Source organism: Amycolatopsis sp., from assembly GCF_025464955.1.
In the GTDB taxonomy this organism is placed as follows: Bacteria; Actinomycetota; Actinomycetes; order Mycobacteriales; family Pseudonocardiaceae; genus Amycolatopsis.
In genome coordinates, this window is the sequence record NZ_JAODNM010000093.1 from 112,786 (window position 1) to 168,454 (window position 55,669).

General features: G+C 68.6%; 56 protein-coding genes and 1 pseudogene (2 of these 57 running past the window's edge). 37 read left to right on the forward strand and 20 right to left on the reverse strand.

Annotated elements, in window-relative coordinates; all coding sequences use genetic code 11:
• The 6 genes from JWQ81_RS21550 to JWQ81_RS21575 all read right to left on the reverse strand — a co-directional run.
• Nucleotides 1-327, reverse strand: partial view of a serine/threonine-protein kinase gene (locus JWQ81_RS21550; protein WP_297544269.1) — the beginning only. The gene continues 1,275 nt to the left of window position 1, outside the view; 327 of the gene's 1,602 nt are visible here — the first part of the coding sequence; it begins with the start codon at nucleotides 325-327; its stop codon lies beyond the left edge, outside the window.
• A gap of 228 nt (nucleotides 328-555) precedes the next feature.
• Nucleotides 556-1,479 carry a hypothetical protein gene (locus JWQ81_RS21555; RefSeq protein ID WP_297544270.1) on the reverse strand — a complete coding sequence of 308 codons (924 nt, stop codon included), beginning with the start codon at nucleotides 1,477-1,479 and terminating at the stop codon, nucleotides 556-558.
• A 282-nt stretch (nucleotides 1,480-1,761) separates the two neighbouring features.
• A complete protein-coding gene (locus JWQ81_RS21560; protein WP_297544271.1) occupies nucleotides 1,762-3,045 on the reverse strand; it encodes a hypothetical protein in 1,284 nt (427 codons plus the stop codon).
• Nucleotides 3,046-3,380: 335 nt separating this feature from the next.
• Nucleotides 3,381-3,695: a hypothetical protein gene (locus tag JWQ81_RS21565; protein ID WP_297544272.1), complete on the reverse strand. Its 315-nt coding sequence runs from the start codon at nucleotides 3,693-3,695 to the stop codon at nucleotides 3,381-3,383.
• Between the two features lie 100 nt (nucleotides 3,696-3,795).
• The gene (locus JWQ81_RS21570; protein WP_297544273.1) at nucleotides 3,796-4,128 is read right to left on the reverse strand and encodes a chorismate mutase; all 333 of its coding nucleotides are present in this window, start codon (nucleotides 4,126-4,128) and stop codon (nucleotides 3,796-3,798) included.
• Nucleotides 4,129-4,296: 168 nt separating this feature from the next.
• The gene (locus tag JWQ81_RS21575) at nucleotides 4,297-4,701 is read right to left on the reverse strand and encodes a DUF1707 domain-containing protein (RefSeq protein WP_297544274.1); all 405 of its coding nucleotides are present in this window, start codon (nucleotides 4,699-4,701) and stop codon (nucleotides 4,297-4,299) included.
• A gap of 126 nt (nucleotides 4,702-4,827) precedes the next feature.
• Between JWQ81_RS21575 and pcrA the strand changes: the two genes are divergently transcribed.
• On the forward strand, nucleotides 4,828-7,260 hold the full coding sequence (gene pcrA, locus JWQ81_RS21580) for a DNA helicase PcrA (protein ID WP_297544275.1): 2,433 nt from the start codon (nucleotides 4,828-4,830) through the stop codon (nucleotides 7,258-7,260).
• A 42-nt stretch (nucleotides 7,261-7,302) separates the two neighbouring features.
• On the opposite strand, the gene JWQ81_RS21585 is transcribed toward pcrA, so the two are convergent.
• The gene (locus JWQ81_RS21585) at nucleotides 7,303-8,256 is read right to left on the reverse strand and encodes an Lrp/AsnC family transcriptional regulator (RefSeq protein ID WP_297544276.1); all 954 of its coding nucleotides are present in this window, start codon (nucleotides 8,254-8,256) and stop codon (nucleotides 7,303-7,305) included.
• Between the two features lie 114 nt (nucleotides 8,257-8,370).
• Here JWQ81_RS21585 and JWQ81_RS21590 point away from each other — a divergent pair, with 114 nt between their 5' ends.
• Nucleotides 8,371-9,597: an FAD-dependent monooxygenase gene (locus JWQ81_RS21590; protein ID WP_297544277.1), complete on the forward strand. Its 1,227-nt coding sequence runs from the start codon at nucleotides 8,371-8,373 to the stop codon at nucleotides 9,595-9,597.
• Nucleotides 9,598-10,158: 561 nt separating this feature from the next.
• Here the strand turns inward: JWQ81_RS21590 and JWQ81_RS21595 are convergent.
• Nucleotides 10,159-10,842, reverse strand: a complete 684-nt coding sequence (locus JWQ81_RS21595) for a M23 family metallopeptidase (RefSeq protein ID WP_297544336.1) — start codon at nucleotides 10,840-10,842, stop codon at nucleotides 10,159-10,161.
• Nucleotides 10,843-11,423: 581 nt separating this feature from the next.
• Between JWQ81_RS21595 and JWQ81_RS21600 the strand changes: the two genes are divergently transcribed.
• From JWQ81_RS21600 to JWQ81_RS21665, 14 genes are all read left to right on the forward strand, one after another.
• A complete protein-coding gene (locus JWQ81_RS21600; protein WP_297544278.1) occupies nucleotides 11,424-13,262 on the forward strand; it encodes a hypothetical protein in 1,839 nt (612 codons plus the stop codon).
• Between the two features lie 2 nt (nucleotides 13,263-13,264).
• Nucleotides 13,265-13,678, forward strand: a complete 414-nt coding sequence (locus tag JWQ81_RS21605) for a hypothetical protein (protein ID WP_297544279.1) — start codon at nucleotides 13,265-13,267, stop codon at nucleotides 13,676-13,678.
• A 125-nt stretch (nucleotides 13,679-13,803) separates the two neighbouring features.
• The gene (sucC, locus tag JWQ81_RS21610; RefSeq protein WP_297544280.1) at nucleotides 13,804-14,973 is read left to right on the forward strand and encodes an ADP-forming succinate--CoA ligase subunit beta; all 1,170 of its coding nucleotides are present in this window, start codon (nucleotides 13,804-13,806) and stop codon (nucleotides 14,971-14,973) included.
• A gap of 5 nt (nucleotides 14,974-14,978) precedes the next feature.
• Nucleotides 14,979-15,866: a succinate--CoA ligase subunit alpha gene (sucD, locus tag JWQ81_RS21615; protein WP_297544281.1), complete on the forward strand. Its 888-nt coding sequence runs from the start codon at nucleotides 14,979-14,981 to the stop codon at nucleotides 15,864-15,866.
• 224 nt (nucleotides 15,867-16,090) lie between these two features.
• A complete protein-coding gene (locus tag JWQ81_RS21620; RefSeq protein WP_297544282.1) occupies nucleotides 16,091-16,885 on the forward strand; it encodes a DUF5336 domain-containing protein in 795 nt (264 codons plus the stop codon).
• Between the two features lie 151 nt (nucleotides 16,886-17,036).
• The gene (locus JWQ81_RS21625; protein ID WP_297544283.1) at nucleotides 17,037-18,578 is read left to right on the forward strand and encodes a DUF6350 family protein; all 1,542 of its coding nucleotides are present in this window, start codon (nucleotides 17,037-17,039) and stop codon (nucleotides 18,576-18,578) included.
• A gap of 56 nt (nucleotides 18,579-18,634) precedes the next feature.
• Nucleotides 18,635-19,252, forward strand: coding sequence for a phosphoribosylglycinamide formyltransferase (purN, locus tag JWQ81_RS21630; protein ID WP_297544337.1), 618 nt, complete (start codon nucleotides 18,635-18,637; stop codon nucleotides 19,250-19,252).
• Complete coding sequence (purH, locus tag JWQ81_RS21635) at nucleotides 19,249-20,826, forward strand: bifunctional phosphoribosylaminoimidazolecarboxamide formyltransferase/IMP cyclohydrolase (RefSeq protein ID WP_297544284.1); 1,578 nt, start codon at nucleotides 19,249-19,251, stop codon at nucleotides 20,824-20,826. Before purN ends, purH begins: the two co-directional genes overlap by 4 nt.
• 341 nt (nucleotides 20,827-21,167) lie before the next feature.
• Complete coding sequence (locus tag JWQ81_RS21640; protein WP_297544338.1) at nucleotides 21,168-21,602, forward strand: helix-turn-helix domain-containing protein; 435 nt, start codon at nucleotides 21,168-21,170, stop codon at nucleotides 21,600-21,602.
• A complete protein-coding gene (locus tag JWQ81_RS21645) occupies nucleotides 21,599-22,465 on the forward strand; it encodes an alpha/beta fold hydrolase (RefSeq protein WP_297544285.1) in 867 nt (288 codons plus the stop codon). The genes JWQ81_RS21640 and JWQ81_RS21645 overlap by 4 nt, the downstream gene beginning before the upstream one ends.
• A complete protein-coding gene (locus JWQ81_RS21650; RefSeq protein ID WP_297544286.1) occupies nucleotides 22,458-22,832 on the forward strand; it encodes a DUF4180 domain-containing protein in 375 nt (124 codons plus the stop codon). Before JWQ81_RS21645 ends, JWQ81_RS21650 begins: the two co-directional genes overlap by 8 nt.
• Before the next feature lie 461 nt (nucleotides 22,833-23,293).
• Complete coding sequence (locus JWQ81_RS21655; protein ID WP_297544287.1) at nucleotides 23,294-24,016, forward strand: hypothetical protein; 723 nt, start codon at nucleotides 23,294-23,296, stop codon at nucleotides 24,014-24,016.
• The gene (locus tag JWQ81_RS21660; RefSeq protein WP_297544288.1) at nucleotides 24,013-25,626 is read left to right on the forward strand and encodes a DNA polymerase Y family protein; all 1,614 of its coding nucleotides are present in this window, start codon (nucleotides 24,013-24,015) and stop codon (nucleotides 25,624-25,626) included. Before JWQ81_RS21655 ends, JWQ81_RS21660 begins: the two co-directional genes overlap by 4 nt.
• A gap of 149 nt (nucleotides 25,627-25,775) precedes the next feature.
• Entirely contained in the window at nucleotides 25,776-29,123 is a 3,348-nt protein-coding gene (locus JWQ81_RS21665; protein WP_297544289.1) for an error-prone DNA polymerase, read from the forward strand.
• A gap of 59 nt (nucleotides 29,124-29,182) precedes the next feature.
• Here the strand turns inward: JWQ81_RS21665 and JWQ81_RS21670 are convergent, their stop codons facing one another.
• On the reverse strand, nucleotides 29,183-29,383 hold the full coding sequence (locus JWQ81_RS21670) for a hypothetical protein (protein ID WP_297544290.1): 201 nt from the start codon (nucleotides 29,381-29,383) through the stop codon (nucleotides 29,183-29,185).
• Nucleotides 29,384-29,520: 137 nt separating this feature from the next.
• On the opposite strand from JWQ81_RS21670, the gene JWQ81_RS21675 reads away from it, so the two are divergent.
• Nucleotides 29,521-30,258, forward strand: coding sequence for a polysaccharide lyase family 7 protein (locus JWQ81_RS21675; RefSeq protein WP_297544291.1), 738 nt, complete (start codon nucleotides 29,521-29,523; stop codon nucleotides 30,256-30,258).
• Here the strand turns inward: JWQ81_RS21675 and JWQ81_RS21680 are convergent.
• Together JWQ81_RS21680 and JWQ81_RS21685 are read right to left on the reverse strand one after the other, a co-directional pair.
• Complete coding sequence (locus JWQ81_RS21680; protein WP_297544292.1) at nucleotides 30,245-30,736, reverse strand: SRPBCC family protein; 492 nt, start codon at nucleotides 30,734-30,736, stop codon at nucleotides 30,245-30,247. The genes JWQ81_RS21675 and JWQ81_RS21680 overlap by 14 nt on opposite strands.
• Nucleotides 30,733-31,068 carry a metalloregulator ArsR/SmtB family transcription factor gene (locus JWQ81_RS21685; RefSeq protein WP_297544293.1) on the reverse strand — a complete coding sequence of 112 codons (336 nt, stop codon included), beginning with the start codon at nucleotides 31,066-31,068 and terminating at the stop codon, nucleotides 30,733-30,735. Before JWQ81_RS21685 ends, JWQ81_RS21680 begins: the two co-directional genes overlap by 4 nt.
• 265 nt (nucleotides 31,069-31,333) lie before the next feature.
• Here JWQ81_RS21685 and JWQ81_RS21690 point away from each other — a divergent pair, with 265 nt between their 5' ends.
• Nucleotides 31,334-32,377 (forward strand): reverse transcriptase family protein, encoded by a 1,044-nt coding sequence (locus JWQ81_RS21690; RefSeq protein WP_297544339.1) that lies wholly within the window; start codon nucleotides 31,334-31,336, stop codon nucleotides 32,375-32,377.
• A 36-nt stretch (nucleotides 32,378-32,413) separates the two neighbouring features.
• Complete coding sequence (locus tag JWQ81_RS21695) at nucleotides 32,414-32,998, forward strand: pentapeptide repeat-containing protein (RefSeq protein WP_297544340.1); 585 nt, start codon at nucleotides 32,414-32,416, stop codon at nucleotides 32,996-32,998.
• A gap of 74 nt (nucleotides 32,999-33,072) precedes the next feature.
• Here the strand turns inward: JWQ81_RS21695 and JWQ81_RS21700 are convergent, their stop codons facing one another.
• Complete coding sequence (locus tag JWQ81_RS21700; RefSeq protein ID WP_297544294.1) at nucleotides 33,073-35,565, reverse strand: TNT domain-containing protein; 2,493 nt, start codon at nucleotides 35,563-35,565, stop codon at nucleotides 33,073-33,075.
• 202 nt (nucleotides 35,566-35,767) lie between these two features.
• Here JWQ81_RS21700 and JWQ81_RS21705 point away from each other — a divergent pair, with 202 nt between their 5' ends.
• Nucleotides 35,768-36,628 (forward strand): bifunctional methylenetetrahydrofolate dehydrogenase/methenyltetrahydrofolate cyclohydrolase, encoded by an 861-nt coding sequence (locus JWQ81_RS21705; protein ID WP_297544295.1) that lies wholly within the window; start codon nucleotides 35,768-35,770, stop codon nucleotides 36,626-36,628.
• Nucleotides 36,628-36,927: a DUF3017 domain-containing protein gene (locus JWQ81_RS21710; protein WP_297544296.1), complete on the forward strand. Its 300-nt coding sequence runs from the start codon at nucleotides 36,628-36,630 to the stop codon at nucleotides 36,925-36,927. Before JWQ81_RS21705 ends, JWQ81_RS21710 begins: the two co-directional genes overlap by 1 nt.
• Before the next feature lie 49 nt (nucleotides 36,928-36,976).
• Here the strand turns inward: JWQ81_RS21710 and JWQ81_RS21715 are convergent, their stop codons facing one another.
• Nucleotides 36,977-38,164 carry an MFS transporter gene (locus tag JWQ81_RS21715; RefSeq protein WP_297544297.1) on the reverse strand — a complete coding sequence of 396 codons (1,188 nt, stop codon included), beginning with the start codon at nucleotides 38,162-38,164 and terminating at the stop codon, nucleotides 36,977-36,979.
• Nucleotides 38,165-38,430: 266 nt separating this feature from the next.
• Here JWQ81_RS21715 and JWQ81_RS21720 point away from each other — a divergent pair, with 266 nt between their 5' ends.
• From JWQ81_RS21720 to JWQ81_RS21740, 5 genes are all read left to right on the forward strand, one after another.
• Complete coding sequence (locus tag JWQ81_RS21720; RefSeq protein WP_297544298.1) at nucleotides 38,431-38,949, forward strand: TrmH family RNA methyltransferase; 519 nt, start codon at nucleotides 38,431-38,433, stop codon at nucleotides 38,947-38,949.
• Nucleotides 38,950-39,010: 61 nt separating this feature from the next.
• Nucleotides 39,011-39,655 (forward strand): spermidine synthase, encoded by a 645-nt coding sequence (locus tag JWQ81_RS21725; RefSeq protein WP_297544299.1) that lies wholly within the window; start codon nucleotides 39,011-39,013, stop codon nucleotides 39,653-39,655.
• Nucleotides 39,656-39,907: 252 nt separating this feature from the next.
• Nucleotides 39,908-40,303, forward strand: a complete 396-nt coding sequence (locus JWQ81_RS21730) for a DUF5753 domain-containing protein (RefSeq protein ID WP_297544300.1) — start codon at nucleotides 39,908-39,910, stop codon at nucleotides 40,301-40,303.
• Entirely contained in the window at nucleotides 40,303-40,485 is a 183-nt protein-coding gene (locus JWQ81_RS21735) for a DUF397 domain-containing protein (RefSeq protein ID WP_297544301.1), read from the forward strand. The genes JWQ81_RS21730 and JWQ81_RS21735 overlap by 1 nt, the downstream gene beginning before the upstream one ends.
• The gene (locus JWQ81_RS21740; protein ID WP_297544302.1) at nucleotides 40,485-40,673 is read left to right on the forward strand and encodes a DUF397 domain-containing protein; all 189 of its coding nucleotides are present in this window, start codon (nucleotides 40,485-40,487) and stop codon (nucleotides 40,671-40,673) included. The genes JWQ81_RS21735 and JWQ81_RS21740 overlap by 1 nt, the downstream gene beginning before the upstream one ends.
• A gap of 65 nt (nucleotides 40,674-40,738) precedes the next feature.
• Here the strand turns inward: JWQ81_RS21740 and JWQ81_RS21745 are convergent, their stop codons facing one another.
• The 3 genes from JWQ81_RS21745 to JWQ81_RS21755 are packed head-to-tail and all read right to left on the reverse strand — an operon-like array spanning nucleotide 40,739 to nucleotide 42,753.
• Nucleotides 40,739-41,320, reverse strand: coding sequence for an HhH-GPD-type base excision DNA repair protein (locus JWQ81_RS21745; protein WP_297544303.1), 582 nt, complete (start codon nucleotides 41,318-41,320; stop codon nucleotides 40,739-40,741).
• A 38-nt stretch (nucleotides 41,321-41,358) separates the two neighbouring features.
• The gene (locus tag JWQ81_RS21750) at nucleotides 41,359-42,297 is read right to left on the reverse strand and encodes a carbon-nitrogen hydrolase family protein (protein ID WP_297544304.1); all 939 of its coding nucleotides are present in this window, start codon (nucleotides 42,295-42,297) and stop codon (nucleotides 41,359-41,361) included.
• Between the two features lie 36 nt (nucleotides 42,298-42,333).
• Complete coding sequence (locus tag JWQ81_RS21755) at nucleotides 42,334-42,753, reverse strand: VOC family protein (protein ID WP_297544305.1); 420 nt, start codon at nucleotides 42,751-42,753, stop codon at nucleotides 42,334-42,336.
• A gap of 43 nt (nucleotides 42,754-42,796) precedes the next feature.
• Between JWQ81_RS21755 and JWQ81_RS21760 the strand changes: the two genes are divergently transcribed.
• Nucleotides 42,797-43,474 (forward strand): GntR family transcriptional regulator, encoded by a 678-nt coding sequence (locus JWQ81_RS21760; protein ID WP_297544306.1) that lies wholly within the window; start codon nucleotides 42,797-42,799, stop codon nucleotides 43,472-43,474.
• A gap of 33 nt (nucleotides 43,475-43,507) precedes the next feature.
• Here JWQ81_RS21760 and JWQ81_RS21765 read toward each other — a convergent pair whose 3' ends face one another.
• The gene (locus tag JWQ81_RS21765) at nucleotides 43,508-43,966 is read right to left on the reverse strand and encodes a VOC family protein (RefSeq protein WP_297544307.1); all 459 of its coding nucleotides are present in this window, start codon (nucleotides 43,964-43,966) and stop codon (nucleotides 43,508-43,510) included.
• 172 nt (nucleotides 43,967-44,138) lie between these two features.
• Here JWQ81_RS21765 and JWQ81_RS21770 point away from each other — a divergent pair, with 172 nt between their 5' ends.
• Entirely contained in the window at nucleotides 44,139-44,618 is a 480-nt protein-coding gene (locus JWQ81_RS21770) for a riboflavin kinase (protein ID WP_297544308.1), read from the forward strand.
• Here the strand turns inward: JWQ81_RS21770 and JWQ81_RS21775 are convergent.
• A complete protein-coding gene (locus JWQ81_RS21775) occupies nucleotides 44,611-45,858 on the reverse strand; it encodes an MFS transporter (RefSeq protein WP_297544309.1) in 1,248 nt (415 codons plus the stop codon). The two genes, JWQ81_RS21770 and JWQ81_RS21775, sit on opposite strands and share 8 nt — an antisense overlap.
• Before the next feature lie 194 nt (nucleotides 45,859-46,052).
• On the opposite strand from JWQ81_RS21775, the gene JWQ81_RS21780 reads away from it, so the two are divergent.
• Entirely contained in the window at nucleotides 46,053-46,808 is a 756-nt protein-coding gene (locus JWQ81_RS21780) for a hypothetical protein (protein ID WP_297544310.1), read from the forward strand.
• Nucleotides 46,726-49,230 (forward strand): hypothetical protein, encoded by a 2,505-nt coding sequence (locus tag JWQ81_RS21785; protein WP_297544311.1) that lies wholly within the window; start codon nucleotides 46,726-46,728, stop codon nucleotides 49,228-49,230. Before JWQ81_RS21780 ends, JWQ81_RS21785 begins: the two co-directional genes overlap by 83 nt.
• Here JWQ81_RS21785 and JWQ81_RS21790 read toward each other — a convergent pair.
• Entirely contained in the window at nucleotides 49,227-49,592 is a 366-nt protein-coding gene (locus JWQ81_RS21790; protein WP_297544312.1) for a DUF2203 domain-containing protein, read from the reverse strand. The genes JWQ81_RS21785 and JWQ81_RS21790 overlap by 4 nt on opposite strands.
• 264 nt (nucleotides 49,593-49,856) lie before the next feature.
• Between JWQ81_RS21790 and JWQ81_RS21795 the strand changes: the two genes are divergently transcribed.
• From JWQ81_RS21795 to JWQ81_RS21810, 4 genes are all read left to right on the forward strand, one after another.
• Complete coding sequence (locus JWQ81_RS21795; RefSeq protein ID WP_297544313.1) at nucleotides 49,857-51,080, forward strand: NADP-dependent isocitrate dehydrogenase; 1,224 nt, start codon at nucleotides 49,857-49,859, stop codon at nucleotides 51,078-51,080.
• A 195-nt stretch (nucleotides 51,081-51,275) separates the two neighbouring features.
• Entirely contained in the window at nucleotides 51,276-51,590 is a 315-nt protein-coding gene (locus JWQ81_RS21800) for an SH3 domain-containing protein (RefSeq protein WP_297544314.1), read from the forward strand.
• A gap of 126 nt (nucleotides 51,591-51,716) precedes the next feature.
• A complete protein-coding gene (locus JWQ81_RS21805; protein WP_297544315.1) occupies nucleotides 51,717-53,159 on the forward strand; it encodes an MFS transporter in 1,443 nt (480 codons plus the stop codon).
• Complete coding sequence (locus JWQ81_RS21810; protein ID WP_297544316.1) at nucleotides 53,159-53,578, forward strand: MarR family transcriptional regulator; 420 nt, start codon at nucleotides 53,159-53,161, stop codon at nucleotides 53,576-53,578. The genes JWQ81_RS21805 and JWQ81_RS21810 overlap by 1 nt, the downstream gene beginning before the upstream one ends.
• Here the strand turns inward: JWQ81_RS21810 and JWQ81_RS21815 are convergent.
• Nucleotides 53,567-54,223: pseudogene (locus JWQ81_RS21815) on the reverse strand (MBL fold metallo-hydrolase). The gene JWQ81_RS21810 and the pseudogene JWQ81_RS21815 sit on opposite strands and share 12 nt — an antisense overlap.
• Before the next feature lie 40 nt (nucleotides 54,224-54,263).
• On the opposite strand from JWQ81_RS21815, the gene JWQ81_RS21820 reads away from it, so the two are divergent.
• The 3 genes from JWQ81_RS21820 to JWQ81_RS21830 form a co-directional block, all read left to right on the forward strand.
• Nucleotides 54,264-55,085, forward strand: coding sequence for an exodeoxyribonuclease III (locus tag JWQ81_RS21820; RefSeq protein ID WP_297544341.1), 822 nt, complete (start codon nucleotides 54,264-54,266; stop codon nucleotides 55,083-55,085).
• A gap of 194 nt (nucleotides 55,086-55,279) precedes the next feature.
• Nucleotides 55,280-55,483 (forward strand): hypothetical protein, encoded by a 204-nt coding sequence (locus tag JWQ81_RS21825; RefSeq protein WP_297544317.1) that lies wholly within the window; start codon nucleotides 55,280-55,282, stop codon nucleotides 55,481-55,483.
• A 54-nt stretch (nucleotides 55,484-55,537) separates the two neighbouring features.
• A protein-coding gene (locus JWQ81_RS21830; RefSeq protein ID WP_297544318.1) for a hypothetical protein crosses the window boundary here: on the forward strand, nucleotides 55,538-55,669 show its start. 210 nt of this gene lie beyond the right edge of the window; 132 of the gene's 342 nt are visible here — the first part of the coding sequence; its start codon is at nucleotides 55,538-55,540; the stop codon falls past the right edge of the window.

A 55,669-nucleotide genomic window follows, 5' to 3' on the forward strand; every position in this document is an offset into this window, starting at 1 on the left:
GTGCTCCTGCAGCACGGCCGCCAGGCTGGTGGAGTTGAGGTACTCCATGATCAGGCAGGGCTGGTCGCGGTCGTCGGTGACGACGTCGAACACCGTGATGGCGTTCGGGTGATGCAGCCGCGCGGCGATCCGGCCCTCGCGCATCGTGCGCTGACGGGCGTCTTCGGCGTCGCCTTCCTCCAAGCCGGGCTGGAGGAGGAGCTGCTTGACCGCGACCGTGCGCGCCAGAACCTCGTCATGTGCCTGCCAGACGGCACCCATGGCGCCGGTGCCGATCCGCTGCACGATGCGGTATCGACCGGCGACCAGGCGACCCTCGTCGCTCACGCGACCTCCTTCTGGGGCTCCGGCCTTCTCCACCCGGTGGGTGACCACCGCGGTGGGCGGCGAGCAGATGCGGCGCCGCAGGGCTGGAGCGTATGCACATGTAGTGGTCTGTGACCGGCATTTCCCGAGACCGGTCCGTGACAAGGCTAGGCGTTCACTCTGCGCGCACACATCCGGCACGCTGTGCTCGCCCCGACCTGCGCTTATCCGCGCGGAGGGCCCAACCGCTCACTGCCGCTGTGAAGAGAGCAGCTTGGCATCGGAGATCAGGTTGGTGACACTGTCGGTGATCTTCAGGAGCTGCGTCACCAGCAGGTGGCTGCCGTCGGGCTGCAGCATCATCACCACGGCCTTGATCGACCCGTCAGGCTGGACGATGGCCTGCTGCAGCTGGATCGAGGTCATCGAGGCCCAGGTGCGGACCAGGTCGCCGGGCTGTTCGCCGGCCAGCAGCGGGTCCAGCAGGGCCAGCGCGCCTTGGGGGTTGCTGTCGACGGTCGTATAGAACTTCTTCACCGCGTTCAGCTTCGCCGACGTCGTGGGCGGGATTTCGCTCCGCGCGCTGGTCGGGGCCAGCGCCGCGGGGGACTCAGGCGTGGTCATGCCGGGTTCCTGCTGCGCGGCGGGGGACTGCTGGGCTGAGGGCTGCTTCGCCGCCGGGGTGGTCTTCGTGGAGTGGTGCTGGCCTGGGGCGGCCTGGTCGGGCACCGCGAAGCCGCCGAGGGCCGCCGCGCCGCTGATTCCCTGCGTGTCGGCTTCGGACGCGATCTGGACCCGATGCGGGGCGGTCAGCGTGGACGCCGCGATCCCGGACCCGATCACGAGCGCGCCCGCGGCCAGCAGGCCGATCAGCTTGGCACGCCGCGCGAGGGTGCTTTCCCGGTGTGGCGGCTGCTCGGTGTCCGCGTCGGAATCGTCCGCCGAGTCCGCCGCGTGGGCGCCGGCCCGCCTCTCCCGTGGGGGCAGGAACTTCTGCGGCTCGCGGAACACCTGCTCGAGGTACTCGCGGTCGACCCTGGTGTCGTTGAGGATCTCGGCGGGGATGATGTCCTCGACGTCATAGACCCCATAAACGGCATTCACGGCGTCTTCAACGGCGTCGATGCCGTTCGCGTCCGACGACTGGCGCCGGGCTCGCTGCCGATCGTGCACGGGTTTCCTCGCTGTCATTCCGGGCCGGTCCCGTTCGGGGATGGCTTTCCTGGGGTTCGCTGGGCTGTTCGGCCGCTGGTGCTGGGCCGTTCGGCTCACACATGGACGGGTCGGACCACGTGATTCCAGGTAACCCTGTGCTGTCCCCGGCGACCAGTACCCGTCGCCGGAATGCTGTCGTCCGGCGACGAACGGCAGCGTACGTCACCCACCCGGACCAGGGATAACCGCTTAACGCACCGCACGTGCAGCAAGCACGGTTATGCGCACGTGCAGCTGCAATTACCTGCCGTCGCTCTCGATCTTCGCGTCGTCACTGAAGGTCAGTGTTTGCTGCGTGAGCGTCTGCGTCCCATCCTTATGGGTGATCTCCACCGTGCTGACGGTGACGCCGCGGTTCTGATCGATGCTGATGTTCTTGACCTGGAAGTAGGCCACGTTGGCGTAGCGCTGCTTGAGCGCCTGCGGCCCCTGGTCGTGCAGTTCGCCGGTGGTGACCTGCTGGGCCGCGGCCGGGTCGCTGGCCACGGTCTTGAAGAACGTCTCGGTGTTGTTGCCCATGGTCGAGGCGTCCGCCGGCATCGAGTACCAGGGCGCGGGCGTCGTCTCGCGAGGCGGCTGGGTGTACGGCGGCTGTGGTGGGACGGAGTCCGTCGACGAGGGTGAGTCGGTCATCGTCGCCCCGGTTGTCGGCGCGGGCGCGGCGGGCGGGTTCATCCCGCCGTCGTTGCGCGCGAGCTGCTCGCTGGGGACGGTCCGGCTGCCGGAATCGGGCCTGGGGTCACCCGGTGCGCGCTTGGACGTGCCGTTGGGGAGACCGGCGACGTTGGGGTTCTGCTCGCCGGTGATCTGCGGGGAACCGCCCTGGTCGCCGGGCCAGCCCTGGGTCGCCTGGTTGATGTCCGGCTTGCCCACCAGCAGCGTGCCGGCGAACAGCAGCGAGACGACCACACCGCCGGAGGAGACAGCGGCGAACCACGCGGCCTTGCGCCAGGACTTGGGCGGGGTCACCGAAGCGGGGACGCTGCCGAGATCGAACGTGCCGAGCCCGTCGACCGGCGGCGCGAGGTAGACGCGCACCTCGTCGTCTTCCGAACCGGGCCGAACGGGCTCGGTCGGGGTGAAGGTGATCTTCGTGCGGCGGAGGACCGGATCCGACGCCGCTGAGACTGGGGACACTGCTGCCGCTGTTGTCCCGGTGGTCTCGAGCTCGGTCGACGCGGCCACCTGGGGCTGTGGGAGCGCCACCTCGCGACGCGGCAGGCGCGCGGGTTCCGGCGCGGCCAGGCTGCCCTGGACCCGCTGGACGGGAAGTTCACCGTTCGACGACAGATACCCGGAGGCGGATTCCCGGTGGGGAAGCTCTCCACGGTGTACGGAGGGCCGGTGCAGGGAGGGGAGCGGGAGCGCGCCGGCGGACGGCGGATCGACCGTTCGGCTGCCCAGCTCGTGCCGGCTGTGGTCGTGCCGGGGCGGGACGGCAGGCGTCCAGGCGCCAGCGCCGCCGCGCCGGTGTCGTCCTGCGCCCGCTGGAGGTTCTTGGATGTGGTCCGCCCCGCCGCTCATATCGTGACGACCGTCTCATGAGCGTCTTCTGACGGTGGCAGGGGCCGGGTTAAGCCGATTGGACGAATATCCGGCTGGGCGAACTCCTGAGCATCTGCACGCGCATGCACCGAAGAACGCGCACGGCCGTTTGCCGAACGCGTCTCGCGGGCATCGCCCGACCCAGACACGAGGGTCCTCACGTGCATCAGACTAGAAGCCGAGACCGTGTTTCGTCTCGTCAGGATTGCAAGTTGCAGCTCTTTCACTCTGACGGGCGCGGCCAAATGGGCGTCGCTCACGCTACGCAGTGCTATATCCCCAGTTGGCGCACTCGCCGTCCGTCACGGCCCCGGTCAGCCGCCGCTGCGGTACTTCGCTTGTGTCGATTGCAAGGCCTTGGTCGCGACGACACCGCTGCCGCCGGCCAGGATGATGGCGAGGATGTCCGTGCCGGCGGGACCGGCGGTGAGCAACCAGGCGAGCAGGGACGCCGCGGTGGTGCTGCCGGCGATCACCCAGCGGCCGCGCACGTACTGCGCCACCGGGGAACCGCCCGCGCGCTTGTTCGCGGCGTTGTTGAGCATTGCCAGATAACCGACGTGACCGAGGGCCGCCAGCACGCTGGCGATCGAGATCACGACGGCGATCAGGTTGATGAGCCAGTCCATGTGTCCAGTGTGCCCGCGTTATGGGGTATTCGGCTCGGGGAACACCCTGAGATTCGCGAAGAATTCGCGCAGCCCCCCGCGAGCCTCGCCGGGATCGAGGTCAGCGGCCGAGCCTGCCGCGGCCCAGATCGAGCAGCGCCATCGCCAAGCGGCGGCCTTCCGGGCCGAGCTCGCGGTACCGGGCGAGCACGTCCATCTCGCGGTTGTAGACGATCCGGGTGCCGCCGGCGGCCATCCTGGCGACGCCGATCGTCTTCGACACCTCGACCCGGCGTTTGACCAGCCGCAGGATCTCGGCGTCGAGGAAGTCGATCTCCTTGCGGAGCTCGCCGATCTCCTCGGCCGTCGGCGCCGGCAGGTCGACCACGTGACTGGCGCTGTCGGCACTGTCGGCGGCGTCTTCGTTGGCGGTCTGGTCGGTCTGCGCGTTCATCTGGACCTCTCTTGGGGCCGGACTCCCAGCCGGCCCCTGAGCAGACGAAAGCCCCGGGTCCGTGGACTCCGGGGCTGCGGGTGATAGCGCGTCGGGCACTACGCGATCACGGGAGCCGGAGTCCGGATCCCGTAGAAAAATCGGTACGCGTCGTGCTGCACCCGATCATTATGGCATAAAAGCCGACCTCCGGTGCCGGGCGCCGCGGATCCGCGCGTGCACGGCGAGGCTCATCGCCAGCCAGAAGATCGGGGCCACCGGCCAGAAGAACGGCGCGGGAGACACCGCCCACCGCACGGTCAGCAGCACCGCGAGCACCACGAGAACCGCCGCGTGGATCCGGAGCGTGACGTGGGGCGCAGGCCGCCTGCTCCGCGGGACCGGCTCCTTGGGCAGGTCGGCGGTGAGCGCGCCGAGTTCGTCGGTGTATCTGGCGGCGTAGACCGCGCTGAGGCGGTCCTCGATTTCTTCGAAGGTCAGCCTGCCTTCGGCGCCGGCCGCCTGGACGGCGTCGGCTACCCGTTGTCGGTCGTTGTCCGCGGCGCGAAGCCGGTTCGGGATCTGGGGTTCCATACCCGTCGATGCTCCGCGCGCCCGGTTCGGCGCGCATCGGTCCGCAGGCGACATCCGCGCGTACGCCCCTCGCGGTAGCCCGCCGCCACCAAACCTGTCAGTGCCCCCGGGTAGCGTGGACCCTCGATGAGCACCCTCTTCGATCTGCACCCGGACAACCCGTTCGACAGCGCGGCTTCGCGCCGCCGATCCGAGCTGCTCGACGACCTGAACCCGGCACAGCGCGAGGCCGTGACCCATGTCGGCGCGCCGCTGCTGGTGGTCGCCGGTGCCGGTTCCGGCAAGACGCGCGTGCTGACGCGGCGCATCGCTTACCTGCTCGGCGAACGGGCGGTACATCCCGGTCAGGTACTGGCGATCACGTTCACCAACAAGGCCGCAGCCGAGATGCGCGACCGCGTCAGCGAGCTCGTCGGCCGCCGGTCGAACGCGATGTGGGTGATGACCTTCCACTCGATGTGCGTGCGGATCCTGCGGCGTGAGGCGAAAACGCTCGGTCTGTCGTCGAGCTTCTCGATCTACGACTCCGACGACTCCAAGCGGCTGATCACGCTTGTCGCGCGGGATCTCGACCTCGACGCCAAGCGGTACCCGGCGCGCACGCTGGCCATCCACATCTCGAACCTCAAGAACGAGCTGCTCGATCCCGACGCCGCGGCCGCGCAGGCGGGCGACGACCTCGGGCGTAAGGTCGCCGAGGTCTACGCCGAGTACCAGCGCCGGCTCAAGCAGGCCAACGCGATGGACTTCGACGACCTGATCATGCGCACGGTCGAGCTGCTCCAGGTTTTTCCGGATGTCGCCGAGTACTACCGCCGCCGCTTCCGGCACGTGATGGTCGACGAGTACCAGGACACGAACCACGCGCAGTACACGCTGGTCCGCGAGCTGGTGGGCACCGACGTCAGCGAGTCCGGCGTCGAACCGGCCGAACTGTGCGTGGTGGGTGACGCTGATCAGTCGATCTACGCCTTCCGCGGCGCCACGATCCGCAATATCGAGGACTTCGAGCACGACTTCTCCAACGCGCGCACGATCCTGCTCGAGCAGAACTACCGCTCGACGCAGACGATCCTGTCGGCCGCGAACGCGGTGATCGCCCGGAACCCGAACCGGCGGCCCAAACGACTGTGGACCGATTCCGGGGACGGCGAGAAGATCGTCGGCTACGTCGGGGACAACGAGCACGACGAGGCCGCGTTCGTCGCCGGTGAGATCGACTCGCTGGCCGACCAGGGCGCCGCGAACTATTCGGATGTCGCGGTCTTCTACCGCACGAACAACCAGTCGCGCGTGTTCGAGGAGATCTTCATCCGGCTCGGGCTGCCGTACAAGGTCGTCGGCGGGGTGCGGTTCTACGAGCGTCGTGAGGTGCGCGACATGCTCGCGTACCTGCGCGTGCTGGCCAACCCGGAGGACACGGTCAGCCTCCGGCGGATCCTCAATGTCCCCAAGCGGGGGATCGGCGACCGCGCCGAAGCGGTGGTCGCCGCGCACGCCGAGCGGCAGCGGATTTCGTTCGCGTCGGCGTTGCGCGAGACGATCGACGGCACGGTCCCGTTGATGAACCCGCGCTCCGCCAAGGCGATCACCGGTTTCATCGAGCTGCTCGACGGGCTTCGCGAGCTGGTTGACGCGGGTGGTGAAGTGGCCGACGTGCTCGAGGCCGTCTTGGAGCGTTCCGGGTATCGCGCCGAGCTTGAGGAGTCGGACGACCCGCAGGACGCGTCGAGGGTCGAGAACCTCACCGAACTGGTGACGGTCGCCCGCGAGTTCGCCGAGCTGAACGCCGAGATCGCGCCCCCGGACGCGGCGGACGTCGTCGTCGGTGATGCCGAGGCAGAAGCCGGGGTACCGGCGCCAGGCTCGTTGCCCGCCTTCCTCGAACGGGTTTCCCTGGTCGCGGACGCGGACTCGATCCCGGCGGCGGACGGCGGCGACGGCGAGGCCGATTCCGGCGTCGTCACGCTGATGACCGTGCACACCGCGAAGGGCCTCGAGTACCCGGTCGTGTTCTGCACCGGCTGGGAGGACGGCATCTTCCCGCACATGCGTGCCCTGGGTGACCCGGCCGAGCTCGCCGAAGAGCGGCGGCTGGCCTACGTGGCGATCACGCGGGCCCGCCAGCGTCTGTACCTCTCGCGCGCCATAGTGCGCTCCGCGTGGGGCCAGCCGATGGCGAACCCGGCTTCGCGGTTCTTCGACGAAATCCCCGCCGAACTCATCGACTGGCGCCGCGAGGCACCGTCACGTGGCTTCGGCGAGAGCAGTTCGCAGCGAACGGCGACAACCTGGGGCCGCAAGTCGAGCTTCGGGGGCGACTCCGCGCAGGCGGGCATCGCGGCCGGTGGCATGCGCACGACGTCGTTCAAGGGCTGGAAGGACACCGTCGCCCTGAAACTCGACGTCGGCGACAGGGTCAGCCACGACAAGTACGGGCTCGGCACCGTCCTCCAGACCGACGGCGAAGGCCCACGCGCGACAGCCACCATCGACTTCGGCGCCTCCGGCAAGGTCCGGCTGATGCTCATCGGCAGCGTCCCCATGGTGAAACTCTGACTCGTGAGCGTTCCGGCCGGTTAGAGCCGGTCTGGCCACTCACTAGGCCTGCTTGACGGTCCTGATCACCGGCGCCGTTTCGATGTGGGTGATGGCCGGCAGGGCGGCCACCTGGGTGGTCAGGTACCGGTAGAGCTCCCGCTGGTCGGCGCACACCACGCTCGCACACAGGTTGGTCGGCCCGGTCGTGGCGGCGGCGAACGCGATCTCCGGATGCGCTGCCAGCGCCTCACCGGTCTGCTGCAGAGCCGAGGGGGCGACCGAAAGCCAGAGCAGGGTTCGGGTGGCAAGGCTGAACATCATTCCGTCGACGTCGAGGTCGAGGTACAACACCCCGTGTTCTCGCAGTTCCGTCATTCGTCGTCGGACCGTGGTCGGCGACCAGCCGGTCACCGAGGCCAAGTGCTCGAACCCGGCCCGGCCGTCAGCGGCGAGGGCGGCGAGCAGTTTCCGGTCGACGTCGTCGAGACGCACCGGTCCTCCTCGATTCGGCAACGGGGGCGGGCGCAGCCGCTCGATCGCCGCCTCGTCCAGCGCGCCGAGCTTGGCGATCAGGTTGTCCGGGCCGCCATAGAAGACGTGTAGCACGGAGTGCGCCGTCACCCCCTCCACCCTGGGCGTGCGGGGGAGCTTGGCCAGCAGCAGCGTCTCGCTGTCGGCCTCGTTCTCGGTGCGGACCGTGCACGTAATCTCGGTGCCGCCCGAAGTGAGGCTCACCCAGGACGTGTCGGGACGTCGGGCCAGCGCCTCGGCGACCGGGACTGACGCTCCGGGCGCACAACGCACCCGCAGGAACCACTGCGTCGCACCCAGCGCGGTCGGGTCGACCGCGCCGAGCACCCGCACCGCGCCGGCCGCCCGCAACCGGGTGTACCGGCGGGCGATGGTGCGATCCGACACGCCGAGAACCTCCGCGATAGTGCTGAACGCGGCCCGAGGGTCGATCTGCAGGGCGTGCACGAGCCGAAGATCCAGCTCGCTGTAGTCAGATTCCACCGATTTGATGCTAACAGTGTCGGATATCGGTGCAATTGAGCTGGTTTCTGGCCCGCGTCGGGCTGCTGGCGGAGCGTCACTCCTGTGCTGACAGACGCAATCAGGGGAGAATCCATGAATACTGAAGTACTCATCGTCGGCGCCGGCCCGACCGGCCTGACACTGGCCAACGACCTGTTGCTGACCGGGGTGTCGACCGTGTTGGCCGACAAGCGCGCGCACCGCAGCGACCTGTCGAAGGCGGGCGGCGTGCAGTCCCGGACGCTGGCGGCACTTGACCAGCGCGGCCTGCTGGAACCGTTGCTGGCCACCGGAAACCACCCCCTCACGACCGCCCATTTCGCCGGTATCCAGCTCCCGCTCGCCCGGCGCCGCCTGCCGTGGCGGTCCATCCCGCAGGTGGTGATCGAGGGGTTCTTCGAGCAACACCTTGCCGCACAAGGCATCCACGTCCAGCGGGAGCACGATCTGGTCGGCCTCGAACAGGATGAGGACGGCGTTACCGCGACCTTCGCCAACGGCTCAACCGTCCGCTCCCGGTACCTCGTGGCCGCAGACGGCGGACACAGCAGGGTGCGGTCGTTGGTGCGGGACGAGTTTCCCGGTCGGGCAGGCACGGTGACCGTGGTTGCCGCAGACGTGCGGCTGAGCGGCGTCGGGGAGTCGATGACGCACACCTGGGGCGAGGACGGGCACTGGGCTCACCTGTTCCCGCTGGGCACTGATCCGCAGGGCAGGCCGCTGCGCCGGCTCGCCTTCGGCGGGCCAGGGCAGTTGCTGCCCCGGGAGGCTCCCGTCACCGAGGGCGAAATTCGCGACGCTCTGCGTGTGGTGTTCGGATCGCGGGTGCAACTACTCGAACTGCGCTATGCCCGCCGCATCACGAACGCCGCCCGGCAGGCCGCACATTACCGCCACCGGCGGGTGTTCCTGGCCGGCGACGCCGCACACGTCCACCTCCCACTCGGCGCGCAGGGCATGAACACCGGAATGCAGGACGCGCTCAACCTCGGGTGGAAACTCGGCGCCGCCGTGCGCGGCTGGGCACCGGAAACCCTGCTCGACAGCCACCACGCGGAGCGGCACCCGGCCGGCGCCGCCGTGCTGCGCAACGTCCAGGCGCAGGGCCTGCTGATGGACTGGGAAGGCACCCGCGACCCGGCCGTGACGGCCACCCGAGAGCTCTTCACGGCCATGGCGCAACTGCCGCAGGCTCAGAACCATCTCGCCGACCTCATGTCCGGGATGGCGATCCGCTACCCGATGGTTCGGCGAACCCCGCTGAAAGGCTCTTCGGTCCCCAAGTTCCGAAACTGTCGTACCCCTCCGCTATACCTATAGTCGAACACAAGTTCGATCGGTGGGGTATGCTGGGTGGACCGGCGACCCGGGAGGGGGGCGACGGTGTGGACGAGGTTTTGTTTCGTCTTCTGGCTGATGGGGTACTGGATTACTTGCGGAGTGCCGTGGGGACAGCGGCATCAGGGGCAGCGGCATCAGGGACGGCTCGGGAACCGTCGACGGCAGAGGTGGTCAGGCTGGTCGCGGCCTGGCGATCGTTACTACGGATGCACGAGCTCGGGGCGGACGGGCGATGTGCGCTCTGCGGACGTGGCCGGCGTGCGCGTCGAGGATCGGGCGCAGGAGAGCTGTGCTCGGTGTGGAAGGTCGCGGTGGGGTACTTCGTCCGCCGATTGCCCGGCGAGCGGCGGTGAGCCGAACAGGCTGCTGGAAGCACATGCCGGGAAACAGTTCACCGGGTCTCAAGCGGTACCAACAGAACAGGCGCCCTCAAGCGAGGGCGCCTGGAGCACCGGTCACACGCTCACCGGTGCTGGTGTGGACTTTGCAGGTTCAGCTGATGCTGCTTCAGACGACGATGCTTCAAACGACGGCGATGCTTTAGACGACGACGCCGCGCGCCGCGAGCCAGGGCCGCGGGTCGATCTTGGTCGTGCCGTACTTCCACACCTCGAAGTGCAGGTGGGGGCCGGTCGCCTGGCCGCGCTCGCCGATCTCGGCGATCTGCTGGCCGCAGGTGACCTTCTGGCCGACGTGCACCGAGAAGGTGTTCATGTGGCCGTAGACCTGGATCGTGCCGTCGGCGAGCTGCGTCCGTACCCACAAGCCGAAGCCACTGGCCGCGCCCGCGCTGATCACGACGCCGTCGGAGGCGGCGTAGATCGGGGTGCCGATCGAGTTCGCGATGTCGATGCCCAGGTGCTGCGCGCCCCACCGCGCGCCGAAGCCCGAGGTGAAGGTGCCGTGCGCGGGGAGGCAGGTCTTGGGCTGGTTGGCCTCGTCGGCAGCCTTCTTGGCCGCGTCGGATTCCTTCTGCTCGCGAGCGGCGGTGATCTGCGCGCTGTCGGTCAGCTTCTGGACCTCTGCCGAGGCGTCGACGACCTGCGTGGAGGGAAGAAGTTCCGGGGCACCGCCCGAGGCAGCTCCGCCGACACCGAACGCGGCACTCGCGTCACTGGCGTTGGCCAACGGGGTCACGGCGGCGTCGGACTCGCCGCTGATGGAGTGGAGGGTCTGGCCTGCGGCGGCTGCGGCGAAGGCGCCGGCTGCCACGGCCGCGACCACGACTCGGCCGCGTAGTGCCGAAGAGGGCGGAGCGATCCGGTGCGAACCCCGGACGCGAATGACGGCACCGTCCAGTGCGTCCTTCAGGACCGGGGAAGGAGCTTGGCCGCCGGGGGAGCGGTGTGAAGCCAAGACGGAGCCTTCCATCCATGTGCGGGGAGCCAGATTCCGAACGAGCTCGGTCGCCCGGGCGGGGGATCCCGGTGAGCAACCTCGGGGGTGGTTGCTCGGCGTCCTATTCGTGACCTGACTGTAATGGGGACCTCGGGACAGTAACGAAGGGGCACCACTGTGGGCAAGATCCCGCTGGCGTGTCGGCCGAACGGGGAGGTTGTGTCCGTCCACTAGCAGTGGGTATTACGCAAAGTTGACAGAGGATTACTCCGTTCGATGTGATCTGCGTTACAGGAATTCGGGCACTCGTCCGGGTGAGGAGGCACAAAAACCGGCTTCATGAGCGACTGAGCGCCGGAATATCCGGTTGCGTGGCCGCGTTGCAGAGCGCCAATCGATGGAGTCCGGTGGACCGGCCAGCGTTGCGCCGATCGGCGCAAGCGGGTGGCTTGCTAGCGTCGCACCCGATGACCGCGCCCTCCAAGCCCTCAGACGAGCGGCCCTCAGCGTCCCGAGCCCAGGCTGACGACACTGAGAGGCGTCCCGGTCCTATCCTGACTGCGGCCCTGTCGATCGAAGTCCTGGCGGCCGTCGCCCTGGTGGTCGGCACGCTTCTGCCAGTGGTCGACGGTGCCGTGCCCGGTTTCGGCAGCCGTCCGCTGTTGGTCGTGCTGGCGGTACTACCGCTCGTGGTTGGCGCGGCGTTCGTGCTGACCAGGCGGCATGCCGCGGTCGCCGGGCTGCTCATGGGGCTCGCCGTGATCGCTCCCGGCAGGCTGCTCCTGGACCTGCAGTTCCTCACGGACTCGTCGACAGCGACACGGCCGGAGCTCTACCTGCCCACCGTGCTGGTGAACACGGGCGCGGGCGCGGGTCTATGGGCGCTGCTCGCCGGGCACGTCCTCACGATCATCGCCGGGCTGGTCGCCGCGCGGTTCGCCCGGGCGCAGACCGAGTCCGTCGGCGGGCAGGTGCCCGAGCGGCGACGCTGGCTGCTGTTCAGTTCGTTCGCGGCGGTCGTCGCGGGAGTCGGACTGCTGATGGCACCGATGGGTTCGGACGACAGCAACCTGGTCGCCCGCGGCGCGTTCGAGGGCTCGCTGCTCGTGCTGGGCGGCTGCTTGGTGCTCGCGTTCGGGCTGCTGCTCGCCGTGGTCATGGCGATGGGTTCCCCGGTCGACGGGATCGCGCGCGGCACCCTGCTCGGGCTCGTCGCGGGTCTGCTCGCGGTGGTCGTGCCCGACCTGGCGGCGGGGTGGTCCGTACCCGCGCTGCACGTCGCCCCGGGGCCGATCGCCGTAGTGGTGGCCGCGGTCGCGCTGGCCGGCGTCGCCTTCCTCGGCGCGGGGGAGTCGGTCGATGAAGGTGAAACCGAGGAGGACCTCGCGGGCGAAGCCCGGGTGCCCGGCCTGTTCTGGTGGCAGTTGACGACCGGGGTGCTCGCGGTGCTGACGGCAGGCGCTGCTTTCGCCGGCGGTTTGCTCGCGCAGGTCACCGCGGTCAGCGGGCTCCCCGTGCCGCAGAGCCCGGCCCGGCCGGTGCTGATGATCGCCGGTGGTCTGGTCGGTGTGCTGGGCTTGCTGGTCGTGCTGCCCGTGACGTCGCGGCTCGTGCGTCCGGTGCTGTCGGCCGCTTGGGTCGGTGTGCTGCTCTCCGGTGCGGCCGTCCTCGGGACGGCGCTGGTGGCCACCCGGATCGCGGCCGACTACTCGGCGGGACCCGGCGTGATCTTCACCTGCGTGGCGATGCTGGGCGCGTCGCTCACCGCGGGCTGCTCGGTGATCACCGGTGTTGTCGAGCGGGACACCGACGATGAAACCGACGAAGCCGTCGAAGCCGTCGAGTCCTTCGAAGGCATCACGAAACCCCCCGCCCCTGCCGAGTTCGACTTGGCCGCCATGGCCGGCAGCAGCCTGCTCATGCCGCTCGTGGTCGCGGCGATCCTGGCCGTCGGAGCCTTCGGCCTGCCGACCTTCACCGCCCCTGACTACGTTTCCCCCGGCCTGTGGTCGAACTTCGAGACCTCGTCCTGGGGGTTGGTCGCCGCGCTGGCGACCGTGCTGGGCGCCGCCGCGCTCGCGCTGGGGTCCCGGTCGTTCGCGGCCGCCGGTCTGCTCGTCGGCGCGGCCGCGGTGATCGCGCTGCGAGCCGCCGAACTGCCGTTCGTCGGGGGTTCCGTTGCCGGTTCCACCGTGGGGATCGGGTTCTGGCTGGCGCTCGCCTGCGTGCTCGCGTTGCTGTTCGCCGCGGGACTCGCCGTGGCCGGCGGTCGGCGACGTACGCGACGTCTGCCGCGGAAAGCCTGACTGTGCGCGCGCTGCCGAGGGTGGTGCTCGTCGAACTGGTCGACGTCGGCCGTGCGGCCGTCCTCGCGAGGGCGCTGCGTGACGAAGGTATCGAGGTCGTCCACGCGGGCTTGCTGACGTCCGCGGCGCAGGTGCTGAGCACGGTCGAGCAGGAGGACCCGGACGCGCTGGGACTCGTTGTGAACGGCGCTGCCTCCGACGCCGAAGACGCCGCCGATCTCGCCGAGGTGGTCGCCTCGGTCGCCGCGGCCATCCCCGAGCTTCGGATGTTCGGCTGGCGCGATTCACCCGATGCGGTCGTCCGTCCGATCGCTCCGGGGCGGCTTCCGGTGTTCAAAACGCTCGCCGAGGTCACAGATTGGCTGGCCGGTGGGCGGACTCACACCCCGAAAGCACCGTCTGACCGCATACGGTGACGGACTTCACCAGGTGCGAGGTCCCCTGCCTCTGTCCAGGTCGCTAACCTCGTCAGCGTCGGAATCGGCAGTACTTATTCAGCGGTTAATTCAGCACGATGGCGTGTCGTCAGGAGACTGGAGCAGTGGACCTCTACGAGTACCAGGCGAGGGATCTCTTCGCCGCCCACGGAGTACCGGTTCTGCCCGGCTCTGTGGCCAGCAGTTCGGATGAAGCCAAGGCCGCGGCCGAGGCGATCGGCAACCAGGTCGTCGTCAAGGCGCAGGTGAAGGTCGGCGGGCGCGGTAAGGCCGGCGGCGTGAAGCTGGCCAAGACCCCCGACGAAGCCAAGGAGAAGGCGGAAGCCATCCTCGGCATGGACATCAAGGGCCACACCGTGCACCGGGTGCTGGTCGCGGAAGCCTCCGACATCTCCGAGGAGTACTACTTCTCGTTCCTGCTGGACCGCTCCAACCGCACCTTCCTCGCGATGGCGTCCTCCGAGGGCGGTGTCGAGATCGAGGTACTGGCGGTCGAGCGTCCCGAGGCGCTCGCCAAGGTCGCCATCGACCCGATCGCCGGTGTCGACAAGGCACTGGCCCTCGAGATCCTCAAGCAGGGCAACTTCCCCGCCGAGGTCATCGACGAGGCAGCGGACGTCGTGGTCAAGCTGTGGGAGACCTTCGTGGCCGAGGACGCCACCCTGGTCGAGGTGAACCCGCTGGTCCGCGATCCGCAGAACAAGATCATCGCGCTCGACGGCAAGGTCACCCTCGACGAGAACGCGTCCTTCCGCCAGCCCGGCCACGCCGCGCTGGTCGACAAGGACGCCGAGGACCCGCTGGAGGCCAAGGCCAAGGCGAAGGACCTCAACTACGTCAAGCTCGACGGCCAGGTCGGCATCATCGGCAACGGCGCGGGCCTCGTGATGTCCACTTTGGACGTCGTGGCGTACGCGGGCGAGAAGCACGGCGGCGTCAAGCCCGCCAACTTCCTCGACATCGGCGGCGGCGCTTCGGCCGACGTGATGGCGGCCGGTCTGGACGTCATCCTGGGCGACGCGGACGTCAAGAGCGTGTTCGTCAACGTGTTCGGCGGGATCACCGCCTGTGACGCGGTGGCCAACGGCATCGTCGAGGCGCTCAAGATCCTCGGCGACAGCGCGACGAAGCCGCTCGTCGTCCGGCTCGACGGCAACAACGTCATCGAAGGCCGCGCGATTCTGGCCGAGGCGAACCACCCGCTGGTCACCGTGGTGGACACAATGGACAACGCGGCAGACAAGGCCGCCGAGCTCGCAGCGGCGGGGGCGTAACAAACATGTCGATCTTCATTGACGAGAACAGCAAGATCATCGTCCAGGGCATCACCGGGTCCGAGGGCACCAAGCACGCGACCAAGATGCTGAAGTCCGGCACCAACATCGTGGGTGGCGTCAACGCCCGCAAGGCGGGCCAGACGATCACCATCGAGGGCAAGGACCTCACCGTCTTCGGCACCGTCGAAGAGGCGATGAAGGAGACCGGCGCCGACGTGTCGGTCATCTTCGTGCCGCCGAAGTTCGCCAAGGACGCGGTCATCGAGGCGATCGACGCCGAGATCCCGCTCGCCGTGGTGATTACCGAGGGCATCCCGGTGCACGACTCGGCCTACTTCTGGGCCCACGCGAACGCCAAGGGCAACAAGACCCGGATCATCGGGCCGAACTGCCCCGGCATCATCAGCCCCGGAAAGTCCAACGCGGGCATCATCCCGTCGGACATCTCCGGCGCCGGCAAGATCGGCCTCGTGTCGAAGTCCGGCACGCTGACCTACCAGATGATGTACGAGCTGCGCGAGATCGGTTTCTCCACCGCCATCGGCATCGGCGGCGACCCGGTCATCGGCACCACGCACATCGACGCGCTCGAGGCGTTCCAGAACGACCCCGAGACCGAGGTCATCGTGATGATCGGTGAGATCGGTGGGGACGCGGAAGAGCGCGCCGCGGATTACATCAAAGCCCACGTCACCAAGCCGGTCGTCGGCTACGTGGCGGGCTTCACCGCGCCCGAGGGCAAGACGATGGGCCACGCCGGCGCCATCGTCTCCGGCTCCTCCGGCACGGCGTCGGCCAAGAAGGACGCCCTCGAGGCGGCCGGTGTCAAGGTCGGCAAGACCCCGAGCGAAACCGCTCAGCTCGCCCGGGAGCTTTACCACGCTCTCTAGGCATTTTGGGTGGTTCGGACGGCTTCAGTGAAAGGCCGGGCATCGTTTTTCGATGTCCGGCCTTTCCCATGTCGGGAGCGGGGAACCGATCACCGCCGCCGGACGTCCTCCTACCGAGTGTCTTCAGACGCGCTTGCGTGCGCTAGCGTTTCCCCACCACTGACGCCTCGTTCGTCCCGGGTGTCCCGCTCCCGGACGCGGGGTCAACGACAGGAGAGCAACGGATGACCTTCCCTAGCGGTGGGCCCGGGTACCCCCAACAGGGCGGCGCCCAGCCCTATCAACCGGCGCCCGGTACCGGATCGTTCCCCCAGTCGCAGCCGCCGGCCCCGTCGGCGCCCAAGCCACCGGACTTCGGCCTCATCTCGGCGCTGGTCGTGACGGCCCTCGGCCTCGTGAGCTATTTCGTCAGCTTCTCCTCGGACGCCGCGCCGTTCAACGACAACGTCAGGTACCTGCTCGCCGGTGGCCTGCTCGCCGCGGTGACGCTGCTGCCGAAAGCGCCGAAGACGCTGCCGTTCGCGGCGATCTTCAGCCTGATCGGCGGGCTGTCCGCGTTGTCGGCGATCGTCCAGGCCTCCGGGACCATCCCCACCATCATCACGGTGATCCTGATCCTGGGCATCCTGCAGATGCTGGCGGCGGTCGCCGCGGTGCTGCTCGACTACGGCGTCATCAAGCCGCCGGCGCCCAAGCCCGCGGTGCCGCAGAACCCGTACGGCCAGCAGTTCGGCCAGCCCGGGCAGCAGCCGCAGTTCGGCCAGCAGCAGCACCAGTTCGGTCAGCAGCCGCAGCAGCAGGGCCCTGGTGGCCCCGGTGCTCCGGGCGCGCCGGCCGGGCAGCCGGACCCGTTCGCGCAGTTCAACCCGCCGTCGGCGTCGTCCGCGGGGCCGGGTGTGCAGTCGACGACCTACGCCCCGCAGCAGGGCCAGTTCTTCCAGCAGCCGTCGTCACCGGAGGCCGGCAAGCAGCCGCCGCCCCCCGGGACCCCGCCTGGAGGCTTCGGCCAGCAGGGCTGATCCACCCGAAACCACCCGCTGTGACGCTCCGTGTCACAGCGGGTGGTTTTTTCCCGGGTCATGCCCCGACCGGGTGGGCATGCTCTCCGCGGCTCGGTTCGGGCGGCGTGGCTCACCCGAATGGTCCAATCCGAGTGCGAAGGTGCGGATCATGACGTTGCTCAGCACCTCCTCGGCGGGTCCGCCGGACGGCGAGTGGCTGGACGATGCCGAGTTCGCCCCCGAAGTTTCGCGCGCGACCAGGGTCCGGGTCCTGCTCGCCGCCGCGCTCGGGCCGCTGATCACCGGATACGCGCTGGTAGCCGCCGTGTTCGCGCTGATCACCGTCACCGCCGAGAACGCCCGCTTCTCGGCGTCGAACGCGCTGCTGGCGGCCGGTCCGGGCTGGCTCGCGGCACACCAGGTACCCGTCGAGATCGCCGGGCATCCACTGGGCGTGCTGCCGCTGGTGCCGACCGTCGGCGCCTGCTTCCTCATCGCCCGAACCGCGGCCGGCTGCGCGCATCGCCTCGGCTGCCGCGAACCGGCGCAAGCGATCAGCGTGCTCGGCGTCATCGCCGGTTCGCACGCGTTGTTCGGCGTGGTCATCGCCGTGCTGTCCCACGGCGACCTGGTCACCGCCGAACCGATGACGGCGTTCCTGGTGCCTGGCCTGGTCGCCGGTCTCGCCGCGGCCGCCGGTCTCGCGAAGCCGTGCGGGTTCGCCCGCGTGATCCGGGCCTACCTCGATCCGCTCGCCCTTGCCGGGCTGCGGGCCGGAGCGCTGGGTATGGCCGCGCTACTGGCCTGCGGCGCGCTGGTCCTCACCGTCAGCCTCGCGCTGTCCGCGTCGACCGTGCACGACCTGTTCGAACCGGGGTTCGGCAGCAGCTTCGGCCTCTTCCTGCTTTCGCTGGTGTACCTGCCCAACGCGATCGTCGCCGCGCTGTCGTTCGCGGCCGGCCCCGGTTTCTCGATCGGCTCGGTGTCGGTGAGCACGGTCGGCCTGTCCGGCGGCCCGGTGCCCGGGGTGCCGCTGCTCGGCGGGATCCCGCTGCACCACGCCGCCTGGTGGCCGGCTTTGATGCTGCTGCCAGCTGCGGCGGGGGCGCTGGTCGGCTGGTCGGTCCGGAACGTCCACGACGAGCCGTTCGCACGCTTGCGCACGGTCGCGGTCGCGGGCGCGTTGATCGGGTTCGGCTGCGTCATCCTCGGCACACTGGCCGGTGGACGGCTCGGCGGCGGTGTGTTCGACCCGGTGAGCGTGCCGGTCGGCGTCGCGTCGGTGGTGACGTTCTGCTGGATCGTGATCCCCGGTTGTCTGGTGACCTTCTTCGCCGGGCCGCACGAACCGGCTGCCCCGGCGGAGGCCGTCGACGAGTTCGAAGAACCCGACGTCGCTGAAGCTGAAGAAGGTGAAGAGGCCGCTGAAGCGGTCGATGTCCAGGAAGACGCTGAGGATGTCGAGGACTCCGGGGACTCCGAAGACTCCGAAGACTCCGAAGACTCTGGGGACGCCGAGGACGCCGAAGAAAGCGAGGGCGACGCCGAGGCTGTTGTCGACGAGGTGACGGAGACCGTCGAAGAGGACGCGGAACCCGCTGAGGTTGACAGTGCCTTTGACACTGCTGCCGACGCTGTCGAAGAGGTCGCCGATGTGACCGGCTCCACCGCGGAGTCCGTCGACGGCGAGGAGCCGGAAGCCGACCGTTAGGGTTGGTGCATACAGGTGAGATCCGCGCGTCCGAGGAGTTCGTTCTGGCTAGTCGGTTGGACCTCCCGTCTCCGGTGAAGGTCGTGGTGCTCGCTTCCGGTTCGGGCACGTTGCTGCAGTCGCTGCTGGACGCCGCCGGCGCGTCCGCCTACCCCGCCGAGGTTGTCGCCGTGGGCGCCGACCGGACCGGGATCGAGGCGCTGGCCAGGGCCGAGCGCGCCGGGCTGCCGAGCTTCTCGGTGCGCACCGCCGACCATCCCGACCGGGCCGCCTGGGACAAAGCGCTGACCGAAGCGGTCGCGGCCTACCGGCCGGACCTCGTGGTCTCGGCGGGGTTCATGAAGATCCTCGGCCCTGAGTTCCTGAGCCGGTTCCCGAACCGCGTGCTCAACACCCATCCCGCGTTGCTGCCGTCGTTCCCCGGGATGCACGCGGTCGCCGACGCGCTGGCCCTCGGGGTCAAGGTCACCGGGTCGACGGTGCATTTCGTGGACGCGGGCATGGACACCGGCCCGGTCATCGCGCAGGAAGCCGTTGTCATCGAGGCCGAGGACGACGAAGCGAGCCTGCATGAGCGGATCAAGGCCGTGGAACGCCGGCTGCTGGTCGACACCATAGAGAAACTCGGCCGCCACGGCTGTGTCGTTGAAGGACGAAAGGTGAGGTTTTCGTGAGCGCGGAAGTCACTGGGAAAGACGGCGGACGACGTCCGGTCCGGCGCGCGCTGATCGGCGTCTCGGACAAGGCCGGCCTGCTGGAGCTCGCGGCCGGGCTGCACGCCGCCGGTGTCGAGATCGTGTCGACCGGGGGCACCGCGAAGGTGATCGCCGAGTCGGGCGTGCCGGTGATTCCGGTCGAGGAGGTCACCGGGTTCCCCGAGTCCCTCGACGGCCGGGTCAAGACGCTGCACCCCGGGGTGCACGCGGGTCTGCTCGCCGACCTGGACCGGCCTGAGCACGTCGAACAGCTGGCGCAGCTGGGCATCAAGCCGTTCGACCTGCTGGTGGTCAACCTCTATCCGTTCACGCAGACCGTGGCTTCCGGCGCGAGCCCCGAGGACTGCGTCGAGAACATCGACATCGGCGGCCCGGCGATGGTGCGCGCGGCCGCGAAGAACCACGGCTGTGTCGCCGTTGTCGTCGACCCGGCAAAGTACGGCTGGGTGCTCGAGAACGTCGTCGCGGGTGGTTTCGACCTGCACGATCGCAAGCGGCTGGCGGCGGCGGCGTACGCGCACACCGCGGCGTACGACACCGCCGTCGCGTCTTGGTTCGCGAACGCGTACGCGCCGGCCGATGACTCCGGCTTCCCCGACTTCACCGGGGCGACCTGGGAGCGCGGCGACGTGCTGCGCTACGGCGAGAATCCGCACCAGAAGGCCGCGATCTACACGCACTGGCGGCCGGGGCTCGCGCACGCCGAGCAGCTGCACGGCAAGGCGATGTCGTACAACAACTATGTCGACACGGATGCGGCGCGCCGGGCGGCGTATGACTTCTCCGAGCCGGCCGTGGCGATCATCAAGCACGCCAACCCGTGTGGGATCGCGGTCGGCGTCGACATCGCCGAGGCGCACCGCAAGGCGCACGCGTGCGACCCGGTGTCGGCGTTCGGCGGGGTGATCGCGAGCAACCGGCCGATCACGCTGGCAGCCGCGGAGCAGATCGCGGAGGTGTTCACCGAGGTCGTACTCGCGCCGTCGTTCGACGCCGACGCGCTCGAGGTGCTGACGCGGAAGAAGAACGTCCGGCTGCTGACGCTGCCGCCACTGACCAGCCCGGACCCGATCGAGTTCCGGCCGATTTCCGGCGGGATGCTCGTCCAGACCGTCGACACGATCGACGCGCCGGGCGACGACCCGGCGAACTGGACGCTCGCGACGGGGACGGCGGCGGACGCGGAGACCCTGGCGGACCTCGAGTTCGCGTGGCGGGCGGTGCGGGCGGTGAAGTCGAACGCGATCCTGCTGGTCGACGGGCTGGCGACGGTCGGGGCCGGGATGGGTCAGGTGAACCGGGTGGACTCGGCGCGGCTCGCCGTGCAGCGCGCGGGTGACCGGGCGAAGGGCTCGGTGGCGTCGTCGGACGCGTTCTTCCCGTTCGCCGACGGGCTGCAGGTGCTGCTCGTCGCCGGTGTCCGCGCGGTCGTGCAGCCCGGTGGCTCGATCCGCGACCCCGAGGTCATCGCCGCCGCCGAAGCAGCCGGGGTGACCCTCTACTTCACGGGTACGCGTCACTTCGCGCACTAGCCCACCCGTCGCCCGCCACCACCCTCAACGGAAACGCTGCGCGTTCAGGCCTGGCCTCCGACGTGCAGTTAGCGGGCTAAACGTAGCGCTTAGCATGTGCAAGTAACTGAACCAGGGACGTCGGTGGGCAGCTGCCCACCGACGTCCCTCTGTTTGTCGTGCGCTGGGCGGGTTGAGGCCCTGAAGTGCAGTTAGCGGGCTAAATGTAGCGCTTAGCGTGCGCAAGTAATTGGGGGCGGAGGGGAGGCGTGGGCGGGTAGGGAGTGGCGCATTGGGGTGTAAAGATGCCTAAGTTGGGGATAGATGGGGTATGATTGGGGAAAATAGGGAGTGATGGAGTGGTGTCGCAGGAGTTGTACTCGGTCGAGCAGGTCGCTGAGCGGCTGGGGCTGCATGTCCGCACGGTCCGCAACTACGTGCGGGACGGACGGCTCAAGGCGGTCCGCATCGGCAAGCAGTACCGCATCGCGCGGGAGGATCTCGAGGCGCTGACCGGGCGCCCGACGACGACGCCCAGCGAGGACGCGCGACGTCATCGGCACGTCGAGGTCTCGAGCATCGTGCAGGTTGACGCGATCGACCAGGACACGGCGAACCGCGTGGCGACGATGGTCATGGCCTCCCTCAATGGCCGCCAGCAGGGGGATGCGCCCCTGCGCGTCCAGACCGCGTACGACGAAGAGAGGGCGAGCATGAAGATCGTTGTCCTGGGCGACGTGGAGGACACCGCCGAGCTGCTGCGGATCATCGGCGCGTTGACGGAGGTGGACCGATGACCGGCATCTATCGGTCCGAGGCCGGCGCGCGTGCGATCCAGCAGCGCTACCGCGAGCTCCTCGACAGCTGGCCGGTCGACGCCGAAGAGCGCCGCATACCCACCAGTCAGGGGGTGACGTTCGTCGTCGTCAGCGGACCCGAGGACGCCGCGCCGTTGGTGGTGCTGCAGGGTTCCGGGGCGAATTCGGCGATGCTGATGCCGTCCATCAAGCCGCTGGCCGAGCATCACCGCGTCTACTCCATCGACGTCATCGGCGAGCCGGGCTTCAGCGCCCCTTCCCGACCGCCGATGACGTCCGACGCGTACGCGCGGTGGCTGGACGAGGTGCTCGACGCGCTTGGGCTGACCAGCGTGTTCTTCCTGGGGACGTCGCTCGGCGGCTGGATGTCCATCGACTACGCCACTCGACGTTCGGAGCGGGTGACACGACTGGCACTTCTGGTACCGGCCGGTATCGGCAGGCAGAAGCTCGGCGTGCTGGTCAAGTTCGTCCTGATGCTCCCCTTCGGCGAGTGGGGGCGCCGCCGGTCCATGATGTCCGCCATCGGCGCGTCTTCCGAGGAGGCACGAAAGCACCCGCTGATCGTCTTCTCCCTGCTCGTCTTCAAGCACTTCAAACCGCGGGTGTCGGTTCCCGCGTTCGACGACGGCACCCTGCGCCGGCTGACCATGCCGGTGCTGGCCGTCGCGGGTGCGCGCGACAAGATGATCGACGCCGGACAGACCAAGCGTCGCCTCGAAAACCTGGTGCCGCACGCGGAAGTCCACCTGATGCCCGAAGACGGTCACTTCCTGTCGCCCCAGACCGACCGGGTCCTCGGGTTCCTCGCCGACGCCGAGCCGGTGGTCCACGATGGCTGACCTGATCTTCGGCGGCACCCGCGTCCTCGTCTGCGAGCCGGACGGGGAGAAGCTGTACAGCGACCGCGACGTCGTCAGCGTTTTCGGCGACGCCATTTGGTCGCAGAGCGTCGAGTTGGTCGCCGTGCCGGTGGAACGGTTCGGCGAGGGATTCTTCACCCTGAGCACCAGGATGGCCGGAGAGATCATCCAGAAGTTCGTCACCTATCGGCTGCGCCTGGCGATAGTGGGCGACATCTCCGCGCACCTCGCGGCGAGTTCGGCGTTGCGCGCCTTCGTCTACGAGTCCAACAGGGGGCGAGACGTCTGGTTCGTCGCCGACCTCGACGAGCTGCGCTCGCGGCTCGAAAGCGTTCACGCCGGCTAAAGGCGAGCAGCGGCGGCTTCGTGGACGTCGTCGGTGAGCGGAGCGTGTTGCGCGGCGAGTAGTCGGACTTCGCGTTCGCAGTCCCAAAGTGCCTCGGGCAGCCGGCGGCCCTCGCGCTGCCGCGTTGCAGGGCGCCGTGCAACGTCTCGGACGGGGCGTAGGACCACGGTTCGCCTGGCTCTGTGTCGTCAGTCATCGGCGCCAGTGTGGGTTGTCGGCCGATCCCGTGGCCAGCGGTTTTCCGGTGGATTCATCACCCGGCCAGGTGTCTTGACATCAGCCCGGCTGCCGTGTGTACTTGTCTTTATCGAACGCATGTTCGACTGTCTTGTTCGGCTGTGTTGGCTGAGTGAGTACCTTGAGCCGCCTTCCCCGCGGTGCTGGAAATGCCGTTCGGCGTGCGCTGTTCGTCGTCGGCTTGGGCTGTGGTGGGAGGGCGATCCGCGATGTCGGCTGCGGCGATGACGGACGCCCGGGTGGCTCCGTTGGCGCGGCTCGCCGCCCTGCCCGGGGTGAGCACGGCCAGCGGAGTGGCGTCCGCGGCCGAGCACGCCCACGCGACGGGTGAGGTCCTTCCGGTTCTCCCGTCGCTGGCCGGCCTGCTGCCCGTGACGGGGCTTCGGCGCGGGAGCACCGTCACGGTCCGCGGGTCGGCTTCGCTGTTGCTGGCGCTGCTGGTCGAGGCGACCCGCACCGGGTCGTGGGCCGCCGTGGTCGGGATGCCGTCCCTCGGCCTGGTCGCGGCGGCGGAGCTCGGTGTCGATATCGGGCGGTTGGCGCTGGTTCCCCGCCCCGGCGCGGAATTCGCGTCGGTGACGGCCGCGCTGCTGGACGGGGTGGCGATGGTCGTCGTCGGGATCCCGGAGGGCACCGGGGCCGCCGGGGTGAACCCGCAGGTGGCGCGGCGGCTTTCCGCGCGGGCCCGGCACCGGGGAGCTGTGCTGCTGTCCTTCGGCGCGTGGCCGGGGGCCGATCTGGAGCTGTCCTGCGAACCGGGCCGGTGGTCCGGGCTGGAAGCAGGCCGCGGCCACCTGCGCGAGCGAGAGGCCGTGGTGCGCGTGCGTGGCCGAGGTGCGGCCGCGCGCCCGATCCGCGCCGAGCTGCTGCTGCCGGGGCCCGACGGAGTGGCCGAGCGCCCGGTCGAGACGGCCGTTCCGGTGCTGCGTGAGCTGGAGGTCGGATGAGCGGGGAGCTTCCGGTTCGCATGCTGGTGCTGTGGTGCCCGGACTGGCCCACGGTGGCCGCCGGGGCCGCCGAAGGGGTGCCCATGCATCGCCCGATCGCGGTGTTCTCGGCCAACCGGGTGGTCGCGTGTTCCGCCGTCGCGCGGGCGAGCGGGATCCGCCGCGGGATGCGGCGGCGGCAGGCCCAGGCCCACTGTCCCGAGCTGGCGGTGTTCGACGACGACGAGGCACGGGACGCGCGGCTGTTCGAGGCGGTCGCCGCGGCGGTGGAGGAGCTCGTCGTCGGGGTCGAGGTGGTGCGGCCGGGAGTCGTCGCGGTGCCGGTCTCCGGCGCGGCGGGGTACTTCGGCGGGGAGGACAACCTGCTCGAGCTGCTGACGGACCACGTGTCGGGCACCGCGGGCGTGGAATGCCAGCTCGGGGTCGCCGACGGGCTGTTCGCCGCGCAGCTCGCGGCTCGCCGTTCGGCGTTGGTCGAGCGCGGTGCGGCCGCGGAGTTCCTCGCCGGGCTGAGCATCGCCGAACTCGACCAACCGGGCTCTGAGCGGGCGGAGCTGGTGGACCTGTTGAGCCGCTTGGGTTTGCGCACTCTCGGTGCGTTCGCCGCGCTGTCCGAACGGGAGGTGGCTTCCCGCTTCCCGCAGGACGCGGTGCTCGCGCACCGGCTGGCCAGAGGCCTTTCCGCGCGGCCGCCGCTGCGTCGCAGGCCGCCTGCGGACCTGTCCGTCACCAAGACGTTCGACCCCGTTCTCGCCAAGGTGGACGAGGCGGCCTTCATCGCGAAAGCGCTCGGCGAGACGTTCCACCAGGGCCTGCTGGGCCACGGGCTCGCCTGCACCCGGTTGGGCATCTACGCGGTCACGGAAAGCGGTGAGGAGCTCAGCCGCGTCTGGCGCTGCGCGGAACCGCTGACGCCGCAGGGGGTGGCGGACAGGGTGCGCTGGCAGTTCGAGGGCTGGCTGCGCGGGGCGCCCGGCAGCCGGCCGATGTCCGGGGTTTCCCGGCTGCGCCTGGAGCCTGAGGAGCTCGTCAAGGGAAAGTCGCTGCAACTCGGGCTGTGGCACGGCGGCACCGCGGGGGCGTTCCAAACGGCGGGGGAGGAACAGACCCTCGAAGCCGAGCAGGCCGGGCGCGCGCTGGTCCGCGTTCAGGGTCTGCTCGGCCCCGAGGGGGTCTTCACCGCTGTGCTCGGTGGTGGCCGGAGCCCCGCCGAGCGCGTCCGGCTGGTGCCGTGGGGCGACCAGTACACCGCGGCCGATCCGCCGGACGCGCCTTGGCCCGGCCGGTTCCCGTCGCCCTCCCCGGCGACCGTGCTCGCCCGCCCGGTCCCGGCGCGGGTCGTGGACTGGCAGGGGCGTGACGTGGGCATGACGCCACGCCACCGGTTCACCGCGCCCCCGGCCGCGGTGAGCCTGGCCGACGGGCCGGTGCGCCGGGTCCTGGGTTGGGCGGGGCCCTGGCTGTCGAGTGCCTGGCGCTGGGTGGGCGACGGCCGGAAAACCCGGGTGGGCCTGCAGGTCCTGCTCGACGGCGAGCCCGCCGAGGCGGTGCTGCTGACGCTCGAAGGCGTGGATAGTCCTTTGTGGATGGTGGAAGGGATGTACGACTGATCATGTACGAAGACCAGCACGGAACCCGGCTCCCGGGCCAGGGCGACGAGACGGACACGGAGCCGTTCGTTCCCGCACAACGACTCCACGAAGTTCTCTTGATGATCCCGTCACCGAGAACTTCCGCCGAAAACCGCCCGGGATAGGTCATGGCCTTCAACAATCCACCGATCCCGTGGAAGGACCTCGCCAACGCGCTCGACGGCGACGTCCCGCCCGGTGACGGCAACGACAGCCCGGCCTGGAGCCGTCATCGCGAGGGCTACCTGCGTCCGGCGGACCTCGCCGGCCTGCGGGCGGCCGACGACTCCGGGGCCAGGGCGCGGGTGCCCTACGCGGAACTGCACTGCCACTCCAACTTCAGTTTCCTCGACGGGGCAAGCCATCCCGAGGAGCTCGTCGAGGAAGCAGCGCGGCTGGAGCTCGACGCCATCGCGATCACCGATCACGACGGCATGTACGGCGCCGTGCGGTTCGCCGAGGCGGCCAGGGATCTGGGCGTCCGGACGGTGTTCGGCACCGAGTTGAGCTTCGGGCTTTCCGCTCCACAGAACGGGGTCGCCGACCCGGAGGGGGAGCACTTGCTGTTGCTGGCCAAGGGCAGCGACGGGTACGCGAACCTCTGCCGGGCGATCACGTCCGGGCAGCTCGCCGGGCACAACCGGGAGAAGTCCGAAGGCGGGCGGTCGGAAAAGGGACGGCCGATCTACTCACTGGACGCGGTCGTCGAGGAGGCCGCCGGCCACTGCGCGGTGTTGACGGGCTGCCGTAAGGGTTCCGTCCGCAAGGCCCTGCTCGCCGAAGGCCCGGCCGCCGCGGGCGAGCGGTTGCGAGAGCTGGTCGTGAGGTTCGGGAAGGACGACGTCTACGTCGAGCTGATCGACAGCGGGCTCCCGCTCGACAGCACGCACAACGACCTGCTGGCGGGGATGGCCCGTGAATTCGGGCTGCCGACCGTGGTCACCAATGCCGCGCACTACGCGAGGCCGGAGCGCGGACGACTCGCCGCCGCGGTCGCGGCGATCCGCGCGCGACGCGGTCTCGACGAGCTGGAGGGCTGGCTGCCGGCGGTGGGAACGGCGTTCCTGCGGTCCGGGATCGAGATGGCCGAACTCTTCGAGAACCACTACCCCGGCGCGGTGGGGCGGTCGGCGCTGCTCGGCATGGAATGCGCGTTCGACCTGCAGCTGGTGGCTCCGAGCCTGCCGCCCTTCGACGTGCCCGAGGGGCAGGACGAAGCAACGCACCTCAGGGAACTGACCTACGCCGGCGCCGCCGAGCGCTACGGAACGCGCGAGAAGAAACCCGAGGCATACACCCAGATCGATCACGAACTGGCGATCATCGAGGAGCTGAAGTTCCCCGGTTACTTCCTGATCGTCCACGACATCGTGGACTTCTGCCGCCGCAGCAACATCCTGTGCCAGGGCCGGGGGTCGGCGGCCAACTCGGCGGTCTGTTACGCGCTCGGCATCACCAAGGTGGACTCGGTCGGGTGGGGGCTACTGTTCGAGCGGTTCCTCGCACCAGACCGGGACGGCTACCCGGACATCGACCTCGACATCGAGTCCGACACCCGCGAGCAGGTCATCCAGCACGTCTACGGCAAGTACGGCAGGCTGTGCACCGCGCAGGTGGCGAACGTGATCACCTATCGGTCGCGGTCCGCGGTCCGGGACGCCGCGCGGGCGCTGGGCTACCCGCCGGGGCAGCAGGACGCGTGGAGCAAGCAGATCGACCGCTGGGGGCCGTTGCGGCTCACCGAAAAAGATCACGACCACGACATCCCGCCCGAGGTCGTCGGGCTGGCGTCCGCGCTGGAGGACTTCCCGCGGCATCTCGGCATCCACTCCGGCGGCATGGTCATCTGCGACCGGCCGGTGAGCGAGGTCTGCCCGATCGAATGGGCCCGGATGGCGGATCGCAGTGTCCTGCAATGGGAAAAGGAGGACTGCGCGACAGTCGGGCTGGTGAAGTTCGACCTACTCGGGCTGGGCATGCTCTCCGCACTGCACTACATGCTCGACCTGGTCCGGGAGTACCAGGGCGTCGAGATCGACCTCGGGAAGCTGGACCTCGAGGACATGAACATCTACGACATGCTGTGCCGCGCCGACGCACTGGGCGTGTTCCAGGTGGAGAGCCGCGCGCAGCTGGCCACCTTGCCGAGGTTGCGACCGCGGGAATTCTACGATCTCGCCGTCGAAGTCGCGTTGATCCGGCCGGGGCCGATCCAGGGTGGTTCGGTGCATCCCTATATCCGGCGGAAGACCGGGAAGGAGAAATGGGAGCACGACCATCCGCTGTTGAAGAAGGCTCTCGACAAGACGTGCGGGGTCCCGCTGTTCCAGGAACAGATGATGCAGATCTCGCTCGATGTCGCGAACTTCACCGCGGCGGAGGCAGATCAACTGCGCCACGCGATGGGGTCCAAGCGGTCCGAGAAGAAGATGGCGAAGCTGAAGCAGCGGTTCCTCGACGGCGCCGCCGCCAACGACGTCTCGCTGGAGCTCGCCGAGAAGATCTTCCTGAAACTCAAGGCGTTCGCGAACTTCGGTTTCCCGGAAAGCCACGCGCTGAGCTTCGCCTACCTCGTGTTCGCCAGCGCGTTTTTCAAGTATTACCACCCCGAAGCGTTCTGCGCGGCGCTGCTGCGGGCGCAGCCGATGGGGTTCTACTCGCCGCAGTCTCTGGTCGCCGACGCCCGGCGGCACGGGGTCACCGTCTACGGTCCGGACATCAACGCGAGCCTGCCACACGCGACGCTGGAACCCCTGCCGGACCAGGACACGAAGTTGGCTATCCGCAACGGACTTTCGGCAGTGCGGATGATCGGCCAACCCCTGGCCGAGAAGATCGTCGAAGAGCGCGAGCGGGACGGGCCGTTCGCCGACATGGCCGATGTCGCCCGGCGAGTGCGGTTGACGACGCCGCAGGTGGAGGCCCTGGCCACGGCCGGCGCGTTCGCCTGTTTCGGCCGGGACAGGCGGCAGGCGCTCTGGGCCGCGGGAGTGGTCGCCGGGGAGCGTCCGGAAAAGCTGCCGGGCACGGTCGTCGGCACGGAAGCCCCGGCCCTGCCCGGAATGGACGAGGTGGAGCTCGCGGTCGCCGACGTCTGGGCGACCGGGCTGTCCCCGGACAGCTACCCCACCCAGTTCATCCGCGACCGCCTCGACGCGCTCGGGGTCATCCCGGCCGCGAAGCTGCTCGACGCCGAAAACGGCAGCCGGGTGCTGATCGGCGGGGCGGTGACCCACCGGCAGCGCCCGGCGACCGCCGGCGGGATCACCTTCCTCAACATCGAGGACGAAACAGGCATGGTCAACGTCATCTGCACGATGGGCCTATGGCGCCGCTACCACCGCATAGCCCGGGGGAGCCCGGCGCTGCTGATCCGGGGCACCGTGGAAAAAGCCGAAGGCGTGGTCAGCATCCTCGCCGATCGGCTGCAGCACCTGCCCATGCGCATCACGGCGAAATCCCGGGACTTCCGATGACCCCATTTTTGGGGACGGGCTTGTGCGTGACGTGGTTGTCCAGCACCAGACTCCGTATATCAGCCGAAGATGCCGTCCAAGGGGTCAGAAAACCCGATGATCTGGTTTTCTAGTACACCTACAGCAATCACACCGTTGGCATGAACATTCGCCAGGCTCCCGACGTTGAGGTCGATGTCGGCGTTGGCCGCGGGCGCGGCCACCATCACGGCCGCCGTCGCCGCCGCGGCAACAGCAGCGACCTTCACCAGGATGCGCACGGGATTCTCCAGTTCGCCGAAGACTGTTGTCGAACTTGATCTTTGTCGCCGAACAGCCAGTGTGTCGATACTCCACACGCCTGAAAGAAGCACACTTTCGGGGACGGGTCCCGGGAAGGCGGATTAGCGTCCGCGCCATGGTGCGATTCATGATTCCGCTCGCTTGTTCGTTGTTGCTTGCCTCTGGCGGCGTCGCTGCCGCGGAGGCGAGCGTCGTCAGTCCACCCACGATCGATGGCTGGCGGCTGACACTCCCCATCGAGTCGGACAGCGGGAGTGCCAAAGTCCTCAACCCAGCCGAACTCGACCCGCCGTACCTCACCCGCGCGGACGATGGCAGCCTCGACTTCTGGGCGCCGACAGCCGGCACGACGACGAGTCATTCGGGCAGCCCACGCACGGAGTTGATCGACAATACCGGGTTCACCTCGGGCACCGGCGGCACTCACACACTGGCCGCCACCGTGACCGTCAACCAGGTGCCGAAGACCAGTAAAACCATTGTCCTCGGCCAGATCCACGGCGACCACGACCTGAGTTCCGACCCGTACACGCTGCTGTACTACACCGGCGGCACCGTGCACGTGAAGGTCAACCAGCAGAACTCCAGCGGTAGCAACTACCTCGACTACCCGCTGCTGACCGGCGTCGGCCTGGGAACCACCTTCAGCTACACCATCACCGACCAGGGCGACGGCACGCTGCATTTCACCGCCGCCCGCAACGGATCCACCCAGGAAAAGACCGCGCCCGTTCCTTCAGCCTGGTCCGGCGAAGATGTCCGTTTCCAGGCGGGTGACTACGAACAACTCAAGGGAGACCCCGAGGACGGCGACGGCGGCAAGGTCGCCTTCTCGGCTCTCACCGCGTCTTAGTCGACTGTTCGTTGAGCACGAGTTCCTCGAGGCGGTCCATGGAGTCGACGATGCCGTGCTCCATGCCGCTGCCGACAGCGGCGTCCCGCGCCTCGACGGACGGGAACACCGACCGCGTCCGCAGGCGGGTGAGCCCACCGTGGTCCTCGTACGTCATGGAATCCAGGGTGACGTGACCGGGCGCGCCGGCGAACTCGAAGGTCTGGACGATCGACTCGTTGTCGACGACCGCGTGGAAGACACCGCGGAAGCCGTACTCGTTGCCGTCGGCGTCGATGTGCACGTACTGGTAACCGCCGCCCGTGCGGACGTCGTATTCGATGACGCGCATCGACAGTTCGCGCGGTCCGAGCCACTGCGCGACGAGCTTCGGATCGGTCGACGCGCGGAACACCTGCGCGGGCGTCGCGTCGAAGTCGCGGACCACCTCGATGAACGGTGTCCCCGGCTGTGCGGTGATTTCGGTGGGGTGGCTCATTTTTCTTTCTCCTTAACGGTTTCGAGGACGGCGTCGAGCCGCCGGTACTGCTGTTCGGTCGCGAGCCGGTAGGTGTCGAGCCAGCTCGTCAACGCTTCGAGCGCCGCCGGGTCCAACCGGCACGGACGGCGCTGGGCGTCCCGGCTGCGCGTGATCAATCCGGCCGCTTCCAGCACTTGGATGTGCCGCGAAACGGCCTGTTTGGTGATCGGAAACGGTTCGGCCAGTTCGTTCACGGTCGCTTCGCCGCGTGAGAGGCGCGCGATCAAGGCCCGTCGCACCGGGTCTCCCAGTGCGGTGAAGGCTCGATCCAACTGATCGTCCGAAACCATGTAATCAACCAATCGCTTTGTCAACTGATGTGTTGACTATAGAGCTCCAGGGCACGTTCGTCCAGCCCTGACGGAAACTGGCTAGGGTGGCAGGGTGGGGCGACACGAGGGTGAGCAGGCGGGATCTTCCGCTCACTCCGGGGAAACCCCGGGGAGTACCACGTCACCGAAGCACAGCGCCCCGCGCAACCGGGCACGCTCCGCGAGCAGGATCGCGCGGGCGAACGGAGAACAGGTCACCCCCGCGTCGTCCCACGCCCGCCGGTTGTCCCTGCTCGGTCCGCAGCCGGTGTGGCGCTGGCAGGTCGCGCGCTGGGGAACGTTCGACGACTGCGCGCAGGCCCTCGACCTGACACCCGGTGAGCTGGATTGGTTTGCCGACGTCCGCGGGTGGAACCGGCGGGCTGAGCCGCCCCTGCGGCACTACCGGTACCACTGGATCCCCACCGCGAGCGGCGGCGTCCGGCTGCTCGAACAACCCAAGCCGCGCCTGGCGGAGTTGCAGCGTCGGGTCCTGCGGCACGTACTGGACGCCTTGCCGTTGCACGAGGCCGCGCACGGTTTCCGCCGCGGACATTCGGCCGCCACCTGTGCCGCGCCGCACGCCGGCCGGGACTTCGTGGTGCGGATGGACCTCGAGGGCTTCTTCCCGTCGGTGTCCGCGCCCCGGGTCCGCTCGCTGCTCCTGCTCGCGGGGTACCCCTACGCCGTCGCCGCCGCGCTAGCCGGCCTGCTCACCACGTCCACGCCGGTCGACGTCATCGCGGCCGCACCGGCCGGACAGCGCGACCTGAGCCGGCGGCGGACGCTGAACCGGCTCGCCGGCACCCATCTCCCTCAAGGCGCGCCTTCGTCGCCCGCGGTGGCGAACGCCGTCACCCACCATCTCGATCGGCGGCTGGCCAGGCTGTCGGCCGCCCTCGGCGCGACGTATACGCGTTATGCCGACGACCTCGCATTTTCCGGTTCGGCGGAGCTGCCGTTGCACCGGCTGCTGCCGGGCGTCCGGTTGATCGTGCGGGAGGAAGGGTTCCGGCTGCGGGACGCCAAGACGTCGATCGCCGCCGCTCACCAGCGGCAACGCGTCGCCGGGCTGGTGGTCAACTCGGCGCCCGCCGTGCCTCGCGACGACTACGACGCGTTGCGGGCGTTGCTGCACAACTGCGTCCGCACCGGGCCGGAGGCGCAGAACCACAACGGACACCCGGATTTTCGCGCGCACGTCCTCGGGCGGATCAGTTGGGCGGGCACGGCCCATCCGGCGCGCGCGGCGCGGCTGCGGGCGATGTTCGACCGCGTCGACTGGTGAGGCCTGGTGTGTGGCACCCTGCGTGATGTGGGCGAGATCGAGACCGGCGAGGACTACCGCGATGCGGTACTTCCCCGGGAACAGTGGGAAAAGCGTCAGTTCGTCGGCTGCGACTTCGCGGAGGCGGACCTCCGCTGGCTGCGGACGAGGGGCTGCACGTTCGACGACTGCGACTTCACCAAGACCGACCTCGGCGAGTCATGGCACGAGGCGTCGGCGTTCCGCTCGTGCACCTTCGACCGGACCGTGCTCGCCGACACCACGTGGAGCGGCCGCTCGTTCCTCGGTTCGTCCTTTGTGGACTGCCGGATGCGGCCGATGATGCTGCGGGAGACCGACTTCTCCCTGGCCGCGCTGGGCGGGGCGAAACTGCGGAAGATGAACTTCGCCGGGCTGCGGTTCCGCGAGGCCAACTTCACCGGCACCGACCTCACCGAGGCCGACCTGCGGGGCGCGGACCTGACCGGCGCGCGGCTCAGCGGCGCACGGTTGGAGGGCGCGGACCTCCGCGGCGCGAAGATCGACGCCAACGGCCTGGTCCAGGCTCAACTCCGGGGCGCGCACGTCGACCTCGACACCGCCGTCGCTTACGCCGCCGCTCACGGCCTCGTCGTGCACTAGGTCCACAGACCCCTCGGGGCCACCCCTGTGGCGTTGAACGCCACGGGGGTGGCCCCGAGGGAACGTGAGCGGCGCTAGTCGATCGGGGGGTCGCCCGGGTCGAGCTCGATCAGGTCGCCGCTGGCGAGGAGTTCCTCGACCGACGCCGGCAGCAGGTACGCGGCGCCGCCACCAGGCTGGTTGAACCACGGGATGGCCACGCCGGCGAGCGCGTCGAGGCCTCGTTGCACGCGGTACACGTGGTATGGGCGGTTAACCCACTCCGGCACCAGCGAGCGCTCCTCGAACGGCGTCCCGGCGGCGTAGGTCAGGTTGCCGTTCGGGCCACCGAAGCGATCCAGCTCGCTGCCGGCGGGCAGTTCGCGCATTTCCTTGCCGCGGAACAGCGTCAGCGGCGGTTCCCCGGACGCCGGTTGGATGGGCCACTGCTGGTTGCCCGCACCCGGACGCTCGGCCTGCGCGGCGGCAGGCGGGCGGACGGGCTCTTCACGACGCGGCGGCGGTGCCTGCTGCGGAACAGGAGGCATGGGCATCGGCATCGGAAGCGCCGTGGTCGGTGTCGGAGGCGGCGGCTCCCGGCGCGGCGGAAGCAATGGCGGCGGCGGGCTCAGTGGCGGCACGACGCTACCGATGTCGGTTTCGTCCAGCCCGCCGCGGATCGGCAGCTCTTCGGCAGCCGGCGGCTCCTGGACGAGTGCGTGCCCACCGGTCGACTGCGGCTCGGGCGACCCCGTCGCGAGGTCTGGCGACAGCGTGGCGAACACCGGCGCCGGGGTGGTGTCGATGTCGGGCTCGGGCTCGGGTTCCGGCGCCGCGTTGGCGACGTTGCCCGATGGGTTGAGCAGCAGCTTGCCCAGCATGAACGCGGTGGCGTCCTCGGCGTCACCGAACACGGCCGGGTTGGCCAGTTCGCCGTCGTACCAGCCGACCCGCCAGCCGGCGTCGGTCTCTTCGACGCTCCAGCCGTGGTCGGTCGGCTCCCCGAGGCGGTACAGCTCCTCGTGGATGTCCAGCTCGTCGAGCTTCGACTGCAACCGCTGCAGCTCGGGCTGCGGCGGCGCGGGCCGACGCGGTGGCGGCGCCTGCAGCGGTGCGGCCTGGTGGGCAGCCGGCTCCGGCTGGGCGAGGGGTTCCGGCGCCGGTTCCTGCCGTATCGGCACCACCGGCTGGGAGACCATCGTCAGCGGACCCGGATCGATCTGCGGGCCGGGGAGGTACGTCGTCCCCTGGTCGACGAGGGCTTCCGCACCGTTGGACGCCGCCGCGTGCGCCGGGGCGTCAAGCGGCAGCTCGGCGAAGTGGTCCGGTTGGCTGAAACCGTCACCGTTGTCCGAATGGACACTCTCGTGGCCGTTCGCGTGATCACCGTGCTCGAGTTCGTGGCCGTTGTCCTCGAAGTGCTCGTCGAACTCGGCGGGCTCGTCGTGGTACTGGGCCTGGTCGAACTCGTCGAACGGCGGCACCGGCTCGTCGGCTACGTGGTTCGACTCGAGGTCCGTGTCGAACTCGGGCTGAGCGGGCTGGAGAAGCCCGTTGTCGCCGACGACGAGCGGCACCGAGGTTGGTGCCGGCGGCGGCTGCAGAGGGGGAGCGAGCGGCGGAGGTGGCGGTGCCATGGGCTGCTGCTGCATCTGCGGGGGCGGTCCGGCCTGCGGCGGCGGACCCTGCGGCGGCGGACCCTGCTGACCCGGAGGACCCGGCGGCCGTGGCGGCTGGAGGTACGCCCCGGCGGCCAGGAGGGTCTGGTCGTTGACCTCGGGCAGCACAAAACCGGCCGACCGGACGTGCTCGAGCAGGTCGTTCTCCGGGGACACGCCGTATTCGCGCAGGTAGAAGTTGACCGCGGCGGGCCAGATCCAGACGCCGTCGCTGTGGAACGCGACGGGCACGGTGGCTTCGGGCGTCTGCGCGAGCCTGTCGACGTCGTAACCGCGCTCGGGCACGACGAGCGGCGCGGAGTCGAGGTAGTTCAGCAGCCTGTCCTGCTCCTCGACGTCGAGGTCGGGACGGTTGATCACCGGACGGCCTGCCGGTCCGACGGCGTCGAAGATCCGCGCGATCCGGAACCGCGGGCCCGGCTGCTCGGTGGGGAGACCGGACATGCGCCGGATCACCCAGTCCGGCACGTTCTCCTCGGAGCGTGGGTACATCCGCAGCTCGTCGGAGTACGCCTGCGGGGGCGGGACGAGGTTCCATTGGGGCTCGTCGCGGTTGTACTCGAGGTTGTAGCTGGAGGGGTGGTCGAGCTGGTAACGCGCGTTGAACCAGGTCCCCCGGCCGTCTCGGTACATGCCGCCGCGGAGCCTGCCGAACAGCGTCGCGATGTCGTGGGTCGCGACCCACTCCTGCACGGTGCCGTCCTCGGTAACGATCTCGCCGGTCATCTCGTGGTACCTGCCGACGGCTCGGTACTCCGCGGTGACCCGGCGCCAATCGCGCGGGGCAGCACGGAGCAGGGCGAGGCCGATCTGCTTGACCAGGGTGTCCTGCTCGGTTGCGTTCAGCTGGGTCGTCGGTTGTGCCACAGGGACATTTTGACTGCTTAATCGCCCGCGTGCACCCCGCATGTGAGTATTACGGCTACGCCAACCGGGGCAGCGGGCTCTGACCTGGTGTAACACTCGTGTGAAAGGTCATAGATCACCCTTCTTCAGTGGAGCTCGCCGGCGGCCGTAACGAAACGGTGTCGCCGATCCGCGACGAATTGATCACGCACGGCTACTTCGACGGCCTCGGTGGCGGCCTCACGAGCGGTGGGATGATGGTGACGTGACCGCTTCAGTGCTTGACGGCAAGGCGACCAAGGACGCGATCTTCGCGGAGCTCAAACCGCGGGTGGCGGCGCTGGCGGAGCGGGGGGTGACGCCGGGGCTGGGCACGGTCCTCGTCGGCGACGACCCCGGCTCACATTCTTACGTGCGGATGAAGCACGCGGACAGCGCGAAGATCGGCGTCAACTCGATCCGTCGCGACCTGCCCGCGGACATCACCCAGGGCAAGCTCGAAGCGGTTATCGACGAGCTCAACGCCGACCCCGAGTGTCACGGTTACATCGTCCAGCTCCCGCTGCCGAAGCACCTCGATGCCGGCGCGATCCTGGAGCGCATCGACCCGGAAAAGGACGCCGACGGGCTCGCGCCGGTCAGCCTCGGCAGGCTGGTGCTCGGCGAGGCCGGTTCGCTGCCGTGCACTCCGTTCGGCATCGTCGAGCTGCTGCACCGCCACAACGTGCCGCTGAACGGCGCCAACGTCACCGTCGTCGGCCGTGGGATCACCGTCGGCCGCACCATGGGCCTGCTGCTGACCCGCCGCAGCGAGAACGCCACAGTGACGCTGTGTCACACCGGCACGCGTGACCTCGCCGCCGAAGTCCGCCGCGCCGACATCGTCATCGCCGCCGCCGGGGTCGCCGGGATCATCACGCCCGACATGGTCAAGCCGGGCGCTGCGGTGCTCGACGTCGGTGTCTCCCACGTCGACGGCAAGCTCGCCGGTGACGTGGCGCCGGGCGTCGAAGAGGTGGCCGGCTGGCTGTCGCCCAACCCGGGCGGTGTCGGGCCGATGACCAGGGCGATGCTGGTCAGCAACGTCGTGGCCGCCGCGGAACGCGCACTTCAGCGCGTCGGCTGATGGCTGTGCCCAGCCACCAGCGTGACCGCAAGGCGGCGCTGACCCAGCTGCCGTTCTCGCTGGTCATGCTGATCGTCGTCATCGCCGGCCTGCGGATCTTCCAGTACCACTGGCGCGAGGGCACCGCGCTCATCGGCGGCGCGCTGATGGTCGCCGCGGTGCTTCGGGCGATCCTGTCGACCGAGCAGGCCGGCCTGCTTGCCATCAGGGGCAAGCCGGTCGACGTGCTCAGCTACGCGGGTCTGTCCGTGCTGATCCTTTTCGTCACGTTCACCATCACTGGTGGTCCCCTCTCGTGAGTGTTCCGGCCCGTTCTAGGCGGCCGGAACACTCACGAGCCACGCTGGGTCAGGCCGAGATCAGCTCACGTTCGGGCGTGGGATCCGCCTTGGCCTGACGGCGGTCCATGCCGCCGGAGACAGCGGCCAGGCTCAGGCCCAGCACGGCGAGGATCGCGCCGACGGCGTTGGGCGCGACCAGGCCGAGCCCGCCGGCGATGACCAGGCCACCGAGCCAGGCGCCGATCGAGTTCGCGATGTTGAACGCCGACTGGATGGCGGCCGACACCAGTGACGGCGTGCCGCCGGCCTTCTCCATGATCCGCGCCTGCATCATCGGGCCGATCATGAAGCCGGCGACGCCGACGAAGAAGATCGTGATGGCGGCGCCGACCTTGCTCTGCGCGGTGACCGTGAAGACACCGAGCACGACGGCGAGCGACACCAGCGCGATGTACAGGCTGGGCATCAACGCCCGGTCGGCGAGCCTGCCGCCGAGGATGTTGCCGATGGTCATGCCGACGCCGGCCAGCGAGAGCAGCAGAGGGACGTCGCCGGCGGAGAAGCCGGCCACGTCGGTCAGCATCGGGGTGATGTAGGACAGGCAGGCGAAGACGCCGCCGAGCCCGAACGTCACGATCGCGAGCGCCAGCCAGACCTGCGGCCGCTTGAACGCGCTCAGCTCGCCTCGGATCGAGGGTTCGACGGGTTTGCCCTGGTGGGGGACAAGTTTCGCGATGGCGGCGATGGCGACCAGGCCGATCACCGCGACCACGAGGAACGTCGCGCGCCAGCCGACGCGCTGACCGAGCAGGGTGCCGAGCGGCACGCCCACGACGTTGGCCAGCGTGAGGCCCAGGAACATCATCGAGACGGCCTTCGCGCGGTTGCGCTTCTCGACCAGGCTGGACGCGACGACCGCGCCCGCGCCGAAGAACGCGCCGTGCGGCAGGCCGGCGAGGAAGCGGAACGCGACGCCGAACTCCTGGTTCGGCGACATCGCGAACAGGACGTTGCCCAGGGTGAACAGGCCCATCATGAGCAGCAACATGGTCTTGCGCGGCAGCCGGACCGCCAGCGCGGTCAACGTCGGGGCGCCGACGACCACACCGACCGCGTACGCGGTGATGAGGTAGCCGGCGGTGGGGATGGAGACTCCGAAATCGGCGGAGGCCTGCGGCAGCACCCCCATCATGACGAACTCGGTGGTGCCGATGCCGAAGGCACCGATGGCGAGCGCGAACAGCGCGATGGGCACGGTCTTCCTCTCGGGTAATCGATTTCTCAGCTAGGCGAACCTGTGCGCTGAATCGATTTAGTAGCTGGACGTGAACAAGGACAGCTGTCGTCGTCGACGTCGGCAAGCTGTCCGCACCCAGTTCAACCGATCAAGGGATGTTTGTCATCCCGTTTGCGGGTGAGGATGACCACTCGGGGTCGGATACTCGTGCGCAAACGCGTCCCGCGTCCGGGTAAACTCGCAGGTATGAGCACAGAATTCGGAGGCGCTGAGCCTCGTCTCAGGTGAGCCCGTCGATCCGCGTCCGCACCCCCTCGGAGTTGCGCGCGTCACGACGAAGTCGCAAACATCCCTGTTGGGAACATCTGGTCGTCGCGCCCTTGTGGCCGCTGCACGGCCTCAACCTCGGAACGCTGCTCCGGACCTGTGACGCGGTCGGCGCGTGCATGGCGGTGCCCCGGTTCCCGTGGGTGCCCGAGGCGCTGGCCCGCGGGAACACGCTGCGTCGGCCGGCCTGCGTGCACTGGGTCAACGATCCGCTCGGCTGGCTGGCGCGGGAGCGCGAAGCCGGCAGCGGGATCGTCGGCGTCGAACTGGCGGACGAGTCGGTGCGGCTCGCCGACCTGCCGGCGGCACGCCGGCGAACGATCGCCGTGCTCGGGCACGAGCAGCAGGGCATCCCCGCCGAGGCGCTCGACCTGCTCGACACCGTCGTCGAGATCCCGATGGTCGGCATGGGCGCCAGCCTGAACGTCGCCGTCGCCGGCAGCCTGGTCCTCTACAAACTCGCCGGGCTCTTGTGACGGGTCGGGCGCGGGACCTCGCCACCCACCGCACCGGCGCCGTAGTCATTAAGGTGGACGGGTGGTTGAACTACTGGACAAGGTGAACGGAGTGTGCGGCGAGCTGATCCTCCGCCGGGTCGGCGCCGACTTCGAGGTGATCGCCAACGGCGTGTTCCTGATGGACACCCGGAACGGCGAGTCCGAGCGGCTGCTGGTGTCCGTCGCGGCGGACATGGTGCCCGGCGCCGCGCGGATGCTGATCGGTGGGCTCGGTGTCGGGTACTCGCTGCGGGCGGCGCTCGATCATCCCGGTGTCGGCGAGATCTTCGTCGTCGAGCGCGAGCCTTCGGTGATCAAATGGAACCGCAGCGGCCCTCTACGCGACGTACACGGTGACGCGCTCGCCGACGACCGCGTCACCGTCATCGAAGCCGACCTCGTGCAGTGGCTTGAGGAGACCGAAGAACGCTTCGACGCGCTGTGCCTCGACATCGACAACGGTCCTCAATGGACTGTCACGAAAGGCAACGCGCAGCTCTACGCCCACTCGGGACTCGACACGCTGGCGGAACGCCTCCGCCCCGGCGGCGTCCTCGCCGTGTGGAGTGCAGAGGCGAGCCCGGCCTTCACCCGGCGGCTCAAGGCGCGGTTCAACGAGGTGCAGGTACTCAAGGTGCCCGTCCCGAACGGCGAGCCGGACGTCGTGTGGCTCGCCCGGGCGTAGCGGCCGCGGCGCTCAACAACGCCGCACGCCGCGGCCGACGGCGTTTCGTGAAGGCCACCTTCATGGCGTAAGGCGTACTCAACTAGGCCTTCACGCCGTCTCTGCCCTACCGGGAGTCCCAGCAGTCACATCGCCATCACCAGCACCGCCAGACCGACGTGACTGGCTTTCAGTTCCGCTACCAGCACCCATTCGCCCCGGTCCTTGCTGCCTTGGACAGAACCGACTGAGTGCGGCGTCGAGATCTTCTCGGTGCCCGGTTTGCTTCAAATTCCGGCGTACACCTCCGCCATCGCGGTGTCGTCACGCCGACTCGGTCCGAAAACTGAAGACTGGCAAGCCCGGGCGGCGCTGGAACGAAGTAGCCGACAGACGCTACTTGACGGTGAGAACCCGCTACGACTCCACATCCTTCTCAGTGAAGCTGTGATCAGCATCCACGTCGGTGGTCGACAAGTGATGGCCGATCAACTCCGTCACTTGCTTCTGATGAGCGCTCGAAGCAATGTGACGATCCAGGTCATCCCGTTCACGGCCGGCGCCATCAGCAATATGTCGGGACCGTTCACCATCCTGGAGTTCGACGACGAGATCGACAAGCACACGACCGAGCTGATACAAGCCGCACTGGACAAATTAGAGGACTGATGAACACACACGACAGGTGGCGCACAAGCAGTTACAGCGGCAACGCGAACAACTGCGTCGAGGTGGCCCTGACCGTGGCGGAAGCCAAGGTCAGGGCCACCAAGGACCGCGCAGGTGGTCATCTCGAGTTGAGTCTCACTGGGTTTCGCGGGCTTGTTCGCGCCCTGCAAAGCATCACCTGATGAACACGAACCATGCGTGGCGTAAGAGCAGCTACAGCAACTCCCAGAGCGCCTGCGTCGAGCTGGCGGTAGGACACGACGGGGGCGGGGTGCGCGACACGAAGAATCGCGAGGGTGGAGCTCTCCGGTTCGACCGTGCGGCGTTCGGCGCGTTTCTGGACGAGGTCAAGGGTAGGCAAGCGCGCTAGCACCCGGACACCTAGGCAGGGGCATCCCAGAATCTCTGGGGTGCTCCTGTTCGTTTTCGGCGCGGTCAGCCAGCTTTTGCGGCGGCCTTCGCGGCTTTCTTGAAGGTGCGGACTTCGGCGAGGGTTTTGGCGTCGACGACGTCGGCGATGGACCGGCGGGAGCCGCGATCGCCGTAGGCACCGGCGGCTTCGCGCCAGCCTTTCGGGTGGACACCGCGTTGCTTGCCCAGCAGCGCGAGGAAGATCCGGGCCTTCTGATCGCCAAAGCCGGGCAGCTCCTTCAGCCGCCTCAGCACTTCCGGCCCGTCAGGCTTGGGGCGGCCTGCGGTCCAGATGCCTTCGGTGTCGCCGTCGTACTGCTCGACGACGAGCTGCGCGAGCGCGTGAACCCGCCGGCCCATGGACCCGCCGTAACGGTGGATGGCCGGTTTGGTGACGCAGAGTTCGACGAACTCTTCGAGGTCTGCTTCCGCGATCTTCGTGACGCTGAAGCCGTCCATCCGGTTGGCGATCTTCTGCGGCCCGGCGAAGGCGAGTTCCATCGCGAACTGCTGGTCCAGCAGCATCCCCGTGAGTAGGGCAAACGGGTCTTCGGTGAGCAGCTTGTCGGCAGTCGGGTCGCCGGTCAGGCACAGCGCGCGCGTCATGTGACCAGTCTTACACGGCGTCGGACGCGCCGGCCGAATCAGTCCCGAAACCGAGACGCCTCCCGGCGCCGTCGGTCGACTTCGACCGAGAAGACATCCGGTCGGCTGTAGTGGCCCGTCGGGTCGAAGTTCTGGCGTTCCCGGGCGACCTGGGCGAGGTCGAGGTCGGCGATGACCAGGCGCTCCTCGTCCACCACTGGTTCGACGACCCAGGTGCCGTCGGGAGCGGCCACAGCGGAGCCGCCTCGGCAGTAGTCGGCGACTCCCGCTTCCTCCAGCGCGGCGCGCAACGGGAAATCCGCCGGGATGTCGGCCAGGCCGAGCAGCCCGTTGGCCGCGAGCGAGAACACGCGGCCTTCCCTGGCGATGAACCGCGGCAGGTCGGCGGTGTTGTGCGGGTTGCCGGGCCACACACTGACGTGGAGCTCCTCGCCCTGCGCGTACAGGGCATGGCGGGCCTGCGGCATCCAGTTCTCCCAGCAGTTCAAGCCGCCCACTCGCGCGGCTCCCGCCTGGTGCACCCGAAGGCCGTGCCCGTCACCGATCCCCCAGACCAGCCGCTCCTCGTAGGTCGGCATGAGTTTCCGGTGGGTGCTGACGATGCCGGCCACGGGATCGATGGCGACCAGGGTGCAGAAGACGGTGCCCCTGGCGTTGCCCGTTGCTCGCTCGGTGGTTCCGAGGTAGACGAAGACGCCCAGATCCTGGACGGCCTCGGTGATAACCGTGAGTTCGGGACCGCTCATCTCGACGGAAGCTTCGAGGTACGCCGCATACGCGCGCTTCTGTGCCGCGTCGTCGAAACGGGCGCCGCCGGTGTGCTCCAGCCAGGACGGGTACCCGGACAGGAACGTCTCAGGGAAGGCGATCAGTTCGACGTCCTGCGCGGCAGCGTTTTCCAGCCAGGCGACGACTTTTCTGGTGGTGGCGGCCGGGTCGAGCCACAGCGGCCGGGCCTGGGCGGCGGCAACACGCATGACAACGTCTCCTCGGTGCTCGGGTGGGGCTCGCGGTCAGACCGCGAAGACCTGGGCGTCGTCGGCGAACGCTTTGAACTCCAGCGCGTTGCCCGCCGGGTCGCGCAGGAACATCGTCCACTGCTCGCCCGGCAGACCCGCGAAACGCAGGTACGGCTCGATGACGAACTCCGTCCCCGCCGCGCGAAGCCGTTCGGAGAGGACGTGGAAGTCCTCGACCGCCAGCAGCAGGCCGAAATGCGGAACCGGCACGTCGTGGCCGTCGACCGGGTTGCTGGCGGACGGTCGTTCCCCGTGCTCGACCAGGTGGGTGACGAACTGGTGCCCGCGCAGGTTCCAGTCGATCCAGGTATCGGAACTCCGTCCCTGCGGACAACCGAGCACCTCGCCGTAGAAGTGCCGAGCGGCTGCCAGGTCGTCGACGGGTACGGCCAGGTGGAAGCGCGGGAGAGTCATGTCTGAATGTTAACATTAGGACAAGCGCGAGCGAGAGGGCCGAATGGACGAGCAGGACACCGTGACGACTCCGGCAGGCATGGCCCCTGCCCGCCGTCGGGGCATGGCGAACGAAGTCACCGATCGGATCCGCGAGGCGATCTTCGCCGGGATCTACCCTCCGGGAGCCTCGCTGCGCGAGGTCGAGCTAGCGGGTGTTCTCGAGGTCAGCCGTGGACCCGTGCGGGAAGCGTTGCTGCGGCTGGAGAGCGAAGGGCTCGTCCAGAACCAGTGGCATCGCGGCGCCACCGTCACCACTCTGTCCACATCGGACGCCGCGGAGCTGGACAGCCTGCGCGGCGCGCTGGAACGCCTTGCCGTCGAACGCCTGGCCGGGCACGCCACCGAAGCGGACTTCGAGGCCGTCGACCGGGTGGTGAGCAGGATGGCCCGAGCCGAAGACAAGCACGCGAGCGTGCGGCTGGACATCGCCTTCCATGACGCCGTTTACGCCGCAGCCCATCACGATCGGCTCGAAGCCGCCTGGCGCGCCATCCGATCCCAGGTCCACCTGTTCCTGCTGATGCGGATGCGCCGGAGCGACGAGGACTACGCCGCGCACATCTCGGCGGAGCATGGGGAACTCGCGGAAGTCCTCCGGACTCGGGACACCGAGCGCGCCCTGCTGCTGTTTGCCGGGCACCGGCGTCACGCCTTCGAGATCCTCATCGAGTCGGAGTAGGCGGGCCAGTCACGTCTCGTGAGCTGCAGGGGCTTAGAGCTGCAGGGGCTTGACGGGGGCGGCGATGAGGGTGGGGTCGTCGCGCCAGTCGACGCCGGGGACGTCGACGTACAGCTCGATCTCGTTGCCGTCGGGGTCGGCGATGTAGAGGCTGTGGGTGACGGTGTGGTCGCTCGAGCCGAGGAGGGTGGCGCCGGCGTTCTGGATGGCGTCGCGGGCTTCGCGGAGTTCGTCGTCGCTGTCGCCGACCTTCAGGCCGAAGTGGTACATGCCCACGCGGCGGCCTTCGGGGACCTTGGCCGCGTCTTCGCCGACCTCGATCAGCAGCAGCTCGTGGTGGGTGCGCCCGGACGGCGCGGAGAACACGGCGATCCGGCCCGCCGGGTCGCTGATCGGCAGCTGGTTCCAGCCCAGGACGTCGCGGTAGAAGCTCGTGGAGCGCTCGACGTTGTGGACGTAGAGCACGACATGTCCGAGCTCGAGGACTCGCATCGGAACCTCCGGCGTTCGTGTTGAAAATTCAATCATCAGTGTACGCGGCTGCATACGCGCCCCGATACCCGTCTTGATCACCGTTCTAGATCACGTTTCCCGTGTCGTGGGACTACTGCGGCGGCCGCCTGCGTTGGCGGACAATAGGGTGCAGCGACAGGAAGGCGGACGCGTGGAATCCACAGCCAGTTCGGTGGTCACCGAGGTGATCGTGGTGCGCGGGGTGGTCGAGACCGGCGACCAGCGCGGCCGCACGCTCGGCTTTCCTACGGCCAATGTCGCGCTGCGCGACCAGGATGACGAGGTCGGCGACGGCGTCTGGGCAGGTTGGGTCGACCGCGCGGACGGCACGCGCCTGCCTGCCGCGGTGTCGGTCGGCAGGCGTCCGACCTACTACGGCTCTGACGGGCATCGGCTGCTGGAGGCTCATCTCCTCGACTTCGCGGGCAACCTCTACGACGAGGTGCTGACCGTGTGGCTGGTCCGCCACCTGCGCGAACAGCGCGCGTTCGACTCGTCGGAGGCGCTGATCCGCGCGCTGGACAACGACATCGCCGAGGCACGTGCGTGGAGCGTCGAGCCGACGTCTGCGCTGTCCGTCGAGACGACGTCCGAGTTCCCGCCCAACATTCCGGTGCGGCTGGCTAGCTAAGCCTCGAACCCCAGGTTTTGTCGGGTTCGGTGCTGGAGTCGTATTTCGCGAAGGCCGGTACGGCGAGCCTGATCACGGCGGCGCCGATGACGGTCGCGATGCCGCCGCTGAACGCGCTGAAACCCGGTGACGTCAGCGAAGCGACGACGCCTGCTTCGAGGTTGCCCACTTGCGGTGCCCCGCCCCCGACTACGTAGTCGGCAGCTGTGATCCGGCCGCGCAGCCTGTCCGGGGTAACGGTCAGGACCATTGACGTGCGGAGGATGACGCTTGCGGAGTCGGCGAGGCCGGCCACGGCGAGCAGCAGGACACACAGCCAGAGGGTCGAGCTCAGCCCGAACACGGCGATCGCCGCGCCCCAGATCGACACCGTGATCAGCATGGTCCGGCCCTGTCGGGTGACGCGGCTGACCGGGCCCGACAACGTCGTTCCGAGCAGACCCCCGATCGCCGGCGCCGCCATCAACAGGCCGAGTGACTGGGCTGCGCCGCCGAAGTGCTCGGCGTTGAACGCGGGCAGCACCGCCGCCGGCATCCCGAGCACGGTCGCGTTCATGTCGGCGAGGAACGCGCCGGTCAGGATCGGATGGTGGCGGATGAACCGGAGCCCCTCGGCCACGGCTTTGAACCCGGGACGCGCCGCGCGGCCCTGCGGCGGCATCGACGGCAGCCGGGCAACGCCGTAAAGGGTCGCGGCGAAGCTGAGGGCGTCGACGAAATAGCAGAACTTCAGTCCGCCGGCGGCGGTCAGCAAGCCCGCGAGTGGCGGTCCGATGGTGAAGCTGACAGTGAAGACCAGCATGAACAGCGCGTTGGCGGCCGGCAGTTGGTCGGCGGGCAGGAGCCGCGGGAGGAAGGTCCGCCGCGCGGGGATGTCGATGGCGCCGAACAGCGCGCGGGCCGTCGACAGGAGGTACAGCAGCCAGAGCTGGCGAAGGTCGAGAAATGCTTGCAGCGCGACAAGCGCCGAAACGGCCGTGAGGCAACTGCTCGTGACGAGCACCAGCCGGCGTCGGTCGGCGGCGTCGGTCAGCGAACCGCCGACAAGCCCGATGACGAAGATCGGGAGCGCCGACGTCAGCGCGAGCGCGCCGACAGCCGCGGAAGAGTGCGTCAGTTGATAAACCTGCAGGCTCAAGGCGAAGGCCGCCATCTGGTTGCCGATCGACGACAACGCCGAGCCTGCCCAGTACCGGCGTAGTGCCGGCGACTCCCGGAGCGGCCGGATATCGGCCAGCAAACGTTTGCGTACCTTTGGTTCCCCATCCCGACCCACTGGCCTGACCCTAGTGTCGCCCCGGATCTGGTGCGACCGGTTATTCGCCGATAGGGTGGACGGATGAATGAACGAAAGGATGACGTCGCCTCCCCACAGTGAGCGCGTCACAAGAGCCGAGTGCCGTCGAGCCCGGCGAATTTCCCTTCCCAGCCCGAATGCGGGTTCTCTCGCAGCGTGCGTTGAGCCTGTCCGACGCCGAATATGCGACTCGGTTCGCCGAGTTGGCTGCCGGAACTCCCGACGAACGCGTGCTCGCCTTGCACCTGGCTGTCGTCCGGCGTGACCTCGACGTCGTGGAACGAGCTCTCGCCGATCCTGTCCTACGCCGACGTGCGCTCTCGGCGGCGGTCCGACTCCCCGTGTCGGACAGCGCGCTCAGTACCGTCATCGAGACCGCGCCTCGACGTGATCGTGTTGCGGCGTATGGGGTTCTGCGCCTGTCGCGGCGCAGGGAACTGGCCGACCGACTCGTCGAAACCGTCCACGAATCCCGCGGTCGACAAGACGTCGCCGAGTTGCTGCCGAGCTGTTCCGAGGACGTCGTCGCCCGGTGGCTGCCGAGGATCGGCGCGGGACCTGTCCTGCTCAGGAGGCTCATCCGGGTGTCGCCGCGCGTGGTTGCGGAGTTCCTGGCGCCCGCCTTCGCCGCGGCGAATCGACATGGTGACCGTCGATGGCTCCGCGAGTATCAACCGCTGCTGGTCATGCTCGTGGCCCGAGAACCCGTTGGGGTGGCCGCGATCATTCGGCAGCTGCCGCGGAGTGCCCCTTGCTCGCTGCCGGTCGAAGTCGTCCCGGCATTGCTGCTTTCCGGACTTCGTCCCGCTCGTGATCGACCTCGGTATCCGGAACACGGACGAGAAGACCCTGAACCTGACGGCGAGAGCGCGTCGGACCATCGCCGATCTTGACCTTGACCAGACCACCGCGCTGATCATCAGTTGTGAAGCGGGTGAGGTCCGCGCGTCGTTGTTGGCCGCTGTCTCGGCAGGGTCGCGGAGGGAGGTCATCGACCGCGTCTACGCCGAAGGCGACATGCGAAACGAAATCTCCGCGGGGGAGTTGAGGCTGCTTTCGCGTGCGGATCGCGTCGAGCTCGGCAAACGGTTGCTGCGGGAGCCGTTCACGAGGCTCAGCAGCTGGCGACTGCTGGAAATCAGCAGGGGTCTGCCGTATGAGCAGGCTGCCGAGGTGCTGCGGGAAGCGACGGGGAAGCACGTCCATCAACAGCGTCGGATGGGCTGGTCGGCGTTGATCGAGTGTGCCGCGATCGAGGAGGACTGGGACGTCTTCGCGCGAGCGGTGGCCGATGCCGGACGTGCCTGGTCGGATCAGGACCGGGTCCGGATCGGCGCGTTGAAGGCCGCGTCGAGGGTGCCGTCGGCGGCGCTTTCGGCGGTGTCGCTGGAGTCCTTGCGTCGGGCGGTCCTGTCGACGACGAGTTCCAGTGATGGCAGCTCGATGTCGTTCGCCCACCTCGACCGCTGGCTGGTCCGCACGGTGACCGCGGCGATGGCCGACGGCGATGCCGACCGTGTCGTCGAGCTGCATCGCCTGCTGACCCGTCTGCATGACGACCACCGTGCGCCTGCCAAGCCGTACGCGCCGGAACGGATCGGCGGTGTCGGCGCGGAACTCTGGCCAGGCTTACGGGAACGGGTGCTGGAAGACGCTGAAAGCGGCAAGTTCGACCTCGCGTTGCGGGTGGCCTGGGCGCTCGACGGCGCACTGGCGTCGGTACCCGAGTTGGACGTGCTGGTCGGCCGGATCGCCTGCACGGCAAGCGGTCCGGACGACGCGGCCACGGCGGCACGACTGTGGATCGCCGCGCCCTCGACCCGCGAAGCCCGGGCCGGCGAACTCGTCGCGCACCACCCGGATCTCGGCCGCGTCGACGACGTCTGGACGGTGATCGCGACCCGCCGGACAGACCTGCTCGACCGTCTTCTCTCGACGGGACGTCCGCTGCCGCCTGTCGGGAGGAGCGTTCACGGGCGGTGGACACCGGAGCAGCGGGCGCGCGCCGAAGCCGTCGCGCTTTCGGTGGCTTCGGATGAGCAGACGAACCTGGTTGAACGTGAAGCGGCCACAGGATTCGTGACCGATGTCGACGCGCTGACGGTCCTCGCCGAGACAGGTCCGCAGCGTGTCGCCGCCGCGGCGCTGACCGCGTTGGCCGAATCGGCGTCCGCCGAACTGGCGCTGCCGGTGTTGATGCACCACGGCGGTAAGCCGGTCGGCCCGGTTGCCGCGGCGGCCGTGCGAGGACTCGGGTTCGTCGCGGACAGGTTGCCGGACAACGAACTCGCCGCGTTGGCCGGTGCTGTGTTGGCTGCTCGGAACGGATCGGTGGGCGGAGCGAAGGAAGCGGCGCGGCTCCTGGGGCGTGCGCGACCGAAGGGCGCGGTGGAAGTGCTGCTGCGGTCGTGGGCGAATCCCGAGGTGCATCAAGACGTCCGGGCCGCTGTCGTCGTGGCGTTGACCGGTTTCCTCGGCGAGGATCCTCGTGTTGCCGAGGTGCCGGTTCAGGCCATCGCGAACGGTGACCCGGTTCGTTCGGCCGTGTTGGCCATCCGGCCGGACGTCCTCAGCCCGTCCCAGAAGCCGCTGCTGGCCGTGGTGATCGGCGCTGCGTTGGAGCGGGTCGGCTCGGTGCCGCGGGAGCTCAGCGCGGCGTACTTCCGTTGGTGGACTTACGATCCCGAGGCGGACGAGCGGCTTGCCAGGTTGGTCGTGAGCTCGTCCGAGCGGTCCGCCTATGGCGGTATCACCGCGGTGTTCCTCGAGGCGGTGCGTGCTCACGGCGGCGTCGAAATGCTGACCGCTGCGGTCGATCCGCTCGTCACGGCGATCGGCGAAGGTGACCAGCATGCCTGGTGTCGGCTGAAGGATCTGGCGGAGGCGCTTCAGCGCCAAGACCTCGGCGCGGCGGAGTGTCGGATCGTCATCGAAGGCTGCCGTCAGGTCGGAATGGACGCTGCCGTCGCAACTTTGCTGTATGTGCTGGCATTGCGGTCGTTGGATGGCGAACCCGCATTCGAGCGCTGGACCGAGCTCGTCGAGGCCGTCGATGAGCGCCCGTACCGGTGGTGTGACCGCGGTTCAGCCTGGGGGTACCAGTTCACCCCGGTCAGGAGCGACGACGTGTTGCCGGTCGTCGACCATCTGCTCGGGCTCGACGGCGCGATCGCGGGGCTGATCGCCCTCTCCTTGGTCGGCACCGCTGCGTCGCAGAAGGGCTGGACCGACGGTTTGCGCGAGCGGTATCCCGCGCTAGCCGACCACCGCGAAGCGGACGTGCGTGAGGCGGCGCGCTCGGTGCTACCGGATTAAGGCGCGAGCGGTCGCCGTCCGGCGAAGCCGAGGTCGCGCCGGTGGTACCAGCCGAGTTCGGGGTCGCCCTCCAGCCAGCACAGCAGCACCGGGACGCCGTCCAGCTCCGCGGGGAAGTCGAGCAGCAGCGGCGCGAACCCCTTCAGGTCGGCTCCGGTCTCCTGCACGGTCGTCATCAGGTCGTCGAGCCTGGCCTGCGCGGCCTTGAACTCCGGCAGGCCGCCGAGTGGGCTGGGGGTGGCGCCGGGCGCCAGCGACGTCGTCAGCTCCGCCGCGTCGGCGCGCAGGGCCACCAGTTCGTCGAGCACCGGGAGCAGCGCGGTGAGTTCGGCGCGCGCCTCGGCGACGGTGAACAGACTCATCGGCACATCGTAAGGGGCGGCCGCCGGCGTTCGAGGATGTGAACGCCGGCGGCCGTGCACGGAGCGTGCCGGTTGGCAGCCGGGCGCTTCGCGGAGTAACAAGGGAGCGGACCCGCCCGGTGACTTCGGGCACACGGGCCTGCTGAGAGACTTGGTCCTGGTCACCACTTGAAGCATTCAGGTCCGGTTAGCAGTACGCTCGTACCGCTACCAAAAGACTTTAGAAGTGACGCGAAGATCCGCGCGAGAGGAGCACCGCCGCTCATGGCCAAGATCAAGGTCCAGGGCACCGTCGTCGAGCTCGACGGTGATGAGATGACCCGCATCATCTGGCAGTTCATCAAGGACAAGCTGATCCACCCGTACCTGGACGTGGACCTGGAGTACTACGACCTCGGCATCGAGGAGCGCGACCGGACCGACGACCAGGTCACCGTCGACTCGGCGAAGGCCATCCTCAAGCATGGCGTCGGCGTCAAGTGCGCCACCATCACGCCCGACGAGGCCCGGGTCGAAGAGTTCGGTCTCAAGAAGATGTGGCTCTCGCCCAACGGGACGATCCGCAACATCCTCGGCGGGGTGATCTTCCGCGAGCCGATCGTCATCTCCAACATCCCGCGCCTGGTCCCTGGCTGGACCAAGCCGATCATCATCGGCCGCCACGCCCACGGCGACCAGTACAAGGCGACCAACTTCAAGGTCCCCGGCCCCGGCACCGCGACGATCACCTACACCCCGGACGACGGCTCCGCGCCGATGGAGTTCGAGGTCGCCAAGTTCCCCGAGGGCGGTGGCGTCCTGATGGGTATGTACAACTTCAAGAAGTCCATCGAGGACTTCGCGCGCGCGTCGCTGCAGTACGGTCTCGACCGCGAGTACCCGGTCTACCTCTCCACCAAGAACACGATCCTGAAGGCCTACGACGGCATGTTCAAGGACGTGTTCGAGGAGATCTTCCAGAACGAGTTCAAGGCGGACTTCGACGCCAAGGGCATCACCTACGAGCACCGCCTCATCGACGACATGGTCGCCGCGGCGATGAAGTGGGAGGGTGGCTACGTCTGGGCCGCCAAGAACTACGACGGCGACGTCCAGTCCGACACCGTCGCCCAGGGCTTCGGCTCGCTGGGCCTGATGACGTCGGTGCTGCGCACCCCGGACGGCAAGACCGTCGAGGCCGAGGCCGCGCACGGCACGGTCACCCGGCACTACCGCCAGCACCAGCAGGGCAAGCCGACCTCGACCAACCCGATCGCGTCGATCTACGCGTGGACCCGGGGCCTCGAGCACCGCGGCAAGTTGGACTCGAACTCGGAGCTCATCGGCTTCGCCAACAAGCTCGAAGAGGTCGTCATCGAGACCGTCGAAAGCGGCCTCATGACCAAGGACCTCGCGCTGCTCATCAGCAAGGAGCAGCCGTTCCAGAGCACCGAGGAGTTCCTCGGCTCGCTGGACGAGAACCTCGCGAAGAAGATCTCGCAGGGCTGAAAGTCGTTTCGACAGTTTGACTGTTTTGACGAAATGAGGGGCGCGTCCGGTGGACGTGCCCCTCTTTCGTTTACTCAGGGTCACCTGGTGGTGACCGTTTTGGCGCCTCCGGGTGGTTCGCCCGTCCATCTCTGTTGCCGCGGCGGCCGGATGTCTAGCCTGGTCCAGGACAGGTTCCGGTTCTGAGGAGCAGACGTGATCCTGGGCATTCCGAAGAAGATCCTGATCATCGGCGCGCTCGCCGTCGTGGTGCTGATCTACATCGCGAGCGCCAACAAGCAGCCCGCGGGCGCCGCGGGTGCCTCGCCGACGGGCTGCAAGGTCACCGTGACCGCCGATGTCCTCAACGCGCGGTCCGCGCCGGTGCCCGGCGCCGGGATCGTCGGCAAATACCTGAAGGACGCGCAGGTCGACGCCATGCCGGTGGTCCAGAACGGCTTCCGCCAGCTGACCAAGGACAAGTGGGCGTCGACCCAGTTCCTCACCCCCACCGCCGGCTCGCACTGCTAGGTGCGCCCTCCCGTTTAAGGATCCCTCGGGGCCACCCTTGTGGCGTTCAACGCACTCGGGGTGACCCTGAGGGGCTTTGTTGTAACCTTGCAACTGTTATAAATCTACAATGGTTGTGGGGGCTAAATGTCTGAACTGAGTCATCGGAGGCGCCAGCTGGTGCTCGCGATCTGCTGTCTGAGCCTGTTCATCGTCGGCCTCGACTCCACGATCGTGAACCTCGCGCTGCCGTCGATCCAGGCGGACCTGCACGCCTCGGTGCAGAGCCTGCAGTGGGTCATCGACGCCTACACGCTCGTGCTGGCCAGCCTGCTGATGCTCGCGGGGTCGATGGGGGACCGCTTCGGCAGGCGGCGGACGTTCCAGACCGGGCTGGCGTTGTTCAGCGCCGGTTCGCTGTTGTGCAGCGTGGCTCCGAACGCGACGACGCTGATCGTCTTCCGGATGGTCCAGGCCGTCGGCGGGTCAATGCTGAACCCGGTCGCGATGTCCATCATCACCAATACGTTCACCGAATCCAAGGAACGGGCGCGGGCGATCGGCGTCTGGGGCGGCGTCGTGGGTCTGAGCATGGCTTTGGGGCCGGTGGTCGGCGGCGCGCTCGTCGGCAGCGCCGGCTGGCGGTCGATCTTCTGGATCAACGTCCCGGTCGGTGTCGCGGCCGCTGTCCTCGCCGCGATCTTCGTGCCGGAGTCGAAGGCCGCGCGGGCACGTCGGGTCGACCCGGTCGGGCAGCTGCTGGTCATCGTGCTGCTGGTGGGGGTGACCTACGGCATCATCGAAGGCGGCCGCGCGGGTTGGGGCTCACCTGCGATCGTCGCGTGCTTCGCTGCGTCCATCGTCGCGCTGATCAGTCTTGTCGCCTACGAGCGCCGACGCGTGGAACCGTTGCTGGACATGAGGTTCTTCTCGAGCGTGCCGTTCTCCGGCGCCACCGTGATCGCGATCAGCGGGTTCGCCGCGCTCGCCGGGTTCCTCTTCCTCAACACGCTTTACCTGCAGGAAGCACGAGGGTTCACGGCGTTGCACGCCGGTCTCCTGACCCTGCCGATGGCCGGGATGACGGCCCTGTTCGCGCCGATTTCCGGCCGGATCGTGGCGAGTCGCGGACCCCGGTTGCCGCTCCTCGTTGCGGGTGTCGGCATCACCGCGAGCGGGTTGATGCTCACGCAGCTCACCGCGACGACGTCGATCTGGTGGCTGTTCGCCTGCTACGTCGTGTTCGGCATCGGGTTCGGCGCACTCAACTCGCCGATCACCAACACCGCCGTGTCGGGGATGCCCCGTTCCCAGGCCGGGGTAGCTGCCGCCGTCGCCTCGACCAGCCGGCAGATCGGTTCCTCGCTCGGCGTCGCGGTGCTGGGCGCGGTCGTTACCTCCCACGTCGTCGGCTCGTTCAAAACCGGGTTCCCCGAAGCCAGCCATCTCGGCTGGTGGATCATGGCCGGTTGTGGAGTCATCGTGTTCGCGCTGGGATTGCTCACCACCGGCCGGTGGGCCAGGGAAACGGCCGAAGCCGCGACGGCCGGCATGTCCGCTGAACCCCCGAAAGTCGTGGTGACCGCGTAATGGACGCCGAGGAAACCGCAGCCGCGATCTGGTCGCGGATGCGGGCGCTCGTGCTCGAGCGGAACGAGCGCAAGAAGGACGTCGTCGAGGCGCTCGGCATGAGCTTCCTCAAGGCGAAGGCGTTGCGGAAGGTCGCGGGCAAGACGTTGACCATGCGGGACCTGACCGCGGAACTGACGATCGACAAGCCGTACACCACGCTGATCGTCGACGACCTGGAGCGCCGCGGGCTGGTCGAGCGGTCGGTCCACCCCGACGACCGGCGCAGCAAGATCGTCACCGCCACCCCGGCGGGTCTCGATGCCGCGCGGCTCGCCGAGCGGATCCTCAGCGAACCGCCGGCGGGTATCACCGCCCTCGACGACGACGAACTGTCGGCGCTGGACCGGATCCTGGCCAAGGTCGACTCAGCCGATTGACAGGTCGACGTGGAGGCCTTCTTCGGCGACGATGACTTCGCCGTCGAAGACCTCGCGCGCCTCCGAAGCCGAGATGTCGCGGTCGCTGCCGGGCCAGAAATGCGTGAGCAACAGCCGTTTCGCCCTGGCACGCACGGCCCAGTAGCCCCGCTTCGCCTGCCGTCAAGAGGTAGCGAGGTTCGCTCTCGGGCGCGGGACCCTGCAACGTCGCGTCGGAAATCAGCAGGTCGGCGTCCTTTCCCAGCTCCGCAGCTCGAACGTCTCCAGCCGAAACGGGCCGAGATCGTGCGCACCGGCCAGGTCGTGGATGTCGAAGATCGTCGCCGGGTGAGGTCTCGGTTCGAGCGCGACAAGAACGTCCAGCACGCCCGGCGCGCAGTACAGCGGCAGCCTCGGCGCGTCGCCGGCGGTGTACTGGCGAACCCTGCCCAGCGCGCTGACATCGACACAGTGGTCGGGGTGCGCGTGGGTGACGATGACGGCGTCGACGTCCGCATCGGGGAGATGCGTCAAGAGGTGGGGGAGCGTGCCGTAACCCAGGTCCAGCAGCACACGATAACCGTTGTGCGCCAACAAGAATCTTGCGCACGCGCGCCCGGCCTCCGGTCACGCTCCGCAGCTGCCCAGCACGGTCAGTCCGGTCATCAGGGCAGTGTGCACGAAGTTGTCGTACCCGGGCGGTAATCTGCGCGATGTGCTCACCGTGTCGACTGTGAATGTCAACGGCCTCCGTGCCGCCGCCAAAAAAGGGTTCGTCGAATGGCTCACCGCCGGCGGTGCCGACGTCGTCGCCTGTCAGGAGGTCCGCGCCGAACTGGACCAGCTGCCCGCCGAAGTCGCCGCGCCGGAGGACTGGTTCGCCTTCCACGCGCCGTCCGAGGTGAAGGGGCGCAACGGCGTCTCGGTGTACAGCCGGACAGAGCCGGACTTCGTGCGCATCGGCTTCGGCGAGCCCGAGTTCGAGCTGAGCGGGCGCTATCTCGAGGTGCACCTTCCCGGGGTCATCGTGGCGAGCCTGTACCTGCCCAGCGGTGATGTCGGCACGGTCCGGCAGGAGGAGAAGGAACGCTTCATGGCGGCCTTCCTGCCCTACCTCGGCGAGTTACGCGGCAAGGCCGAAGCGGCGGGCAAGGAGGTCCTGGTCGTCGGCGACTGGAACATCGCGCACGCCGAGGCCGACCTCAAGAACTGGAAGACGAACCAGAAGAACTCCGGCTTCCTGCCCGAGGAGCGGGCGTGGCTGAGCCGCGTGTTCGACGAGGCCGGTTATGTCGACGTGCATCGCAAGCTGGTTCCGGAAGGCCCTGGTCCGTACACCTGGTGGTCGTACCGTGGGAAGGCCTTCGACAACGACGCCGGCTGGCGCATCGACTACCAGATCGCGACCCCTGGCCTGGCGGAGAAGTGCACGTCCGTCGTCGTCGAGCGCGCCGACACCTACGAGGGCCGCTGGTCCGACCACGCCCCGGTGACGGCGACGTTCGACTGGCCGAACCCGGCTGCCTGATGCCTACGGGCCGCAGGCTGTCCCTGGCACCGGCTAGGTGGAGTTCGATGTGCCCTCGGACTTCCTATACCCGGGCGGCGCAGCGGGATGGGGATAGCGAGTCCGTCGGGCCAGCCCGGTCGGATCGGTGGCATCGCTGGTGGCTCGTGGACTGTCTGTCGCAGTCGACCCCCCCGCGCGCGGACCGTTCGACGATGGCAGTCTCTCTGTCCATCGATACCCGCCGTCTGGTTAGCCAGCTGATCGTGTGGAATACCGGCGAGGCGGAGTTGATGCGCGCAGACGTGCTCTCGGGTGCGGACAGCGATGAGCACCGGCAGATCGAGTCCCGCGCAGACCTGGATCGGGCGCTGTCCGACCTGCTTGCATGGACGTCGCCGGACCAGGGGTGCCGATGACGCGCAACGCGGACCAGTATTCCACCTGGGGCGGTGGCAGCTGAGGTGGCGAATTTGCTGACGATCGAAGAGCTGCCGACGGGTTTTGACTATCCACCTGAGTTCGTCCGAGTGGTTGGGCTCGGTCTCACGGATCTGGAGCCGTGGTGGATCATCGAGGGCAAGCTGTTGAGAGATTTCATGAAG

Bases quoted from the DNA above. Each gene is read 5' to 3' on its own strand.
- JWQ81_RS21685 (WP_297544293.1), bottom strand. From the start codon at position 31,068: ATGGTTTCGGACGATCAGTTGGATCGAGCCTTCACCGCACTGGGAGAC.
- JWQ81_RS21660 (WP_297544288.1), top strand. From the start codon at position 24,013: ATGAGCGGGGAGCTTCCGGTTCGCATGCTGGTGCTGTGGTGCCCGGAC.
- JWQ81_RS21805 (WP_297544315.1), top strand. From the start codon at position 51,717: ATGTCTGAACTGAGTCATCGGAGGCGCCAGCTGGTGCTCGCGATCTGC.
- JWQ81_RS21790 (WP_297544312.1), bottom strand. From the start codon at position 49,592: ATGAGTCTGTTCACCGTCGCCGAGGCGCGCGCCGAACTCACCGCGCTG.
- JWQ81_RS21675 (WP_297544291.1), top strand. From the start codon at position 29,521: ATGGTGCGATTCATGATTCCGCTCGCTTGTTCGTTGTTGCTTGCCTCT.
- JWQ81_RS21590 (WP_297544277.1), top strand. From the start codon at position 8,371: ATGAATACTGAAGTACTCATCGTCGGCGCCGGCCCGACCGGCCTGACA.
- JWQ81_RS21825 (WP_297544317.1), top strand. From the start codon at position 55,280: ATGGCAGTCTCTCTGTCCATCGATACCCGCCGTCTGGTTAGCCAGCTG.
- JWQ81_RS21745 (WP_297544303.1), bottom strand. From the start codon at position 41,320: ATGACGCGCGCGCTGTGCCTGACCGGCGACCCGACTGCCGACAAGCTG.
- JWQ81_RS21575 (WP_297544274.1), bottom strand. From the start codon at position 4,701: ATGGAACCCCAGATCCCGAACCGGCTTCGCGCCGCGGACAACGACCGA.
- JWQ81_RS21750 (WP_297544304.1), bottom strand. From the start codon at position 42,297: ATGCGTGTTGCCGCCGCCCAGGCCCGGCCGCTGTGGCTCGACCCGGCC.
- JWQ81_RS21570 (WP_297544273.1), bottom strand. From the start codon at position 4,128: ATGAACGCGCAGACCGACCAGACCGCCAACGAAGACGCCGCCGACAGT.
- JWQ81_RS21560 (WP_297544271.1), bottom strand. From the start codon at position 3,045: ATGAGCGGCGGGGCGGACCACATCCAAGAACCTCCAGCGGGCGCAGGA.
- sucD (WP_297544281.1), top strand. From the start codon at position 14,979: ATGTCGATCTTCATTGACGAGAACAGCAAGATCATCGTCCAGGGCATC.
- JWQ81_RS21655 (WP_297544287.1), top strand. From the start codon at position 23,294: ATGACGGACGCCCGGGTGGCTCCGTTGGCGCGGCTCGCCGCCCTGCCC.
- JWQ81_RS21795 (WP_297544313.1), top strand. From the start codon at position 49,857: ATGGCCAAGATCAAGGTCCAGGGCACCGTCGTCGAGCTCGACGGTGAT.
- JWQ81_RS21810 (WP_297544316.1), top strand. From the start codon at position 53,159: ATGGACGCCGAGGAAACCGCAGCCGCGATCTGGTCGCGGATGCGGGCG.
- JWQ81_RS21735 (WP_297544301.1), top strand. From the start codon at position 40,303: ATGAACACACACGACAGGTGGCGCACAAGCAGTTACAGCGGCAACGCG.
- JWQ81_RS21680 (WP_297544292.1), bottom strand. From the start codon at position 30,736: ATGAGCCACCCCACCGAAATCACCGCACAGCCGGGGACACCGTTCATC.
- JWQ81_RS21645 (WP_297544285.1), top strand. From the start codon at position 21,599: ATGACCGGCATCTATCGGTCCGAGGCCGGCGCGCGTGCGATCCAGCAG.
- JWQ81_RS21780 (WP_297544310.1), top strand. From the start codon at position 46,053: ATGCGGGTTCTCTCGCAGCGTGCGTTGAGCCTGTCCGACGCCGAATAT.
- JWQ81_RS21740 (WP_297544302.1), top strand. From the start codon at position 40,485: ATGAACACGAACCATGCGTGGCGTAAGAGCAGCTACAGCAACTCCCAG.
- JWQ81_RS21665 (WP_297544289.1), top strand. From the start codon at position 25,776: ATGGCCTTCAACAATCCACCGATCCCGTGGAAGGACCTCGCCAACGCG.
- JWQ81_RS21625 (WP_297544283.1), top strand. From the start codon at position 17,037: ATGACGTTGCTCAGCACCTCCTCGGCGGGTCCGCCGGACGGCGAGTGG.
- JWQ81_RS21760 (WP_297544306.1), top strand. From the start codon at position 42,797: ATGGACGAGCAGGACACCGTGACGACTCCGGCAGGCATGGCCCCTGCC.
- JWQ81_RS21565 (WP_297544272.1), bottom strand. From the start codon at position 3,695: ATGGACTGGCTCATCAACCTGATCGCCGTCGTGATCTCGATCGCCAGC.
- JWQ81_RS21755 (WP_297544305.1), bottom strand. From the start codon at position 42,753: ATGACTCTCCCGCGCTTCCACCTGGCCGTACCCGTCGACGACCTGGCA.
- JWQ81_RS21620 (WP_297544282.1), top strand. From the start codon at position 16,091: ATGACCTTCCCTAGCGGTGGGCCCGGGTACCCCCAACAGGGCGGCGCC.
- JWQ81_RS21600 (WP_297544278.1), top strand. From the start codon at position 11,424: ATGACCGCGCCCTCCAAGCCCTCAGACGAGCGGCCCTCAGCGTCCCGA.
- JWQ81_RS21710 (WP_297544296.1), top strand. From the start codon at position 36,628: ATGGCTGTGCCCAGCCACCAGCGTGACCGCAAGGCGGCGCTGACCCAG.
- JWQ81_RS21650 (WP_297544286.1), top strand. From the start codon at position 22,458: ATGGCTGACCTGATCTTCGGCGGCACCCGCGTCCTCGTCTGCGAGCCG.
- JWQ81_RS21700 (WP_297544294.1), bottom strand. From the start codon at position 35,565: ATGCGGGGTGCACGCGGGCGATTAAGCAGTCAAAATGTCCCTGTGGCA.
- pcrA (WP_297544275.1), top strand. From the start codon at position 4,828: ATGAGCACCCTCTTCGATCTGCACCCGGACAACCCGTTCGACAGCGCG.
- JWQ81_RS21765 (WP_297544307.1), bottom strand. From the start codon at position 43,966: ATGCGAGTCCTCGAGCTCGGACATGTCGTGCTCTACGTCCACAACGTC.